Source organism: Microlunatus parietis (assembly GCF_013407955.1).
GTDB lineage: Bacteria > Actinomycetota > Actinomycetes > Propionibacteriales > Propionibacteriaceae > Microlunatus > Microlunatus parietis.
Genome location: NZ_JACCBU010000001.1, coordinates 958,534 through 1,016,204, shown reverse-complemented (window position 1 = coordinate 1,016,204; position 57,671 = coordinate 958,534). Strand labels below are relative to the sequence as shown.

48 protein-coding genes and 3 rRNA genes (2 of these 51 only partly in view) are annotated in these 57,671 nt (G+C 68.6%); 39 read left to right on the top strand and 12 right to left on the bottom strand.

The annotated features are described in order from the left end of the window. From pheT to rrf, 18 genes are all read left to right on the top strand, one after another. A protein-coding gene (pheT, locus tag BKA15_RS04830) for a phenylalanine--tRNA ligase subunit beta (RefSeq protein ID WP_179748574.1) crosses the window boundary here: on the top strand, nucleotides 1-915 show its final stretch. 1,602 nt of this gene lie to the left of the window's left edge; 915 of the gene's 2,517 nt are visible here — the last part of the coding sequence; its start codon lies off the left edge, out of view; it ends in the stop codon at nucleotides 913-915. Between the two features lie 132 nt (nucleotides 916-1,047). Next, entirely contained in the window at nucleotides 1,048-1,983 is a 936-nt protein-coding gene (locus BKA15_RS04825) for a type IV toxin-antitoxin system AbiEi family antitoxin (protein WP_179748572.1), read from the top strand. A gap of 148 nt (nucleotides 1,984-2,131) precedes the next feature. Further along, a complete protein-coding gene (locus tag BKA15_RS04820) occupies nucleotides 2,132-3,934 on the top strand; it encodes an ATP-binding cassette domain-containing protein (RefSeq protein WP_179748570.1) in 1,803 nt (600 codons plus the stop codon). Continuing rightward, the gene (locus BKA15_RS04815) at nucleotides 3,927-5,717 is read left to right on the top strand and encodes an ABC transporter ATP-binding protein (protein WP_179748568.1); all 1,791 of its coding nucleotides are present in this window, start codon (nucleotides 3,927-3,929) and stop codon (nucleotides 5,715-5,717) included. The genes BKA15_RS04820 and BKA15_RS04815 overlap by 8 nt, the downstream gene beginning before the upstream one ends. 30 nt (nucleotides 5,718-5,747) lie before the next feature. Next, nucleotides 5,748-6,782, top strand: coding sequence for an N-acetyl-gamma-glutamyl-phosphate reductase (gene argC, locus BKA15_RS04810; RefSeq protein ID WP_179748566.1), 1,035 nt, complete (start codon nucleotides 5,748-5,750; stop codon nucleotides 6,780-6,782). After that, nucleotides 6,779-7,930 carry a bifunctional glutamate N-acetyltransferase/amino-acid acetyltransferase ArgJ gene (gene argJ / locus BKA15_RS04805; RefSeq protein ID WP_179748565.1) on the top strand — a complete coding sequence of 384 codons (1,152 nt, stop codon included), beginning with the start codon at nucleotides 6,779-6,781 and terminating at the stop codon, nucleotides 7,928-7,930. Before argC ends, argJ begins: the two co-directional genes overlap by 4 nt. Then, nucleotides 7,927-8,922, top strand: a complete 996-nt coding sequence (gene argB, locus BKA15_RS04800) for an acetylglutamate kinase (RefSeq protein WP_179748563.1) — start codon at nucleotides 7,927-7,929, stop codon at nucleotides 8,920-8,922. Before argJ ends, argB begins: the two co-directional genes overlap by 4 nt. Beyond that, entirely contained in the window at nucleotides 8,919-10,145 is a 1,227-nt protein-coding gene (locus BKA15_RS04795) for an acetylornithine transaminase (protein WP_376766789.1), read from the top strand. Before argB ends, BKA15_RS04795 begins: the two co-directional genes overlap by 4 nt. Beyond that, nucleotides 10,142-11,080: an ornithine carbamoyltransferase gene (argF, locus tag BKA15_RS04790; RefSeq protein ID WP_179748561.1), complete on the top strand. Its 939-nt coding sequence runs from the start codon at nucleotides 10,142-10,144 to the stop codon at nucleotides 11,078-11,080. The genes BKA15_RS04795 and argF overlap by 4 nt, the downstream gene beginning before the upstream one ends. Beyond that, the gene (locus tag BKA15_RS04785; RefSeq protein WP_179748559.1) at nucleotides 11,077-11,640 is read left to right on the top strand and encodes an arginine repressor; all 564 of its coding nucleotides are present in this window, start codon (nucleotides 11,077-11,079) and stop codon (nucleotides 11,638-11,640) included. The genes argF and BKA15_RS04785 overlap by 4 nt, the downstream gene beginning before the upstream one ends. Further along, nucleotides 11,637-13,070, top strand: coding sequence for an argininosuccinate synthase (argG, locus tag BKA15_RS04780; protein ID WP_179748557.1), 1,434 nt, complete (start codon nucleotides 11,637-11,639; stop codon nucleotides 13,068-13,070). Before BKA15_RS04785 ends, argG begins: the two co-directional genes overlap by 4 nt. Further along, nucleotides 13,070-14,476, top strand: coding sequence for an argininosuccinate lyase (gene argH / locus BKA15_RS04775; protein WP_179748555.1), 1,407 nt, complete (start codon nucleotides 13,070-13,072; stop codon nucleotides 14,474-14,476). The genes argG and argH overlap by 1 nt, the downstream gene beginning before the upstream one ends. A 32-nt stretch (nucleotides 14,477-14,508) precedes the next feature. After that, entirely contained in the window at nucleotides 14,509-15,495 is a 987-nt protein-coding gene (locus BKA15_RS04770) for an acetamidase/formamidase family protein (protein ID WP_179748553.1), read from the top strand. Between the two features lie 273 nt (nucleotides 15,496-15,768). Then, the gene (gene sthA, locus BKA15_RS04765; protein WP_179748551.1) at nucleotides 15,769-17,199 is read left to right on the top strand and encodes a Si-specific NAD(P)(+) transhydrogenase; all 1,431 of its coding nucleotides are present in this window, start codon (nucleotides 15,769-15,771) and stop codon (nucleotides 17,197-17,199) included. A gap of 10 nt (nucleotides 17,200-17,209) precedes the next feature. Beyond that, nucleotides 17,210-18,478 carry a tyrosine--tRNA ligase gene (gene tyrS, locus BKA15_RS04760; protein ID WP_179748549.1) on the top strand — a complete coding sequence of 423 codons (1,269 nt, stop codon included), beginning with the start codon at nucleotides 17,210-17,212 and terminating at the stop codon, nucleotides 18,476-18,478. Nucleotides 18,479-19,369: 891 nt separating this feature from the next. Beyond that, nucleotides 19,370-20,888, top strand: a 16S ribosomal RNA gene (locus BKA15_RS04755). A 320-nt stretch (nucleotides 20,889-21,208) separates the two neighbouring features. After that, nucleotides 21,209-24,333, top strand: a 23S ribosomal RNA gene (locus BKA15_RS04750). 72 nt (nucleotides 24,334-24,405) lie between these two features. Then, nucleotides 24,406-24,522 (top strand): 5S ribosomal RNA (gene rrf / locus BKA15_RS04745). Together the 16S, 23S and 5S rRNA genes form the textbook arrangement of a ribosomal RNA operon. Before the next feature lie 167 nt (nucleotides 24,523-24,689). On the opposite strand, the gene xylB is transcribed toward rrf, so the two are convergent. The 6 genes from xylB to BKA15_RS04715 form a co-directional block, all read right to left on the bottom strand. Next, the gene (xylB, locus tag BKA15_RS04740) at nucleotides 24,690-26,096 is read right to left on the bottom strand and encodes a xylulokinase (RefSeq protein ID WP_179748547.1); all 1,407 of its coding nucleotides are present in this window, start codon (nucleotides 26,094-26,096) and stop codon (nucleotides 24,690-24,692) included. A gap of 105 nt (nucleotides 26,097-26,201) precedes the next feature. After that, the gene (locus tag BKA15_RS04735) at nucleotides 26,202-27,026 is read right to left on the bottom strand and encodes a DeoR/GlpR family DNA-binding transcription regulator (protein ID WP_179748545.1); all 825 of its coding nucleotides are present in this window, start codon (nucleotides 27,024-27,026) and stop codon (nucleotides 26,202-26,204) included. Between the two features lie 23 nt (nucleotides 27,027-27,049). Then, nucleotides 27,050-28,096 carry a zinc-dependent alcohol dehydrogenase family protein gene (locus BKA15_RS04730; RefSeq protein ID WP_179748543.1) on the bottom strand — a complete coding sequence of 349 codons (1,047 nt, stop codon included), beginning with the start codon at nucleotides 28,094-28,096 and terminating at the stop codon, nucleotides 27,050-27,052. Beyond that, entirely contained in the window at nucleotides 28,096-28,986 is an 891-nt protein-coding gene (locus BKA15_RS04725) for a carbohydrate ABC transporter permease (RefSeq protein ID WP_179748541.1), read from the bottom strand. Before BKA15_RS04725 ends, BKA15_RS04730 begins: the two co-directional genes overlap by 1 nt. Then, nucleotides 28,986-29,945, bottom strand: coding sequence for a carbohydrate ABC transporter permease (locus tag BKA15_RS04720; protein ID WP_179748539.1), 960 nt, complete (start codon nucleotides 29,943-29,945; stop codon nucleotides 28,986-28,988). Before BKA15_RS04720 ends, BKA15_RS04725 begins: the two co-directional genes overlap by 1 nt. Nucleotides 29,946-29,952: 7 nt before the next feature. Then, nucleotides 29,953-31,317 carry an ABC transporter substrate-binding protein gene (locus BKA15_RS04715; protein WP_179748537.1) on the bottom strand — a complete coding sequence of 455 codons (1,365 nt, stop codon included), beginning with the start codon at nucleotides 31,315-31,317 and terminating at the stop codon, nucleotides 29,953-29,955. Nucleotides 31,318-31,508: 191 nt separating this feature from the next. On the opposite strand from BKA15_RS04715, the gene BKA15_RS04710 reads away from it, so the two are divergent. Continuing rightward, nucleotides 31,509-32,306, top strand: coding sequence for a DeoR/GlpR family DNA-binding transcription regulator (locus BKA15_RS04710; RefSeq protein WP_179748535.1), 798 nt, complete (start codon nucleotides 31,509-31,511; stop codon nucleotides 32,304-32,306). On the opposite strand, the gene BKA15_RS04705 is transcribed toward BKA15_RS04710, so the two are convergent. Continuing rightward, nucleotides 32,307-32,681, bottom strand: a complete 375-nt coding sequence (locus BKA15_RS04705) for a Rossmann-fold NAD(P)-binding domain-containing protein (RefSeq protein WP_218871068.1) — start codon at nucleotides 32,679-32,681, stop codon at nucleotides 32,307-32,309. Here BKA15_RS04705 and BKA15_RS04700 point away from each other — a divergent pair. Further along, complete coding sequence (locus BKA15_RS04700) at nucleotides 32,658-32,819, top strand: hypothetical protein (RefSeq protein WP_179748533.1); 162 nt, start codon at nucleotides 32,658-32,660, stop codon at nucleotides 32,817-32,819. The two genes, BKA15_RS04705 and BKA15_RS04700, sit on opposite strands and share 24 nt — an antisense overlap. 527 nt (nucleotides 32,820-33,346) lie before the next feature. Here the strand turns inward: BKA15_RS04700 and ileS are convergent. After that, nucleotides 33,347-36,502, bottom strand: a complete 3,156-nt coding sequence (gene ileS / locus BKA15_RS04695) for an isoleucine--tRNA ligase (RefSeq protein WP_179748531.1) — start codon at nucleotides 36,500-36,502, stop codon at nucleotides 33,347-33,349. 1,102 nt (nucleotides 36,503-37,604) lie between these two features. Between ileS and BKA15_RS04690 the strand changes: the two genes are divergently transcribed. The 7 genes from BKA15_RS04690 to recN are packed head-to-tail and all read left to right on the top strand — an operon-like array spanning nucleotide 37,605 to nucleotide 43,767. Further along, a complete protein-coding gene (locus BKA15_RS04690) occupies nucleotides 37,605-38,459 on the top strand; it encodes a hypothetical protein (protein ID WP_179748529.1) in 855 nt (284 codons plus the stop codon). Beyond that, entirely contained in the window at nucleotides 38,459-39,472 is a 1,014-nt protein-coding gene (locus BKA15_RS04685; protein WP_376766824.1) for an HAD-IIA family hydrolase, read from the top strand. The genes BKA15_RS04690 and BKA15_RS04685 overlap by 1 nt, the downstream gene beginning before the upstream one ends. A gap of 53 nt (nucleotides 39,473-39,525) precedes the next feature. After that, entirely contained in the window at nucleotides 39,526-40,101 is a 576-nt protein-coding gene (locus tag BKA15_RS04680; RefSeq protein WP_179748525.1) for a hypothetical protein, read from the top strand. Next, entirely contained in the window at nucleotides 40,098-40,292 is a 195-nt protein-coding gene (locus BKA15_RS04675) for a hypothetical protein (RefSeq protein ID WP_179748523.1), read from the top strand. The genes BKA15_RS04680 and BKA15_RS04675 overlap by 4 nt, the downstream gene beginning before the upstream one ends. Nucleotides 40,293-40,316: 24 nt before the next feature. After that, nucleotides 40,317-41,081 (top strand): TlyA family RNA methyltransferase, encoded by a 765-nt coding sequence (locus BKA15_RS04670; protein ID WP_179748521.1) that lies wholly within the window; start codon nucleotides 40,317-40,319, stop codon nucleotides 41,079-41,081. Beyond that, the gene (locus BKA15_RS04665) at nucleotides 41,078-42,022 is read left to right on the top strand and encodes an NAD kinase (RefSeq protein WP_312878823.1); all 945 of its coding nucleotides are present in this window, start codon (nucleotides 41,078-41,080) and stop codon (nucleotides 42,020-42,022) included. Before BKA15_RS04670 ends, BKA15_RS04665 begins: the two co-directional genes overlap by 4 nt. 11 nt (nucleotides 42,023-42,033) lie before the next feature. Continuing rightward, on the top strand, nucleotides 42,034-43,767 hold the full coding sequence (gene recN, locus BKA15_RS04660; RefSeq protein WP_179748519.1) for a DNA repair protein RecN: 1,734 nt from the start codon (nucleotides 42,034-42,036) through the stop codon (nucleotides 43,765-43,767). A gap of 28 nt (nucleotides 43,768-43,795) precedes the next feature. Here the strand turns inward: recN and BKA15_RS04655 are convergent, their stop codons facing one another. Then, nucleotides 43,796-45,805 carry a ligand-binding sensor domain-containing protein gene (locus tag BKA15_RS04655; protein ID WP_179748517.1) on the bottom strand — a complete coding sequence of 670 codons (2,010 nt, stop codon included), beginning with the start codon at nucleotides 45,803-45,805 and terminating at the stop codon, nucleotides 43,796-43,798. Between the two features lie 398 nt (nucleotides 45,806-46,203). Here BKA15_RS04655 and BKA15_RS04650 point away from each other — a divergent pair, with 398 nt between their 5' ends. The 5 genes from BKA15_RS04650 to BKA15_RS04630 all read left to right on the top strand — a co-directional run bounded on the left by BKA15_RS04650 (nucleotide 46,204) and on the right by BKA15_RS04630 (nucleotide 50,928). Then, nucleotides 46,204-46,392: a hypothetical protein gene (locus BKA15_RS04650; RefSeq protein WP_179748515.1), complete on the top strand. Its 189-nt coding sequence runs from the start codon at nucleotides 46,204-46,206 to the stop codon at nucleotides 46,390-46,392. A gap of 396 nt (nucleotides 46,393-46,788) precedes the next feature. Beyond that, entirely contained in the window at nucleotides 46,789-48,453 is a 1,665-nt protein-coding gene (pyrG, locus tag BKA15_RS04645; protein WP_312878822.1) for a CTP synthase, read from the top strand. Between the two features lie 53 nt (nucleotides 48,454-48,506). After that, entirely contained in the window at nucleotides 48,507-49,133 is a 627-nt protein-coding gene (locus tag BKA15_RS04640) for an NUDIX domain-containing protein (protein WP_179758242.1), read from the top strand. 32 nt (nucleotides 49,134-49,165) lie between these two features. Next, on the top strand, nucleotides 49,166-49,810 hold the full coding sequence (locus tag BKA15_RS04635; RefSeq protein ID WP_179748513.1) for a hypothetical protein: 645 nt from the start codon (nucleotides 49,166-49,168) through the stop codon (nucleotides 49,808-49,810). Between the two features lie 140 nt (nucleotides 49,811-49,950). Next, nucleotides 49,951-50,928, top strand: coding sequence for a CPBP family intramembrane glutamic endopeptidase (locus BKA15_RS04630; protein ID WP_179748511.1), 978 nt, complete (start codon nucleotides 49,951-49,953; stop codon nucleotides 50,926-50,928). Here BKA15_RS04630 and BKA15_RS04625 read toward each other — a convergent pair. Both BKA15_RS04625 and BKA15_RS04620 read right to left on the bottom strand, forming a co-directional pair. Next, nucleotides 50,918-51,130: a hypothetical protein gene (locus tag BKA15_RS04625; protein ID WP_179748509.1), complete on the bottom strand. Its 213-nt coding sequence runs from the start codon at nucleotides 51,128-51,130 to the stop codon at nucleotides 50,918-50,920. The genes BKA15_RS04630 and BKA15_RS04625 overlap by 11 nt on opposite strands. Continuing rightward, nucleotides 51,127-51,354 carry a helix-turn-helix domain-containing protein gene (locus BKA15_RS04620; protein WP_179748507.1) on the bottom strand — a complete coding sequence of 76 codons (228 nt, stop codon included), beginning with the start codon at nucleotides 51,352-51,354 and terminating at the stop codon, nucleotides 51,127-51,129. The genes BKA15_RS04625 and BKA15_RS04620 overlap by 4 nt, the downstream gene beginning before the upstream one ends. 195 nt (nucleotides 51,355-51,549) lie before the next feature. On the opposite strand from BKA15_RS04620, the gene BKA15_RS04615 reads away from it, so the two are divergent. Together BKA15_RS04615 and BKA15_RS04610 are read left to right on the top strand one after the other, a co-directional pair. Next, nucleotides 51,550-52,020, top strand: coding sequence for a hypothetical protein (locus tag BKA15_RS04615; RefSeq protein ID WP_179748505.1), 471 nt, complete (start codon nucleotides 51,550-51,552; stop codon nucleotides 52,018-52,020). Nucleotides 52,021-52,024: 4 nt separating this feature from the next. Then, nucleotides 52,025-52,456: an ImmA/IrrE family metallo-endopeptidase gene (locus BKA15_RS04610; protein WP_179748503.1), complete on the top strand. Its 432-nt coding sequence runs from the start codon at nucleotides 52,025-52,027 to the stop codon at nucleotides 52,454-52,456. Between the two features lie 61 nt (nucleotides 52,457-52,517). Here the strand turns inward: BKA15_RS04610 and BKA15_RS04605 are convergent, their stop codons facing one another. Then, complete coding sequence (locus BKA15_RS04605; protein WP_179748501.1) at nucleotides 52,518-53,699, bottom strand: trans-sulfuration enzyme family protein; 1,182 nt, start codon at nucleotides 53,697-53,699, stop codon at nucleotides 52,518-52,520. A gap of 139 nt (nucleotides 53,700-53,838) precedes the next feature. Here BKA15_RS04605 and ald point away from each other — a divergent pair, with 139 nt between their 5' ends. From ald to BKA15_RS34765, 5 genes are all read left to right on the top strand, one after another. After that, nucleotides 53,839-54,954 (top strand): alanine dehydrogenase, encoded by a 1,116-nt coding sequence (gene ald / locus BKA15_RS04600; protein ID WP_179748499.1) that lies wholly within the window; start codon nucleotides 53,839-53,841, stop codon nucleotides 54,952-54,954. A 19-nt stretch (nucleotides 54,955-54,973) separates the two neighbouring features. Then, the gene (locus BKA15_RS04595; protein WP_179748497.1) at nucleotides 54,974-55,933 is read left to right on the top strand and encodes a site-specific tyrosine recombinase XerD; all 960 of its coding nucleotides are present in this window, start codon (nucleotides 54,974-54,976) and stop codon (nucleotides 55,931-55,933) included. 322 nt (nucleotides 55,934-56,255) lie between these two features. After that, a complete protein-coding gene (locus BKA15_RS04590) occupies nucleotides 56,256-57,164 on the top strand; it encodes a ParA family protein (RefSeq protein ID WP_179758241.1) in 909 nt (302 codons plus the stop codon). Continuing rightward, nucleotides 57,149-57,604: a hypothetical protein gene (locus BKA15_RS34770; RefSeq protein ID WP_218871067.1), complete on the top strand. Its 456-nt coding sequence runs from the start codon at nucleotides 57,149-57,151 to the stop codon at nucleotides 57,602-57,604. Before BKA15_RS04590 ends, BKA15_RS34770 begins: the two co-directional genes overlap by 16 nt. Beyond that, nucleotides 57,601-57,671: the start of a segregation and condensation protein A gene (locus BKA15_RS34765; protein ID WP_376766788.1), read on the top strand. Its footprint extends 859 nt past the window's final position; only the first 71 of its 930 coding nucleotides appear in the window; its start codon is at nucleotides 57,601-57,603; its stop codon lies beyond the right edge, outside the window. The genes BKA15_RS34770 and BKA15_RS34765 overlap by 4 nt, the downstream gene beginning before the upstream one ends.

Below are 57,671 nucleotides of genomic sequence, written 5' to 3'. Positions count from 1 at the left end.
GGTGATCTTGATCTGCTGGAGATCGGGGCCGACGACGAGCGGCGCCGCACCATGGAGATCGCGAACCCGCTGTCGGAGACCCAGCCGTTGCTGCGGACCACGGTGCTGCCCGGCCTGATCGCCGCCGCCCACCGCAACACCAGCCGCGGTCTCGATGATCTCGCCCTGTACGAGCTCGGCTCCGCCTTCTTCGCACCCGAGCAGGCGGTCGCCGCGCCGCGGCCGGGGGTCGACCGGCGCCCGTCGGACGCCGACCTGGCCGCGATGGATGCCGCGATCGGTCACCAGCCGCGGCACGCTGCCGTACTGCTGACGGGGGATTGGCAGCCGCCGGGCTGGAGCGGCCCGGCGGTCCCGGCCGACTGGCGGCATGCGATCGCGTTCGCCGAGACGGCCGCCCGAGCCGTCGGTGCCACCATCGCGGTGAAGGCCGCCGAACGGGCGCCCTGGCACCCGGGCCGGTGCGCCGAGCTGAGCGTCGCCGGCCGAGTGATCGGCTACGCCGGGGAGCTGCATCCGCGGGTGGTCGAGGCCGCCGGCCTGCCGGCGCGTGCCTGCGCCGCCGAGTTCGACTGCGACGCGTTGATCGAACTGGCGCCGGAGCTCGGCACCGTGGCCCCGATCTCGTCACACCCGGTGGCCAAGGAGGACGTCGCCCTGATCGTCGACCAGGCCGTACCCGCGGCCGAGGTCGAAGCCGCCCTGGTCGCCGGCGCCGGCGACCTGCTCGAGTCGGTCCGCCTGTTCGACAGCTACACCGGCCCGCAGATCGGCGAGGGCAAGAAGTCGCTCGCGTACGCCCTCCGCTTCCGCGCCCCCGACCGCACCCTGACCGACGCCGAATCCGCCGCGGCCCGCGACGCCGCGGTGGCGAACGCCGCCACCACCCTCGGTGCCCTCCAGCGCACCCTCTGAAACCCGCCGACTGGGCACAAAAGCAGGCGTTTTCGCGGCGTGTCGCTGCTGAACTGCCCAGTCGGCGGATCAGGTGAAAGTGGGCCTGTGGATAACTGAGCCAGGGCGTACGGGAGCTCCGAGAATCTCGGCATGGCAAACCTCGATCCGGCGACCGCGGACTCGCGGCTGCCGACCAACCGTCCGTTCACCCTCCAGCAGGCCGTGGCGGCCGGGCTGAGCCGCAGCGTCGTCGCCCGGCTCCGCAAACAAGGCCTGATCCGCCCGGTCATCCGGTCGGTCTACGTCGACGCGTCGACCGCCGACAGCACGGACCTGCGGGCAGCGGCGATCGCGCTCGTCGTCCATCCCGAGGGCGTGATCACCGACCTCTCGGCGGCCTGGCTGCACGGCGCCCGCGTCCAACTCCCCGGCGACTACCTGCCACGGGTCTCGGTGCACCTGCCGCCCGACGGGACCCGGGTCCGGTCCCTGGCCACGATCAGCGGCATCCGCGCGTTCGCGAAACAGGACGTCGAAACGATCAACGGCCTCCGGGTGACCACGCCGCTGCGCACGGCCCTGGATCTCGGCCGGCTGCTGAACCGCGGCCCAGCCCTCGCCGCGCTGGATGCCCTGCTCCGGGTCGGCCGGTTCACCCGGGCCGACCTCCGCGCCGCGCTGCCCCGGTTCAAGGGGCAGCGCGGTGTCGTCCAGCTGCGTTACCTGGTGCCGTTGTGCGATCCGCGCGCCGAATCGCCGCAGGAGTCGATCCTCAGGCTGCGCTGGCTCGACGCGCAGCTGCCGACGCCACAGCCGCAGTACGTCGTCCGCGACGACCGCGGCTTCCCGGTCTACCGGCTCGACCTGGCCGATCCCGCCGCGAGGTTTGCCGCGGAGTACGATGGCCAGGACCACCACTTCACCGCCGCCGAGCGCAAGTACGACGAGCGCCGCCGAGACTGGCTGCGCCGTCGTGGCTGGACGATCGTGGTCTTCGACCGGGACTCCCTCGCCGCTCCCAAGGCAGGACTCGTGCTGCGGCGCACCCATGAGCAGGCGGCGCAACGCCTCCGCACTGCCGCCTGAGGAAATTCAGTCGCCCGATCCGGGGGCCGCTTGTTACGGTCGTCGGGTCTTCGGGCGGCAACCCGGAGTCATTCGGTGAATCCAACGGGATTGACCGGGATGGCTCCGTGCGCCCAGCCACTCCGGTCAAGGGATCAGGAGTGGTTTCATGTTCGATCTACTGCGCTACGGCTTCCGGGTGGCCCGCGGACCGACGGCCGCGCTGGCGACGCTCTCCCTCCTCATGGCGGTTTCCGCCGTCCTGCTCGCCTGGCTGATCGGCCGGGTCGTCACCGCCGGCGAGGCGGCCGCGGCCGGTGCCGGAACCTCCCAGCTCGCGCTCCTGGTGACTGCAGCCGTGCTGCTCCTGCTGGCCCGTTCGGTCCTGCCCGTCGGGCGTGAACTGGCGGCCACCCGGCTCGAACTCGGACTCGACCGTGATCTTGCGGGGCGCGCCCTGGGGCCGATGCTGGCGCCGGTCGGGATCGAGCATCTCGAGGATCCGGCGGTGCGGGATCGGTACGCGCGGTCGCGGGAAGTCGACCTGATCGGGCTCAGCCGCGGTCCGGGCCTGGTCTTGTCGCTGTGGAGTTCGCGATTGACCGTGATCGGTTCGGCGCTGCTGGTCGGCGCCGGGTTGACCTGGTGGCTGGCGCCGATGCTGCTGGGATCGGTGTTCTTTGTCGAGTGGTGGTCGACCCGGGCCGGCCGGAGCGAGACCGCGGCCTGGGCGGGCCGTACCGAGGGCCAGCGGCGGGCCAGTTATCTCTATCACCTGGCGCTGGCCGAGGGCATCCAGGAGTTGCGGATCTTCGGCCTGGCCGGGTGGATCGCGGATCGGCACACTGCCGAACGGGACGCTGCGCTGAGGCCGGTCCAGTCGCGCCGCCTGCGGTCGGCCCTGGCCCGGCTCGGCGTCATGGCAGTCCACGCTGCGGTCACGGTGGTCGCGATCATGCTCGTGGTCCGCGCCCTGTGGATCGGCGAGGTGTCCCTCGGCGGCGCCACCTCCGTTCTTTCGGCGGTCCTGCTGCTCGCGACCGGCGGCGATCCCGGCACCCTCGTGCAGGCCCGTCGTGCCGAGGCCTCGTACCGGTCGCTCCGGTCGTTGCCCGACCTGGTGAGCTCAAAGGCGCCGGACCGGCCCGAACGGTCCGTCGAACTGGCGTCCGCACCGACCCGCAGCATCCGGTTCGAGAACGTCTCGTTCCGTTACCCGGGGCGTGACCAGGACACCCTGAGTGGCGTCACGCTCGAACTCCGGGCGGGGGAGTCGTATGCCCTCGTGGGGATCAACGGGGCCGGGAAGTCGACCCTGGTGAAGCTGCTCGCTGGCTGCTATCGGCCCACCACGGGCCGGATCACGGTCGACGGAATCGACCTGGCCATGATCGACTCAGTCTCGCTGGCCGGTTGGCAGCGTCGGATCGCGGCGCTCGTGCAGGATTTCGTACGGCTCCCGTTGTCGGTGACCGACAACGTCGCGGTCGGCGCCGGCTCCGCCGAGCAGCGGGCGGATGTCGCCGAATCGGCCCGGCGGGCGGGCCTGGTTCCGGTCGTTGACCGGCTGCCAGCGCAGTGGGACACGATCCTGGACCGGACCGTACCGGGCGGTGCCGAGCTGTCCGGCGGCCAGTGGCAGCGGCTCGCACTGGCTCGTGCCCTGCACTCCGTCGACACGGGCGCAGGTCTGTTGGTGCTGGACGAGCCTGCGGCCGCGCTCGACGTCCGGGCCGAAGCGGAACTGGTGCAGGACTACCTGCGACTGTGCCGAGGTGTCACGTCCTTGATCATCTCGCATCGCTTCTCCGTGGTACGCGGTGCGCAGCGGATCTCCGTGCTCCACGAGGGACGCATCGTCGAGTCGGGCAGCCACGCCGAGTTGATCACCGCCGACGGACGCTACGCCGCCATGTTCCGACTCCAGGCGGAACGCTACGCGGCGGCGGGGGAGGAGGAATCCGATGCTTGATCAACTCGACGCGATCCGGCTCTGGCTGGTCAGCGGGTTCCGGGCCAATCCAACACTGGCCGTACTCACTCTGCTGCTGCGGGTGACCGGCGCCGTCGCTCCGGTCCTGCAGGTCTACGGCCTGAAGTTGATCATCGATGGCGCACTCGGCCACCACTCGAGCTCGGTCCTGACCGGCGCCGTGATCATTTCGGCCACCCTGGTCCTCGCCATGATCATCCAGTGCTTCGAGTTCGCCGCCTCGCAGACCATGGTCGACGAGGTGCACACCTACCTCACCCACGGAGTGATCTCCACGGTGGCAGGGATACCCGGCCTCGAACACCACGAGCGACCAGAGATCGCCGATCGGATCGAGCTGCTCCGCACGGAGAGCCTCCCTTTGACGTTCAGCTTCACCCAGCAGATCGGTTTGATCTCGGCGGCGGCCAACGCGGTCGCCGTCCTCGGGATCCTGGCCGCGATCCATCCCGTGCTGCTGGTGCTGCCCCTGCTCGGCGCACTGCGGGTCTGGGCATCGCTGGTCAGCGGCGGACACCAGGGTCGGGCGAGGGAGGCCACCGCTCAGTACAGCCGCCGGGCGGACCGGTTGGCCGACGTCGCGGCCTCGGCTCGGCACGGCCTCGAGGTCAGGGTGTTCGGCCTTCAGGGTGACCTGCTCCGCATGATCGACGCGTTGCTGGGCGTCGTCCAGCGACGTCGCGGACGCGCAGCCGCGATCGGCGCCCGCTACGAACTGGCGGCCCGGCTGGGATTCGGTCTCGGCTACACCGCCTCGATCGTCCTCGTCGCGACACTGGCCGGTACCGACACTGGATCGGCCGGTGATCTTGCCCTGATCGTGCTCCTGGGTGCCCGGGTCGAGCAGACCGCGGCGATGGTCGCCGACGCCGGCCGGAGCACCGGCCAGACGGTCCGCGCGTTCGCTCGCTATGCCTGGTTGCGCCGCTACGCAAGGACAGCAGGAGCCACCGGGAGTCGATCGACGCCACGGCGGCTCGACCGCGGCATCTCGCTCCGCGACGTCAGCTTCCGCTATCCGGGCACCTCGGTTCCGGTCCTCCGCCGGCTCGACGTCGACCTGCCGGCGGGCGGGACGGTTGCGATCGTCGGCGAGAACGGCGCCGGGAAGTCGACCCTGGTGAAGCTGCTGACCAGGCTCTACGAGCCGTCCGAGGGCAGCATCCTGGTCGACGGCCGGCCGCTGGCCGAGCTCGATCCCGAGGCTTGGCGAACCAGCACGGCCGTGGCCCTGCAGGACTTCGTCCGGTACGAGCTCACCGCACGTGAGGCTGTCGGGGTCGGCGACCTGTCCCACCTCGAAGATCCGGAAGCGGTCCGATCGGCCGTCCGGCGCGGCGCGGCGGAGCAGGTCGTCGCGTCGTTGCCGCGAGGGCTGGACACCCAGCTCGGCCGGGAGTTCACCGATGGCGTCGACCTGTCCGGCGGCCAGTGGCAGCGGCTCGCGCTGGCTCGCGCGTTCATGCGGCCGACGCCGCTGCTGCTGGCCCTCGACGAGCCGACGGCGGCACTCGATCCGGAGGCCGAATACGTGCTGTTCCGTCGCTACGCCGCCGCGTCCGCGGTTGCTGCCGCTCGGACCGGCGGCATCACGGTACTCGTCTCGCACCGCTTCGCGACGGTACGGATGGCGGATCTGATCCTGGTCCTGCACGGCGGGCGGATCGTCGAGCAGGGAAGTCACCATGAGCTGATCGCCAAGGGCGGGCGCTACGCCGAGCTCTTCGAGCTGCAGGCCCGCGCCTACCGAACCGAGTGGTAAGAGTATTCCGTCTATGGCATGATTATTCCTATGACGGTGAAGGTTGCGGTGGCGGGAGCTACCGGGTACGCGGGCGGGGAGTTGCTCCGGCTGCTGCTCGGGCACCCGCAGGTCGAGATCGGAGCGGTGACGGCCGGCGGGAGTGCCGGGTCGCGACTGGGGGATCACCAGCCCCACTTGGTGCCGCTCGCGGAGCGAACGGTCGGCAGCACCGATGCCGAGACGCTGGCCGGGCACGATGTCGTCTTCCTCGCGCTGCCGCACGGGACGTCCGCACCGATCGCGGAGCAGCTCGGTCCCGACACCGTGGTGATCGACTGCGGTGCCGACTTCCGGCTCACCGATCCGGAAGACTGGCGCCGGTTCTACGGCAGCGAGCATGCCGGCAGCTGGCCGTACGGGCTGCCCGAACTGCCCGGGCAGCGGGACAAGCTGGCCGGGGCCAAGCGGATCGCGGTGCCCGGCTGCTACCCGACGACCGGCACGCTGGCTCTGCTGCCGGCGATCGCGGCCGGCCTGATCACCGCGCAGGATGTCGTGATCGTCGCGGCCAGCGGGCCGTCCGGCGCCGGCCGGTCGCTGAAGCCGCACCTGCTCGGCTCGGAGCTGATCGGCTCCGCGAGCGCGTACGGGGTCGGCGGCGGGCACCGGCACACCCCGGAGCTGCTGCAGAACTTCACCGCCTGTGGCGCGACCGACCCGAGCGTCTCGTTCACCCCGGTGCTGGTGCCGATGTCCCGGGGCATCCTGGCCACCTGCACCGCCCCGCTCGCAGATTCCAAGATCAACTCCGAGCAGGCGTACGCGAGCTATGCCGAGGCCTACGCTGACGAGCCGTTCGTGCATCTGCTGCCCGAGGGTCAGTGGCCGCAGACGCAGGCCGTGCTCGGCAGCAACGCCGCCCACGTGCAGGTCACCGTGGATCAGGCCGCCGGACGGCTGGTCGCGGTGGCGGCGATCGACAACCTGACCAAGGGCACCGCCGGCGGCGCCATCCAGTCGATGAACCTCGCCCTCGGCCTCCCCGAGTCGACGGGCCTCAGCACCGTAGGAGTGGCACCGTGAGCGTGACGCACCCCAAGGGCTTCGCCGCCGCGGGTACGAAGGCCGGGCTCAAGGAGTCCGGCAAGCCCGACCTCGCGCTGGTGATCAACAACGGCCCGGAGTACGCGGCCGCGGGCGTCTTCACCAGCAACCGGGTCAAGGCCGCCCCCGTGGTCTGGTCCCAGCAGGTGATCAAGGACGGTTCCCTCAAGGCCGTGATCCTGAACTCGGGCGGGGCGAACGCCTGCACCGGCCCGGAGGGCTTCGGCAACACGCACCTGACCGCCGAGCAGACCGCCGCGGCGCTCGGCATCGGCGCGATCGACGTCGCCGTCTGCTCGACCGGCCTGATCGGCATCCAGCTCGATGTCGCCAAGATCATCGACGCTCTGCCCACGCTGGTCGAGGATGCCTCGGCCGAAGGCGGCCCGGCAGCTGCCGAGGCGATCATGACCACCGACACGGTGTCCAAGCAGGCCGTTCACCAGGGTGACGGCTGGAGCATCGGCGGGATGGCCAAGGGCGCCGGCATGCTGGCCCCCGGCCTGGCCACGATGCTGGTGGTGATCACCACCGACGCCAGTGTCCAGGCCGACCGGCTCCATGATCAACTCGCCGACGCGTGCCGCCAGACGTTCGATCGGGCCGACAGTGACGGCTGCATGTCCACCAACGACACCGTGATCGTCCTCGCCAACGGCGCGTCCGGCATCACCCCGGACGAGACCGAGTTCCAGGCCGCGCTGACCGAGGTCTGCGCGGATCTGGCCCGGCAGCTGATCGCCGACGCCGAGGGTGCGTCGCACGAGATCGAGATCGTCGTGTCCGGCGCGGCGACCGAGGCCGAGGCGGTCGAGGTCGGCCGGTCGGTGGCCCGGAACAACCTGTTCAAGTGCGCGATCTTCGGCAACGATCCCAACTGGGGCCGGGTGCTCGCCGCGATCGGCACCACCGCGGCCACGTTCGAGCCGGACCAGCTGGACGTCTCGTTCAACGGCGTCCAGGTCTGCCGGGCCGGCGGCATCGGCGAACCCCGCGAGCTGGTCGATCTCTCCGATCGCAAGGTCCGGGTCGAGATCGACCTGCACGCCGGCGCGGAGACGGCGACGATCCTGACCAACGACCTCACCTACGACTACGTCAAGGAAAACGCGGAGTACTCCTCATGAACGCACCCGAGCAGGATGAGCACCGGCTGACCTTGATCGAGAAGGCGTCGATCCTGACCGAGGCGCTGCCCTGGCTGGAGACGTACGCCGGCAAGACGGTCGTGATCAAGTACGGCGGCAACGCCATGATCGACGAGGACCTGAAGCGTGCGTTCGCGTCCGACATCGTGTTCATGAAGCGGTGCGGCGTGCACCCGGTCGTCGTCCACGGCGGCGGGCCGCAGATCTCCACGATGCTGAAGCGGCTGGGCATCCCGAGCGAGTTCAAGAACGGGCTCCGGGTGACCAGTCCGGAGGTGATGGAGGTCGTCCGGATGGTCCTGGTCGGCCAGGTCGGCCGCGACCTGGTCGGGCTGATCAACCAGCAGAGCACCTTGGCGGTCGGCATGTCGGGCGAGGACGGCGGCCTGTTCACCGCCGAGCGCAAGTCGCTCACCGTCGACGGCGAAGAAGTCGATCTTGGTCTGGTCGGCGACGTCACGGCCGTGCACACGGAGGCGATCGAGGGCCTGATCGGTGCGGGCCGGATCCCGGTCGTCGCCAGCATCGCCCCGGACGTCAACGGCGTGGTCCACAACGTCAACGCCGACACGGCCGCCGCGGCGCTCGCGGTCGCGCTCCAGGCCGAACGGCTCGTCGTCCTGACCGACGTGGAAGGGCTCTACGCCGACTGGCCGAACAGCACCGAGGTCGTCACCAACATCTCCGCCTCGCAGCTGCGGGAGCTGATGCCGACGCTGGAGTCCGGGATGGTGCCGAAGATGGAGGCCTGCCTGCGCGCGGTCGAGGGCGGCCTGACCCGCGCCACGGTCACCGACGGCCGGGTCCCGCACTCGCTGCTGCTGGAGATCTTCACCAACGAGGGGATCGGCACCATGATCATCCAGGACGGCCTGGTCCGGCTGGGCAGCCGGGTGTTCCCGGCCGGGCAGCCGATCCCGGACCATGAACTGCGCAACGGGGAATTCATGATCAGCGAGGCCAACCAGTGAGCACCATCGACACCCAGGAACTGTCCCGGGTCGGCGGCAACGGGCGGTCCAGCGCCGACGTGCTCGAGATCTACTCGGCGAACCTGATGCCGACGTTCGGCATGCCGAAGCGGGTGTTCGTCCGCGGCGAGGGCTGCTACGTCTGGGATGTGGAGGGCCGCAAGCACCTCGACCTGCTGTCCGGCCTGGCCGTCAACGCACTCGGCCACGCCCATCCCACCGTGCTCGCCGCGATCACCAGCCAGCTGTCCACGCTCGGCCACGTGTCGAACTTCTTCGCCACCCCGGCTCAGGTGGCCCTGGCCGAGCGGCTGACCGGCCTGATCCCCGGTGACGCCGAGACCCGGGTCTTCTTCGCCAATTCCGGTACGGAAGCGAACGAGGCCGCCTTCAAGATCACCCGGCGGACCGGCCGGACCAAGATCATCTCCACCGAGGGCGCGTTCCACGGCCGGTCCACCGGTGCGCTGGCGGTGACCCACAGCCCGAAGTACCGGGAGCCGTTCGAGCCGCTGCCCGGCGAGGTGATCTTCGTCCCGTACGGTGACGCGGACGCCCTCGCCGCCGCGATCGACGACACCGTGGCCGCCGTCGTGCTGGAGCCGATCCAGGGCGAGAACGGCGTGGTGGTGCCGCCGCCGGACTACCTGGCCCAGGCCCGGGCGCTGTGCGACCAGGCCGGCAGCCTGCTCTGGATCGACGAGGTGCAGACCGGGATGGGCCGGACCGGATCCTGGCTGGTGCACACCGACCAGGGCGTCCGGGCCGACATCGTGACGGTCGCCAAGGGCCTCGGCAACGGCTTCCCGATCGGAGCCTGCCTGGCCACCGGGCCGGCGGCCACCCTGCTCGGCCCGGGCAGTCACGGCTCCACGTTCGGCGGCAACCCGGTGGCGGCGATCGCCGGCCTCGCCGTGATGGCGGTGATCGAGCGGGACGGCCTGCTGGCCAACGCGACCGCGATGGGCGAGCACCTCGCCGCCGCGATCCAGGACCTTGATCATCCGCTGATCACCGGCACCCGGGGCCGCGGTCTGCTGCAGGCGATCCTGCTCGCCGAGCCGGCCGCGCAGCAGGCCGCCGACGCGGCGCTCGAGGCCGGCTTCGTGATCAACGCGCCGCGGCCGGACGTGCTCCGGCTCGCCCCGCCGTTGATCATCACCGCCGACCAGCTGGACACGTTCGTCGCCGCCCTGCCCGCGATTCTGGAGGCTGCCTCATGACCTCGTCCCCGAAAATCAAGCACTTCCTGGCCGACGACGATCTCAGCCCGGCCGACCAGGCCGCCGTGCTGGAGCTGGCCGCCAAACTGAAGGCCGACCCGTACGCCGAGCGCCCGCTGGACGGACCGCAGAGCGTCGCGGTCCTGTTCGACAAGCCGACGCTGCGGACCCAGGCCTCGTTCAGCGCCGGCATCGCCGAGCTCGGCGGGAACCCGATGATCGTCGACGGCCGGCTGGCCGGGATCGGCACCCGGGAATCGGTGCCGGACGTGGCCCGGGTGCTCGGCCGGCAGTGCTCGGCGATCGTTTGGCGCACGTTCGCCCAAGATGATCTTGCGGCGATGGCCGAGTACGCGGGCGTCCCGGTGATCAACGCCCTGACCGACGACTACCATCCGTGCCAGATCCTGGCCGACCTGCAGACCGTGGCCGAGCACCGGGGCACGCTGGCCGGGCAGTCCCTGACCTACCTGGGCGACGGTGCGAACAATATGGCGCACTCGTACGTCCTCGGCGGGGCGCTGGCCGGCATGAAGATCACCATCGCCTCCCCGGACGGCTTCCAGCCTCGCGCCGACATCGTCGACCGGGCCAAGGCGATCGCCGCGACGACCGGCGGCGAGGTGATCATCACCGACGACCCCGAGAGCGCGGCGGCCGGCGCCGACGTCCTGGCCACCGACACCTGGGTCTCGATGGGCCAGGAGAACGACGGCCTGGACCGCCCGGCGATCTTCGCCCCCTACCGTTTGACCAACGCCCTGCTCGCCAAGGCGAAGCCGGACGCGATCGTGCTGCACTGCCTGCCCGCCTACCGGGGCAAGGAGATCGACGCCGACGTGCTCGACGGCCCTCAGTCGGTGGTCTGGGACCAGGCCGAGAACCGGCGGCACGCGCAGAAGGCCCTGCTCACGTACCTGCTGGCCGCGAGATGATCACCGCACCCCCCAGCAAGGCGGCCCGGCAGGCCAAGATCATCGAGCTGCTCGGGCAGCATCCGGTGCGGTCCCAGACCGAACTCGCCGAGCTGCTCGCCGGGGCGGGCGTGAGTGTCACCCAGGGCACGCTGTCCAAGGACCTGGTCGAGATCGGGGCGCTCCGGGTCCGCGGCGAGGGCGGGCACCTGATCTACGCGGTGCCGTCCGACGGCGGCGACCGTACCCCGCAGACGGACTACGCCACGTTCGCGGTCCGGCTGGCCCGGCTCTGCAATGAGGTGCTGACGTCGGCCGAGGCGTCGGCGAACCTGGTCGTGTTGCGCACGCCGCCCGGTGCGGCGCAGTATTTCGCCTCGGCGATCGATCGCGTCGGCTGGTCGGCGATCCTCGGCACCATTGCGGGGGACGACACGGTGCTGATGATCACCCGCGACCCGACCGGCGGCGCCGCGATCGCCGAACAGTTTTTGATCATGGCCCGCACCGGCAAACCGGCCGGTCTCGACAACGCCGCGGCCGGCCGCGCGAACTCTGACGAAGGAGCATCCATCCCGTGAGCAAGGTCCTGACCTCCCTCCCGAAGGGCGAGCGCATCGGCATCGCCTTCTCCGGCGGCCTCGACACGTCGGTGGCGGTCGCCTGGATGCGCGACAAGGGCGGGATCCCGTGCACCTACACCGCCGACCTGGGCCAGTACGACGAGCAGGACATCTCCGGCGTGCCCGACCGCGCGAAGCAGTACGGCGCCGAGATCGCCCGCGTGGTGGACATCAAACCGCAGCTGGTCCAGGAGGGCCTGGCGGCGCTGGCCTGCGGCGCGTTCCACATCCGCACCGGCGGGCGGACGTACTTCAACACCACGCCGCTGGGCCGCGCGGTCACCGGAACGCTGCTGGTCCGGACCATGCAGGCCGACGACGTGAACATCTGGGGCGACGGCTCGACGTTCAAGGGCAACGACATCGAGCGGTTCTACCGGTACGGACTCCTGGCAAACCCCGAGCTGCGGATCTACAAGCCGTGGCTGGACGCGGAGTTCGTCCACGAACTGGGCGGCCGGCAGGAGATGAGCCGCTGGCTGACCGCGCACGGGCTGCCGTACCGGGACGCCGCCGAGAAGGCGTACTCCACCGACGCCAACATCTGGGGCGCGACCCACGAGGCCAAGACGCTGGAGCACCTCGACGTGTCCCTGGAGACGATCGAGCCGATCATGGGCGTGAAGTTCTGGGATCCGTCGGTCACGATCGAGACCGAGGACGTCGCGGTCACCTTCGAGGCCGGCTATCCGGTGGCGATCAACGGCCAGCGGTTCGCCGACCCGGTCGCGCTGGTCCAGGAGGCCAACACGATCGGCGGCCGGCACGGGCTGGGCATGTCCGACCAGATCGAGAATCGGATCATCGAGGCCAAGTCGCGCGGCATCTACGAGGCGCCCGGCATGGCGCTGCTCTTCATCGCCTACGAGCGGCTGGTCAACGCGATCCACAACGAGGACACCGTCGCCAGCTACCACAACGAGGGCCGCAAGCTCGGCCGGCTGCTCTACGAGGGCCGCTGGCTGGATCCGCAGTCGCTGATGATCCGGGAGTCGATCCAGCGCTGGATCGCGTCGCTGGTGACCGGCACCGTCACGCTCCGGCTGCGGCGCGGCGACGACTACACGATCCTCGACACCGAGGGGAGCGGCTTCTCGTACCACCCGGACCGGCTGTCGATGGAGCGGGTCGAGAACGCCGCGTTCGGCCCGACCGACCGGATCGGCCAGCTCACCATGCGCAACCTCGACATCGCCGACTCGCGGGCCAAGCTGGAGGCCTACGCCGATCAGCCGCTGCAGCAGGGGACGGTGCTGGTCGAGCACGGCACCCTGTTCGGCGAACTGCCGTCGGGCGGTTTCGACCGGATCGCAACCGCCGAGGACTCGGCCGGTCGGGATCTCGGCGACGCGCTGGACGAGGCCGCCATCGAGGCCGGTACGGACTGATGACGGAATCATCGACGCCTTCGGGCCGGCTGTGGGGTGGCCGGTTCGCCGGCGGCGCGGCGGAGGCCATGTTCGCGCTGAGCAAGTCGACCCAGTTCGACTGGCGGCTGGCCCGCTACGACCTGGCGGGGTCCCGGGCCCACGCCTCGGCGCTGCGCGCGGCCGGGCTGCTGACCGACGACGAGCACGCCGGCCTGACCGACGCGCTGAACCGGCTCGACCGCGCCGTCACCGCCGGCGAATTCCAGCCGGCGCCGACCGACGAGGACGTGCACGGAGCCCTGGAACGCGGCCTGATCGAACTGGCCGGCCCCGAACTCGGCGGAAGGCTCCGGGCCGGCCGGTCCCGGAACGACCAGATCGCCACCCTGCTCCGGCTCTACCTTCGCGACGCGATGCGTGAGGTCGCGGCGGGGATCCGGCAGGTCGTCGAGGCGCTGCACGAGCAGGCCCGGACCAACCTGGGCGCGATCATGCCCGGCCGGACCCACCTGCAGTCCGCCCAGCCGGTGCTGCTGTCACACCATCTGCTGGCCCACGCCTGGCCGCTGCTCCGGGACGCCGAACGGATCCGCGATCTTGACCGGCGGCTCGACGTCAGCCCGTACGGCTCGGCGGCGCTGGCCGGCACCTCGCTCGGCCTCGACCCGGAATTGGTGGCGCACGATCTCGGCTTCGGTTCGTCGGTGCCGAACTCGATCGACGGCACGGCTGCTCGTGATCTTGCGGCCGAGGCGGCCTTCGTCTGCGCCCAGCTCGGGGTCGACCTGTCCCGGCTGAGCGAGGACGTGATCATCTGGTGCACCCACGAGTTCGGCTTCGCGGTCCTCGACGACGCCTGGTCCACCGGCTCGTCGATCATGCCGCAGAAGAAGAATCCGGACGTCGCCGAGCTGGCCCGGGGCAAGGCCGGCCGGCTGATCGGCAACCTGTCCGGCCTGCTGGCCACGCTGAAGGGCCTGCCGCTGGCGTACAACCGGGACCTGCAGGAGGACAAGGAGCCGATCTTCGACTCGATCGACCAGTTGTTGATCTTGCTCCCGGCGATGGCCGGGATGGTCGGCACGCTGCGCTTCGACACCGCGCGGATGGCCGAACTGGCGCCGAAGGGATTCTCGCTGGCGACCGACGTGGCCGACTGGCTGGTCCGGCAGCGGGTGCCGTTCGCCGAGGCGCACGAGATCTCCGGCGCGGCCGTACGGTATTGCGAGCAGCGCGGGATCGAGTTGTCCGATCTGACCCCGGACCAATTGACCGAGATCTCGCCGCGGCTGAGCCCGGAGGTGCTGGACGTGCTGACGATCGAGGGGTCGGTGAACAGCCGGAACGGCCGCGGCGGTACGGCCACCGAGCAGGTCGAGCGGCAACTCTCCGAGCTGCTGGACAAGATCACCGAGATCGGTTGACGGGCCCCGTTCCACGGTGAGACGTTGCCGGCATGGACACCGTCGAGTTCACGCCGACCCCGGAGCAACTCGCCTGGACGTTCGGCGGCGTCGAACCGATCATGAAGGTCAAGCCGGGGACGACGATGCGGCTGTGGTGCGAGGACGCGTACGCCGGGAGGGTTCGATCGCCGGCTGACCTGCCCAGCCAGTGCATCGACATCAACCAGGTCAATCCGCAGACCGGCCCGTTCCACGTCGAGGGCGCGGAGCCCGGCGACACGCTGGCGCTGCACTTCGTCGAGCTCGAGCCGGCCCGCGACTGGGGTGTGTCGACGACGATCCCGTTCTTCGGCGGGCTGACCGGCACCGACCGGACGGCGCTGTTGCACGGCGCGCTGCCGGAGGTCACCTGGATCTATCAGTACGACAGCGTCCGGCAGTCCGTGACGTTCGAGGCGGCCCGCAGCGACTTCCGGGTCGACTGGCCGGCCGAGCCGATGCTCGGCACCGTCGGCGTCGCGCCGCCCGCCCGGGAGGTACGGAGCTCGCTCGTTCCGGAACGGTTCGGCGGCAACATGGACACGCCGGAGCTGAAGGCCGGCGCAACCTGCTACCTCGGCGTGAACGTCCCCGGCGCCCTGTTCTCGATCGGCGACGGGCACTACCGGCAGGGCGAGGGCGAGGCCTGCGGCACCGCGGTCGAGGGCGCGATGAACGTGACCCTGATCGTCGAGTTGATCAAGGGCGGTGCACCGCTCTGGCCACGGATCGAACAGGACGACTGGCTGATCGCGGTCGGCTCCAGCCGTCCGCTCGAGGACGCCTGGCGGATCGCCCAGGTCGAGATGATCACCTGGCTCGCCGAGCTGTACGGGCTGGACCGGATGGACGGCTACCAGGTCGTGTCACAGCTGGCGAAGGCGCCGATCGCCAACGTGGTCGACGCGAACTACAGCTCGGTCGTGAAGCTGCCCAAGGCGTTGCTGCCGGCGGCGAGTGCGTACGACGGCATGCACCGCCACCTGCGCACCTCCTGAGCTCGGCCCGGCCCCGAGCCGCTCAACGCAGCGCCGCCCTGGAATCTGTCCCCCAGTCGGATGGTCTTCCGCGGCACGCCGAACTGCGGCCACTCCGTCACCGACTGGCGGCCTGACTCCAGGGAACCGACCACACCACTCCCGGCCGGTCGGGTGTCCGAGTCCGGGAACTCGGCCGGGTCGCACGGGGTCCAGCGCATTCTGACCACGTTCCTCGGCTGCGCGTAATCGGCGGGACTTACGGAGGTCACCTCCGCGTGACACCCTGAGGGAATGGATCACGGCTTCGACGTCGACCTCGCGGTGATCGGTTCGGGACCGGGCGGCCAGAAGGCGGCCATCATGGCCGCCAAGCTGGGCCACCGGGTCTGCGTGATCGACCGCCTGCACATGGTCGGCGGGGTTTGCGTGAACACTGGCACGATCCCGTCCAAGACGCTGCGCGAGGCGGTCGTCTATTTGACCGGCATGCAGATGCGCGACCTGTACGGGGCGAGTTACCGGGTCAAGAGCGACATCACGATCGGTGACCTGCTGGCCCGGCTGCAGCACGTGATCGGCCGGGAGACCGAGGTGGTCCGGGCCCAGCTGCTGCGCAATCACATCGAGCTGATCGGCGGGATGGCGGCGTTCACCGACCCGCACACCCTGTCGGTCGAGGTCGACGGCGGCACCCAGCACCGGACCGTGACCGCGGCCAAGATCGTGATCGCGACCGGGACGACGCCGGCCCGGCCGCCGCACATCGAGTTCGACGGCACCCGGATCCTCGACTCCGACCAGATCCTCACCCTGGACCACGTACCGGACTCACTCGTCGTGGTCGGCGCGGGCGTGATCGGCGTCGAATACGCGTCGATCTTCGCCGCCCTCGGCACCCGGGTGACGCTGGTTGAGAAGCGGCCGCGGATGCTCGAGTTCTGCGACCCGGAACTGATCGAGTCGCTCAAGTTCCACCTCCGCGACCAGGGCATGTCGTTCCGGTTCGGCGAGGAGGTGGCCTCGGTGGCGAGTTCCGGCCACGGCACCATCACCACGCTCGCGTCGGGCAAGAAGATCGCCGCCGAGGTGGTCATGTACTCGGCCGGCCGGCAGGGCGCCACGGCCCGGCTCGACCTGCCGAAAGCCGGTCTGACGGCCGACGACCGCGGCCGGCTCGTCGTCGACGAGAACTACCGCACCGCCGTCGAGCACGTGTATGCGGTCGGCGACGTGATCGGCTTCCCAGCCCTGGCGGCGACCTCGATGGACCAGGGCCGGCTGGCCGCCTCGCACGCGTTCGACGAGCCGGCGAACGAACTGCGGGACCTGCAGCCGATCGGCATCTACACCATCCCGGAACTGTCCTACTGCGGCCGGACCGAGGAGGACCTGACCTCGGAGGCGGTGCCGTTCGAGGTCGGCATCTCCCGCTATCGCGAGCTAGCCCGGGGACAGATCGTCGGCGACCCGTACGGCATGCTCAAGCTGATCGTGCACAGCGAGACGCGGCACCTCCTCGGCGTCCATGTCTTCGGCACCTCGGCCACCGAACTGGTGCACATCGGGCAGGCGATCATGGGCTGCGGCGGGACGATCGACTACCTGGTGGACACGGTGTTGAACTACCCGACGCTGTCCGAGGCGTACAAGGTCGCCGCCCTCGACGCGACGAACAAGATGCGGGCCGTGGACCGGCTCACCAGTGTCATCGGCGTGGACTAGTTTTACGGCCGTGACCGACATCCTGAATGAGCTCAGCTGGCGCGGCCTGGTGGCTGAATCGACCGATCGCGACGCGTTACGCGACCACCTCGCCGCCGGGCCCGTCACGTTCTATGTGGGGTTCGACCCGACCGCGCCGAGCCTGCACTTCGGCAACCTGGTCCAGTTGATCGTCGCCGGCCACCTGCAACGGGCCGGCCACCGGCCGCTGATCCTGGTCGGCGGCTCGACCGGGCTGATCGGCGACCCGAAGGACTCCGGCGAGCGGACGCTGAATTCCAAGGAGGTCGTCGCCGGCTGGGTGGAGAAGATCCGCGGCCAGGTGTCGAAGTACGTCGACTTCGAGGGACCTGCGGCCGCCACCGTGGTGAACAACCTGGACTGGACCGGCACGGTGCCGGTGCTCGACTTCCTCCGCGACATCGGCAAGCACTTCCCGGTGAACCGCATGCTGGCCAGGGACGTCGTCCGGAACCGGCTGGAGGCCGGGATCTCGTACACGGAGTTCTCCTACGTGCTGCTGCAGTCCTTCGACTACCTCGAACTGTTCCGCCGGCACGGCTGCACCCTGCAGTTCGGCGGCTCGGACCAGTGGGGCAACATCACCGCCGGCGTCGAGTTGATCCGGCGGTCCACCGGGGACCGGGTGCACGCGCTGGCCACCCCGCTGCTGACCAAGGCGGACGGAACGAAGTTCGGCAAGACCGAGTCGGGCACAGTCTGGCTCGATCCCCAGATGACCAGCCCCTACGCGTTCCACCAGTTCTTCCTGAATGCGGAGGACGCCAAGGTGATCGAGTACCTCAAGGTGTTCTCGCCACGCTCGGCCGAGGAGATCGACGAGCTCGCGAAGGCGACCGAGGAACGTCCGCACGAACGCAGGGCTCAGCGGGCCCTCGCCGACGACGTGACCGACTTCGTGCATTCCCGCCGGGCTCGAGAGGCGGCCGAGGCTGCCGCGGCTGCGCTGTTCGGCCGAGCGGATCTCGCCGACCTGGACGAGGAGACGCTGACCGGAGTGGTCGCCGAGGTCGGTGGGGGCGAGGTCGCTTCGGCCGACGGGGAGTTGCCGGGAGTCGTCGACGTCCTTGAGGCCAGCGGAGTGGTGGCGAGCAAGTCCGCCGCCCGCCGCACCATCGCCGAGGGTGGCGCCTACCTGAACAACGAGAAGGTCACTGATCCCGACGCGAAGGTGACCGATGCGGCGTTGCTGCACGGGCGGTACCTGATCGCGCGCCGCGGTCGGAAGACGGTGGGCGCCGTTACCATCCGGCGCTGACCTCAGGCCACTTCGCGCGGGCGTGTCACGCTGTGAGGACTGCCACGGCGACTCGATTTGACCCTGTCCGACGGAGCCTCGTAATGTTCTACCTGTCGAGCCGGGGGGCGGAACGCCGAGGGAAACCGAAGCGAGCCACCGGCCGACTCCTCCGAGATGAAGATCCGGTTGATGTGCGCCCTTGATCGGGCCCATCGCGATGGCCGGCTCGGGAGTCTCGAAGGAAGCGGGACACGAGCTGCTTGACTCTCCGGAGTCGGGCGAGTAAAGTGGCCCAAGCCTCCAGAAGGGGGCAAACCACCCACGATGATCGACCCGGATCATTGCGCTCTTCTTCAGGGCGACAAGGTTTCGGGAGCAGCAACGTGGGTACAGACAAGTCAACAGTGGGGATCGGGACCGGATTTGACACCCGAAACCGAAGATCACTAAGGTTGGTCGGGTTGCCTCAGAGAAAGAACGAGGCAATCCAAACTCGAAGTGAAGCTCAAATGCCGATTTGACATCGCGAACTGAGAATCCCTAGAGTTACGCAGGCTGCCTCGGAAGCAATGAATAGCAACCGAGAAGGCTAAAACAACCAAGTGAAACTCGGAAACACGGATTTGACACCGGAAACCGAACCTCACTAAAGTAAGTCGAGTTGCCCCAAACGGAAACGAAAGTGACCGAGCGGTGTGCGCCCGAAACTTGAGAACTCAACAGCGTGCTAAAAGTCAATGCCAAATATGCACAACAAACCCCGTGCTCATGGCACTCTGCGAGGTCTAGGCCTCAACGATCCACGAGTTCGGAATTCCTTTGATTGATGATGAACCCAGCAATGGGTCTTGTCAGCGATCGAACATTAAGTTGAACGGAAACGGGCTATTAACCCGGAACCGCTAGATTTCAACGGAGAGTTTGATCCTGGCTCAGGACGAACGCTGGCGGCGTGCTTAACACATGCAAGTCGAACGGTAAGGCCCCTTCGGGGGTACACGAGTGGCGAACGGGTGAGTAACACGTGAGTAACCTGCCCTTGACTTCGGAATAAGCCCGAGAAATCGGGTCTAATACCGAATGACCACCCTTGCGGACATCTGCGAGGGTGCAAAGCTCCGGCGGTCAAGGATGGACTCGCGGCCTATCAGCTAGTTGGTGAGGTAACGGCTCACCAAGGCTTCGACGGGTAGCCGGCCTGAGAGGGCGACCGGCCACACTGGGACTGAGATACGGCCCAGACTCCTACGGGAGGCAGCAGTGGGGAATATTGCACAATGGGCGAAAGCCTGATGCAGCAACGCCGCGTGCGGGATGACGGCCTTCGGGTTGTAAACCGCTTTCAGTACCGACGAAGCGAAAGTGACGGTAGGTGCAGAAGAAGGACCGGCCAACTACGTGCCAGCAGCCGCGGTGATACGTAGGGTCCGAGCGTTGTCCGGAATTATTGGGCGTAAAGGGCTTGTAGGCGGTCTGCCACGTCGGGAGTGAAAACTCAGGGCTTAACCCTGAGCGTGCTTCCGATACGGGCTGACTAGAGGAATGCAGGGGAGAATGGAATACCTGGTGGAGCGGTGGAATGCGCAGATATCAGGTGGAACACCAGTGGCGAAGGCGGTTCTCTGGGCATTTCCTGACGCTGAGAAGCGAAAGCGTGGGGAGCAAACAGGCTTAGATACCCTGGTAGTCCACGCCGTAAACGGTGGGCACTAGGTGTGGGACTCATTCCACGAGTTCCGTGCCGTAGCTAACGCATTAAGTGCCCCGCCTGGGGAGTACGGCCGCAAGGCTAAAACTCAAAGGAATTGACGGGGGCCCGCACAAGCGGCGGAGCATGCGGATTAATTCGATGCAACGCGAAGAACCTTACCTGGGTTTGACATATACCGGAAAGCTGCAGAGATGTAGCCCCCGCAAGGTCGGTATACAGGTGGTGCATGGCTGTCGTCAGCTCGTGTCGTGAGATGTTGGGTTAAGTCCCGCAACGAGCGCAACCCTCGTCCTATGTTGCCAGCGGATAATGCCGGGGACTCATAGGAGACTGCCGGGGTCAACTCGGAGGAAGGTGGGGATGACGTCAAGTCATCATGCCCCTTATGTCCAGGGCTTCACGCATGCTACAATGGCTGGTACAAAGAGCTGCGAGACCGCAAGGTTAAGCGAATCTCAAAAAGCCAGTCTCAGTTCGGATTGGGGTCTGCAACTCGACCCCATGAAGTCGGAGTCGCTAGTAATCGCAGATCAGCAATGCTGCGGTGAATACGTTCCCGGGCCTTGTACACACCGCCCGTCAAGTCATGAAAGTCGGTAACACCCGAAGCCGGTGGCCCAACCCTAGTGGAGGGAGCCGTCGAAGGTGGGACCGGCGATTAGGACTAAGTCGTAACAAGGTAGCCGTACCGGAAGGTGCGGCTGGATCACCTCCTTTCTAAGGAGCCATATGGCGAGCTTGCCTCGTCCATGCACCTGGATCTGAACCGATCGTGTTCAGCCAGGTAGGCACCGGAATGTGGAACATTGACCATTAAGCCGTAGCCGGCGAGCAACGTCAGTACAACCCATGCGAATGGGAGTGGAACCTCGGAGCTCGAAGGATACGGCCTGAAGCACGCTGTTGGGTCCTGAAGGTTCGGTCGCATGTGCAACCACCTTCCAGCGGACAATGATCCCCTCGCCGAAAATCGGGGGGACTTTGTTACCGCCCGTATGTTGAGAACTTCACAGTGGACGCGAGCATCTTTGTAGTAACAACAAGCTACTAAGGGCGATCGGTGGATGCCTAGGCACCAAGAGCCGATGAAGGACGTTGTAACCTGCGATAAGCCCCGGGGAGCTGGTAAACGAGCTTCGATCCGGGGATCTCCGAATAGGGAAACCTCGAAGGAAACCGGAGTAATGTCCGGCGACCCCTGCCTGAACACATAGGGCAGTGGGAGGGAACGTGGGGAAGTGAATCATCTCAGTACCCACAGGAAGAGAAAACAATAGTGATTCCGTAAGTAGACGTGAGCGAAAGCGGAAGAGGCCAAACCACAGATGTGTGATAGCTGACAGGCGTTGCATCTGCGGTGTTGTGGGGCCATTCAGACCGGGCTGTCGACTGGTCAGAGAGTAAAAAATGATCGATGAAGTCGAAGTGCACTGGGAAGGCACAGCAAAGAAGGTAACACTCCTGTAGACGTAAGTTGATCACTCTCGAATGTCACCCCAAGTAGGACGGAGGTCCTGAATCCTCCGTGCGAATCTGGCAGGACCACCTGCTAAGCCTAAATACTCCTTGGTGACCGATAGCGGACTAGTACCGTGAGGGAAAGGTGAAAAGTACCCCGGGAGGGGAGTGAAAGAGTACCTGAAACCGATTGCCTACAATCCGTCGGAGCTGATCTTCGGATCAGTCACGGCGTGCCTTTTGAAGAATGAGCCTGCGAGTTAGTGGTATGTGGCGAGGTTAACCCGTGTGGGGCAGCCGTAGCGAAAGCGAGTCTGAATAGGGCGAATTAGTCGCATGCTCTAGACCCGAAGCGGAGTGATCTATCCATGGCCAGGGTGAAGCGACGGTAAGACGTCGTGGAGGCCCGAACCCACCAGGGTTACAAACCTGGGGGATGAGCTGTGGATAGGGGTGAAAGGCCAATCAAACTCCGTAATAGCTGGTTCTCCCCGAAATGCATATAGGTGCAGCGTCGCGCGTTTCTTGCCGGAGGTAGAGCACTGGATAGTCTAGGGGGCCCACAAGCTTACCGAAATTAGCCAAACTCCGAATGCCGGTAAGTGAGAGCGCGGCAGTGAGACTGCGGGCGATAAGGTTCGTAGTCGAGAGGGAAACAGCCCAGAACACCAGCTAAGGCCCCTAAGCGATTGCTAAGTGGAAAAGGATGTGGAGTTGCGGAGACAACCAGGAGGTTGGCTTGGAAGCAGCCACCCTTGAAAGAGTGCGTAATAGCTCACTGGTCAAGTGATTCTGCGCCGACAATTTAGCGGGGCTCAAGCAATCCGCCGAAGCTGTGTCATTCACGCAAGTGCCCGGCCTATCTCTTCGGAGATCGGTCCAAGCGCGTGGATGGGTAGGGGAGCGTCGTGTGCACGGTGAAGCGGCAGGGGAACCTAGCCGTGGAGAGCACACGAGTGAGAATGCAGGCATGAGTAGCGAATGACGGGTGAGAAACCCGTCCGCCGAATGACCAAGGGTTCCAGGGTCAAGCTAATCTGCCCTGGGTAAGTCGGGACCTAAGGCGAGGCCGACAGGCGTAGTCGATGGACAACGGGTTGATATTCCCGTACCGGCGTATGAACGCCCCTGCCGAGGCGAATGATGCTAAGCACGCGAGCACTGAGGAGGCCTTCGGGCTGATTCAGTGTGAGTCTGCGACCCAAGTTCGTATTAGGCAAGCTGAGGAGTGACGCAGGAAGGTAGCCCATCCCGGGCGATGGTAGTCCCGGGGTAAATGTGTAGGGTGAGATGTAGGCAAATCCGCATCTCATATGCCTGAGACATGACGCCTCTATCGACTTCGGTCGAATGAGTGGGTGATCCTATGCTGCCTAGAAAACCTTCGTAGCGAGTTCATAAGCCGCCCGTACCCTAAACCGACTCTGGTGGTCAGGTAGAGAATACTAAGGCGATCGAGATAACCGTGGTTAAGGAACTCGGCAAAATACCCCCGTAACTTAGGGATAAGGGGGGCCGACTCTGTCTATGGATTTACTCCGGACGGCGGAGAAGGCCGCAGAGACCAGGCCCGAGCGACTGTTTATTAAAAACACAGGTCCGTGCTAAGTCGTAAGACGATGTATACGGACTGACGCCTGCCCGGTGCTGGAACGTTAAGGGGAGGTGTTAGCCGCAAGGCGAAGCACTGAACTTAAGCGCCAGTAAACGGCGGTGGTAACTATAACCATCCTAAGGTAGCGAAATTCCTTGTCGGGTAAGTTCCGACCTGCACGAATGGCGTAACGACTTGGGCGCTGTCTCGACCACGGACTCGGCGAAATTGCACTACGAGTAAAGATGCTCGTTACGCGCAGCAGGACGGAAAGACCCCGGGACCTTTACTATAGTTTGGTATTGGTGATTGGTACAGCTTGTGTAGGATAGGTGGGAGACTTTGAAGCAGCCACGCCAGTGGTTGTGGAGTCAATGTTGAAATACCACTCTGGTTGTTCTGGTTATCTAACGTAGGTCCGTAATCCGGATCACGGACAGTGCCTGATGGGTAGTTTGACTGGGGCGGTCGCCTCCTAAAAGGTAACGGAGGCGCCCAAAGGTTCCCTCAGCCTGGTTGGCAATCAGGTTTCGAGTGTAAGTGCACAAGGGAGCTTGACTGTGAGAGAGGCATCTCGAGCAGGGACGAAAGTCGGGACTAGTGATCTGACGGTGGCACGTGGAAGCGCCGTCACTCAACGGCTAAAAGGTACCCCGGGGATAACAGGCTGATCTTGCCCGAGCGTCCATAGCGACGGCATGGTTTGGCACCTCGATGTCGGCTCGTCGCATCCTGGGGCTGTAGTCGGTCCCAAGGGTTGGGCTGTTCGCCCATTAAAGCGGCACGCGAGCTGGGTTTAGAACGTCGTGAGACAGTTCGGTCCCTATCCGCTGCGCGCGTAGGAGTCTTGAGGAGAGCTGTCCTTAGTACGAGAGGACCGGGACGGACGAACCTCTGGTGTGCCAGTTGTTCTGCCAAGAGCACGGCTGGTTGGCTACGTTCGGAAGTGATAACCGCTGAAAGCATCTAAGCGGGAAGCACGCTCCAAGATGATGGCTCCCACAGGGTAACCTGGTAAGGCCCCCAGCAGAACACTGGGTGATAGGTCGGATGTGGAAGCACAGTAATGTGTGGAGCTGACCGATACTAATAGGCCGAGGGCTTGTTCCTACAAAGATGCTACGCGTCCACTGTGCAGTTCCCGAGATACGGTCGGGAACTCCGCTGATATCTCAATAGAGTTTCGGTGATCATAGCGAGAGGGAAACACCCGGTCCCATTCCGAACCCGGAAGTTAAGCCTCTCAGCGCCGATGGTACTGCACGGGGAGCCGTGTGGGAGACTAGGACGTCGCCGGTCATATACACTTCAAGGTCGATCCTTTCGGGATCGGCCTTGAAGTGTTTTTGCGTTCTCCCGCAAAGAACGTCCCTTGAGATTGTCGAAGGGCCAAGCCCGATTCCGGATCGTTGTCACGAACCGGGTCGAGGACCTTCCCTTCGAGAAGCTCAGGGGACGTCCTGCGTTCAGGCTGTCGTCTGCGGGAAATTGCGGTGCAGCAGATCCAGGTAGCGCTCGCCGAGCTCGCCGGCCGCCTTGACCTCGTGCTCGTCGGGCTCGTGCTGGCCCAGCACGGGGACCTTCCAGTCCGGCAGCTCCCCGGTGAGGGCCCAGGCGGCCTGACGAGCAGCACCGACGGCCACACTCTCGAACGGCTCGGTGAAGGCGATCGGCAGGCCGAAGACGGCCGGCGCGATGGCGCGGACGGCGGCGGACTGGGCGGCCCCACCGGTCAGGGTGATCCGGCCGATGTCGCCGGCCTCCCGACGCAGCACCTCGATCCCGTACGCGAGACTCCACAGGACGCCCTCGACGGTGGCGCGGGCCAGGTTCGCGGGCGTGAGGTTCTTCAGCGTGAGGCCGAGCAGCTGGCCGGTCGCCTCCGGCAACGGAGGAGTGCGTTCCCCTTCCAGATAAGGCAGGTAGCTGACGCCCTCGCTTCCGGGCGGCGCGCTCTGGGCGAGCTTGTCGAACTCGGCCAGGTCGACGCCGAGGAGCTCGGCCGTGGCCACCAGGTTGCGCGCGCCGTTCAGAGTGCAGACCAGCGGAAGGTAGGCACCGCTGGCATCGGCGAACCCCGAGACGGTGCCGGTCACCTCGTGCGTCTGCCGGTCGGACTGCACGTACGCGGTGCCACTCGTGCCGAGCGAGACGACCGCTTCGCCGGGCCGCAGGCCAAGGCCGAGCGCGGCCGCCATGTTGTCCCCGGTCCCGGGGGCGATCACGGCACCCCAGGGAGTCTCGCCGACCACCTCGTTGGGGCCCGCGACCCGCGGCAGTTCGAGCTCGCGGCCGAGGGCCAGCCGGACCAGATCCTGCCGGTATTCGTTGCTGGTGGCGTCGAAGTAGAGCGTCCCGGAGGCATCGCCGCGGTCGGTGACCGGAGCGAAGCTGCGGTCACCCAGCTGCCAGGTGAGCCAGTCGTGCGGCAGCACCACGCTCTGCGTCCGGGCGGCATGGTCCGGCTCGTTGCGGGCCAGCCAGCGGACCTTCGATACGGTCATCGAGGCGACCGGCACCGAGCCGGTGGCCTCGGCCCAGGCCGCGGCACCGCCGAGTTCCTTGATCAGGTCGACGGCGTCGCCGCCCGAACGGTTGTCGTTCCAGAGCAGGGCGTCCCGGACCAGCTCGCCGTCCTCGTCCAGGGTCACCATGCCGTGCTGCTGGCCCGCGACGGAGATCGCCTCGACCCCTTCCAACAGGGACGGGTCGGCGGTCGCCGTACGGTAGGCGTCCAGCCAGGCCTGCGCGGAGACCTCGGTGCCGTCCGGATGCGGTGCCCGGGACGTGCGGACGATCTCGCCGGTCTCGGCATCGCAGACCACGATCTTGACCGACTGGGTGGACGAGTCGACGCCGGCGACGAGTCGCATGTGAGCTCCAGGGCAGGTGAGAGGGCCAGAACGCTCCCTGAGCCTGTCGAAGGGCAAGCCGCATGATCGGGTTCGGCACTTCGACAGGCTCAGTGCACGTTTACTTCAGGCTCCGACGATAGCGCCCGGGTTCGGCTCGGCCGCGCCCTGTTCGGTCCGCGGTCCGGGCGTGATGATCTTGATCCCCGCTTCCCGGTACGGCCGCAGGGCGCGGTCCGGCGCGATCCCGGCGACGGCGAGGACGTCCACCGACTCGAGCGGCGCGAACCGGACCAGGGCGGTGGTGCCCAGCGACTCGGGCGCGATCAACGCCACCACGGTCGTCCCGGCCTCGACCTCGGCCTCCGAGACCGCGGCCGCGGCCGGCGTCTGCTGGGTCAGTCCGTGATCAGGGTGAAGGCCGGCCGGGCAGATCACGCTGACGTCGGTATGCAGCCGGCGCAGCTCGGTGAGCGCCCAGTCGCCCTCCTGGGCACGGGTGCGCGTCGAGACCGTACCGCCGAGGTTGTAGACCGACAGCCCGGGCGCCCGGGAGAGCACCAGCGCCGCGTCCAGCGAGTTGGTGACGATGGTGAGGTCCGTCAGGTCGTCGGGCTCGGTGACGATCAGCTTGGCCAGGGTCAGCGTCGGCTCACCGGTGCCCAGCAGCACGGTGCCGGTCCGTGGCAGTAGGGCCCAGACGGCGGCCACCCAGTCCAGATCCGCCGGGTCGACCGTGGCCGGCCGGCCGAGGGCGGCGATCGGATCCGCGTCGGCGGTCACCGCTCCGCCGTGGACCCGGCGCAGCAGGCCGGAGCGCTCCATCACGCGCAGATCCCGCCGGATCGTCTCCGGAGCGACGCCGAGCCGATCGGCGGCGGTGATCACGTCGATCCTGCCCTCGGCCGCCAGCCATGCGGCCAGCGTCGACTGCCGGTCCTCCGCCCGCATCGGATCGCCCGCCTCGCCCGGACTCACGACGGCGCGGCCGGGGTCGACGCGGCCAGTTCGATCGTCCGGTCCAGCGCCGGCCGCAACTGCAGCTTCCGCCCGGTGCCGGCGCGGAACGTCTCCAGGGCGGGCCCGTACTCGGTGAGCGGGAAGGCGTGGCTCACCATCGGCGCCGCGTTCAGCACGCCGGCGGCGAACAACTCCACCGCGCGCTCGTACGAGTTCAGCACCGCCATCGAACCGACCACGGTGATCTCGTCGTTGTAGACGCGGAACGGCGAGAAGGCCGCCCGGGCGTCCGTCGGCGCGACCCCGAACTGCTGGAAGGTCCCTCCCCGGCGGACCCTCCCGAGGCCGTCCTCGATCGCGCCGACGACACCCGTACAGTCGATCACCACGTCCCAGCCGCCGGAACGTTCGACCTGGTCGGCAGACTCGGCCACCCGCTCGATACCGACCTCCCGGGCCACCTGCAGCCGGTCCGGGTTGCGGTCGATCACGGTCACCGAGGCGGCGCCGGCGCGCGGCGCCAGCTGGGCCATCATCAGCCCCATCGTCCCGGCACCGTAGACGAGATAGTGCTCGCCGAGCCGGCGCGGCAGCAGGTCGTAGCCGTGGATCGCGCAGGACAACGGCTCGATCAGGGCCGCGAGCTCGAGGTCGACGCCGTCCGGCAGCCGGTAGACATTGCGGACCGGCGCCAGCATGAAGTCGGCGGCGGAGCCGTTGGTCCGGGCCACGCCGGCGCCGTCCCAGCGCTGGCAGAGGTTCGGCCGCCCGTTCCGGCAGTACGTGCACTCGCCGCAGGTCAGGGTCGGATCGACCGAGACCCGGTCACCAGGGGAGAACTCCGACACCTCCGAACCGACCGCGACCACGACGCCGGACGTCTCGTGTCCCGGCGTGATCGGGAAGACGGTCGGCTCGAACTCGCCGTCCAGGACGTGCACATCGGTCCCGCAGATCCCGACCGCGGACACCTCGACGACGACCTCGCGCGGACCGGGACTCGGGTCCGGCACCTCGGCGAGCTCGAACGCGCCGGGCCCGGTGAAGACGATCGCGCGCATTACTTGACCGCCCCCATCGCCAGGCCCCGGACCAGCCGCTTCTGCGCGATCCAGCCGGCGGCGATCACCGGCAGCACCGCGATCGTCGCGGCGGCCGACAGGACGGCCACGAACTGGCCGCGGCCGTCGACGAAGCTGCCGAGGAACGGCGGCGTGGTGCGAGCCACGACCGCGGTCAGCAGGTTGGCCAGGAAGTACTCGTTCCAGGCGAAGATGAAGCAGATCAGGGCCGCCGCGGCCGCGCCCGGCGCGACGATCGGCAGCGAGATCCGCCACAGCTCCCGGGAGTACGAGGCGCCGTCCACCTGGGCCGCCTCGACGACGGCCCGCGGCACCTCGGCGAAGAAGGACCGCATCATCCAGATCGCCAGCGGCAGGTTGATGCCGAGATAGAGCGCGCCGAGCCACCACAGGTTGTCCAGGCCGCCGACGACGCGCAGCAGCAGGAACACCGGGATGATCGACGCGGCGACCGGCATGAACCGGGTGGAGATGAAGAAGAACAGCGCGTCCTGCCACCGCCCGATCGGTCGCACCGACAGTGCGTACGCAGCCGGGATGGCGAGCGCCATCACCACGAGGGTGGACAGGATCGAGACCGCAGCGGAGTTGGCCAGATAGAGGCCCATCCCGCGCTCGAACACCTGGCCGTACCGGTCGAAGCTGAAGTCGGCGATGATCTTGGGTGGGAAGGCCGCCGCGCCCGCCTCGGACTTGAAGCTGTTCAGCACCATCCAGAGCACCGGGAAGAAGAACAGGAAGACCAGCACCCAGGTCACGCCGGTGATGATCACCCCGCCGACCTTCCGCTGGGTGAACCTGCTGCCGCCGCGTGCGACGGCGGCCCGGGGTTCGGCTGCGCGGGGCGCGGTTGCCGTTGTGGTGGCCATCAGCGTGCCTCCTCGGTGAAGACGCGGAACAGGGTCCGCAACGCGATCGTGGTGACGATGATCGTCAGGATGACCGTGACGACGCCGTACGCGGCGGCCTCACCGATCTCCTGGCCGATGAAGGCCCGTTCGTAGAGCAGGTACGGCAGCGTCTTGGTGCCGCCGGTGCCCTTGGTCATGATGTTCACCGGGTCGAACACCTGGATCATCATCACCGTGCCGAGCAGGGTGGCCAGCTCCGCGTACGTCCGCAGGTGCGGCAGCGTCATGTAGCGGAACGTCTGCAGCGGCCCGGCGCCGTCGACATCGGCCGCCTCGAGCACCTCACCGGACTGCGACTGCAGGCCGGCCAGCAAGATCAACATCATGAACGGCGTGTACTGCCAGGTCAGCGTGAAAATGATCGTCAGCATCGGGAAGTTGGTGTTCCAGGCCACCGGATCGACGCCGAAGAAGGACAATCCGTAGTTGATCATGCCCGTGCCGACGTCCAGCATCGAATACTTCCAGATCAGCGCGGCCGCCGCCGGCATCACCAGGAACGGCGTGATCAACAACGTCCGGGCGATCGCCTGCCCCTTGAACTTGCGGTCCAGCAGGACGGCGAAGATCAGGCCCAGGATCAGCGACAGGATCACCGAGCCGCCGACGATCAGCACCGTGGCCAGCGCCGACGGGAGGAACGCGCCGTTGGCGACGACGGCGACGTAGTTGTCGAAACCGGCGAAGCCGCGCTGCTCGGGCCGGGCCAGGTTCCAGTCGGCGAACGAGTAGACGATCGTGGCGACGAACGGGACCTGGGTGATCACGATCGCCACGATCAACGCCGGCAGGATCAACTTGCGCGCGAAGACCCGCTCGGCGAGATCCTGGCCGGTCAGCTTGATCTTGACCTTGGCCGGCTTGGCCGGCTTCGGGCCGGCCGCGGCCGGGACCGAGTCTGCTGCTGTGGTGGTCATCGCACCCTCACTCCTGCTTCTGCTTGTCGCCGGCTCGCTGGGCGATCGCCTGCCCGTCGCGCAGCGCGCCGTCGAGATCGCGCCGACCGGCGATCACGTCCGCGATCAGCTGCGAGGTCTGATTGCCGACGTCCTGGAACTCGGGGATCGTCACGTACTGGATGCCGATCCACGGCTGCGGCGCGACGCCCGGCTGCTTCGGGTCGACCTCGGCCATGATCTCGGCGGTGAGCGGGGCGAACTCCTCGCCCGACGCCGCGTACTCTCCGATCTCGAACGTCGACGCCCTCGTCCCGGACGGCACCCGGGGCCAGCCCATCCGCTCGCCGGCGAGCTGGACGTACTCCTTCGAGGTGGCCCACTTGACGAACTCCCAGGCCGCTGCCTTCTTCGCCGGGTCCTCCTCGACGCTGGCGTTGATCCCGAGATTCCAGGACCACAGCCAGCCGGACTCCTCGGTCTGATCGACCGGAGCCCGGACGTAGCCGAACTTGCCCTTGTTCGGCCCGGATTCGAGGGAACCGGCTGCCGACGTCGCGTCGTACCACATCGCCGCGTTGCCGCCGCCGACCAGGTTGAGGCACTCGGTGAAGCCGTACGAGACCGGGTCGGCCTGGCCGCCGGCCTTCAGCGTGTCCAGGTAGAACTGGATCGCGTTGCGGAAGCCGGGCGCGTCGACCTGGGCCTGCCAGTTCTCGTCGTACCACTGGCCGCCGAACGTGTTGACGATCGTCGTCAGCGGCGCGAACATCTCGCCCCAGCCGGGTTTGCCGCGCAGACAGATGCCGGCCCGGTCGTCGGTCTTGAGTTGCCTGGCGAAGTCGGCCACCTGCTGCCAGGTCGGCCGCTCCGGCATCTCCAGCCCCGCCTGCTCGAACAGATCCTTGCGGTACATGAGGAACGACGACTCGCCGTAGAACGGCATGGCGTAGTAGCGGTCCTGGTAGGAGACGCCGTCCAGGACCGGGGTGAAGATGTCGTCGACGTCGTAGCCCGGGTCCTGCTTCGCCTGGTCGGTCAGGTCGACCAGCCAGCCGTTCTGGCCCCAGATCGGCACCTCGTAGAGGCCGACCGTCATCACGTCGTACTGGCCGCCCTCGGTGGCGACATCCTTGGTCGCCGCGTTGCGCAGATCGTTCTCCTCCATCATCAAGGTGTTGATCTTGATGTCGGGATGGGCCCGCTCGAACTCGGGAATGAGCTGGGCCAGGTCCTGCATCTGCGGGTTGTTGACGCTGGCGAAGGTCACCGTCGTCACGCCCGGTTGGTTGCCGATGTTGCCGAAACCGGCACAGCCGGTCACCGTCAGACTCAGCCCCGCCAGCAGCACCGGTGCCGCCAGCCTGGCTCTGGAGCGGGTGGTTCTGATCATCGAAGGCCGGCCTCCCTGCCGTTTTGATCGCCGTGGCGCAGCCTCCGCGCTGTGTCTACCTAACCGCGTGCTGCCCGTTTGTGACCATAACCCATCCGATGCTGCCCGGTCCAGACCGAAATCGCGCCAATCGGGTGGCAATGCTGCCCGAATCTGTGTTGAAACGATCCGTTCGTGTTTGAATGGGCCTCGTGGGCAGCGCCGACACCTTGCCGATGTATCCGCCGCAGCGGCAGCAGGCGATCGCGGAGTTCCTGCTGACCGTGCCGGGGCGAGACGTGAGCGTCGCCGAGATCGGCCGCCGGCTGGGGGTCGCGGCCGAGACCGTACGCCGGGATCTGGAGGTGCTGGCCCGCCGCGGAACCGTGCGCCGGGTGCGAGGCGGTGCCCGGCTGGTCGATGCCACGCCGTTCGAGCAGGCGCTGGCGGCGCGGCACGCGGAGCAGCGGGCCGAGAAGCTCGCGATCGCCGACCGGGTCGCCGCGGAACTGCCGGCCGACGGCGTGATCATGCTCGACTCGGGCTCGCTGACGTTCAGTTGTGCGCAGGCCATGGCGCGGGACAGCGGCGCCGCCGTCGTCACCAACAACCTGCCCGCGGCGCAGTACCTGGCTCAGGCGACGACGCTGACCGTGCTCACGCTGCCCGGGCTGATCCGCGGGCTGACCTCCGCGGCGGTGGACGCCGCGACCAGTCGGCGCCTGGAGACCCTCGCCGCCGACGTCGCGATCATCGGCGTGAACGGCCTCACCGCGTCCCGCGGCCTGACCACGACCAATCCCGAGGAAGCCGCGGTGAAGCGGGCCATGCTGCTGTCCGCCCGGCGCCGGATCGTGCCGGTGATCTCCGGCAAGGTCGGCCGGGACTCCTTCTGCGCCTTCGGTACGTTGAACGAAGTCGACCTGATCATCACCGACTCCGGCGCCGACCGCGAACTGCTGGCCGAGCTCACCGCGGCCGGCCCCGAAGTGATCATCGTCGAGCCATGATCAATCCGGATATCCGGGCAGCTCGATGTCGTTGGCGAAGTCGTCGGTCAGCTTCATCATCAGGCCCAGCAGGAGCTTGTTGGCGAATGTCAGGTCGCGCAACTTGATCTTGAGCTTGGACGGCGGCGCCAGGAACGGACCGGCGTTGCCCTTCCGGGCGATCTTGGCATAGCGGTACATGATCGACGTGTAACGGTCGAAAGCACTTCGGTGATCACCGTTGGCCAGGGCGAGCTCGCCGGCCAGGACATAGCCGCCGACCACGGCCAAACCGGTGCCGAACCCGCCGAGCGTGTTCGCGTAGGCCGCGTCCCCGACCAGGGCGAACCGCCCGGTGGCGTCGCCGACCTGATGGCCGGCATCCTGTCCCGGCACGCCGACCGCTACCCGGAAGCGTCCGCGGCCTTTGCCGCCGCTGCGTCTTCCGGCGGCCAGGACGCCGCCCTCGACTTCGGCCTCGATCGCATCCTCGACGGCCTGGCCTCGATCCGTGGTATCCGCAGAGGTCGTTGAGCCCCAAGCTGCGCGGCCGGGCCGTCCGATTCACCATCACTGAGCGGACCCCTTGACCTCGATTCCGGGCGACTTTGTCGGTCAACGAGTCCGCTCGATGAGGTCACGGGTCAGCCCGAAGAGTTTCTGGCTCCTCGGGGCCCGACGTGCACGGCCGGAGTGGATTTCCGCCGGTCAGTGAGCCTGTTGCGGAATGGTGAGCAAGGGCGTTGCAGGTCGGATCGGGGCCCGGTGCCGGGCGGCCCAACGTCGAGGGTGGAAGGTCAGGCCGCGTCTCGACCCAGGTGACACAAATCTGCAATGGAACCCGTATTGCAATCGATTTCACGGCCGTCTGGCGGTGGTTGCTTTGCAGATTTGTGACACCACCACCTCCCTGGACGGGTGCGAACCGGACGGGACGCGCAGGGTTGGAAGTCGCTCGTGTTGGAGGCCTCAGGTCCGCGCCGTCCAGCCGATGCAGCCTGCCGCCGCGCGAATCTGCAACGGGCTCCAGTCGCGGCGGAACCACTCTTGAGCCGGAGACTTTAACCGGCCTTGTTCAGGGAGAGGGTGAGGTCGAGGTCGTCGAAGCGGTGCCAGTCGGCAGCGGGCTCGACCTCGGTGAACTCGACGGCGAGGACCTCGTCGGCGACCAGAGTGGCGTGTTCGCGGAGGGCTTCGGTGAGTTCCGGGCCGGCGGACCAGGCGAGCCTGATCCGGTCGGTGACCTCGAGGCCGGTGTCCTTGCGGGTCTCCTGGATCAGCCGGATCGCCTCGCGGGCGAGGCCGGCCTTGATCAGCTCCGGGGTCAGCTCGAGGTCGAGGGCGATGGTCTCGCCCTGGTCGTTGATCACCGACCAACCTTCCTTCGGACGCTCGGAGATGATCACCTCGTCCGCCGTGACCTCGGTGCCGCCGTCGTGGTCAACGGTCGCAGATCCCTTGCTGGACAGGGATTCAGCGAGGATGGCAGCATCGGCGGCGGCGATCGCGGCGGCGACCTGAGGGGTCTGCTTGCCGAAGCGCTTGCCGAGGGCGCGGAAGTTGCCCTTGGCGGTGTATTCGACCAGGTCGCCGGCGCCGGTGAACGACTCCACCTTGGACAGGTTGAGTTCGGCGGCGATTTCGGCGAGCAGCTCGGGGCCGAGACGATCATGGCTGGCAGTGGGGATCAGGGCGCGGCCGAGTGGCTGGCGGATCTTGATCTTGGCCTCGGAGCGGGCGGCGCGGCCGAGTTCGACCAGGCGCTGGGCCAGCTGCATCGAGGCGTCCAGTTCGGCGTCGCGTACCGCATCGTCGGCGGTCGGCCAGGAGGCCAGGTGGACCGAGTCCGGTCCGTCCGGATCCGTACCGGCAAAGAGGTCCTGCCAGACCCGCTCGGTGAGGAACGGGGCCACCGGGGCCATCAGCCGGGTCAGCACGTTGAGCGAGTCGTGCAGCGTGCCCAGGGCACCCGAGTCGCCGGCCCAGAAGCGGCGGCGGGAGCGGCGGACGTACCAGTTGGAAAGATCGTCGACGAACGTGGTGATCAACTGGCCGACGCGCTGCAGGTCGTAGTTCTCGTACGCCTCGGTGGTCTCGGTGATCAACTTTCCGGTGATCGAGGTGAGCCAGCGGTCGAGGACATGGGTGGATTCCGAGCGATCAGCGGGGGACCACTGATTGGCGTTGGCGTAGAGGGCCTGGAAGGCGACGACGTTCCAATAGGTCAGCAGGACCTTGCGGACGGTCTCGGTGATCGTCGTGTGGCCGACCCGCCGGGATGCCCAGGGGGAGCCGCCGGCGGCCATGAACCAGCGGACCGCGTCGGCGCCGTGGCTGTCCATCAGCTCGATCGGGTCGAGCACGTTGCCGAGGTGCTTCGACATCTTGCGGCCGTCCTCGGCGAGGATGTGGCCGAGGCAGACGACGTTCTTGTACGAGGACTCGTCGAACACCAGCGTGCCGACGGTCATCAGCGTGTAGAACCAACCGCGGGTCTGGTCGATCGCCTCACAGATGAAGTCGGCCGGATAGGCCCGCTCGAACTGCTCGATCGAACCGTCCAGATGCGGATATCCCCACTGGGCAAAGGGCATCGAGCCGGAGTCGAACCAGGCGTCGATCACTTCCGGCACCCGCCGGTAGGTCCCGTCCTCGCCCGGCACGGTGAACGTCACGTCGTCGATGAACGGGCGGTGCGGATCAAGTTCGGCGAGGTCGGTGCCGGTCAGCTCGGACAGCTCTGCCAGGGACCCGACGCAGATGATCTTGGTCGGGTCGGCGTCGTTACGCCAGACCGGCAGCGGCGTGCCCCAGTAGCGGGACCGGGACAGCGCCCAGTCGATGTTGTTGTTCAGCCAGTCGCCGTAGCGGCCCCACTTGATCGTTTCCGGATACCAGGTGGTCCGCTCGTTCTCCCGGAGCAGCGCGTCCTTGATCTTGGTGGTCCGGATGTACCAGGACGGCAACGCGTAGTACATCAGCGCGCTGTGGCAGCGCCAGCAGTGCGGGTACGAGTGCTCGAACTCGATATGGCGGAACAGCCGACCACGCTCGGCCAGATCCTCCATCAGTGCCTCGTTGGCATCGCGGAAGTAGACGCCGCCGACCAGGTCCAGGCCTTCGTCGAACCGGCCCTGGGTGTTGATCGGGTTGATCAACTCGACGCCGTTGCGGCGTACCGAGTCGAAGTCGTCGGCGCCGAAGACCGTTGCTTGGTGGACCAGACCGGTGCCGTCGGTCGTGGTCACGTAATCCTCGGTCACCACGAAATGGCCGCGGCCCGGCCAGTCGACGATGGCGAACGGACGGTCGTACGTCCAGCCCACCATCTCCGCGCCGGTGAAGGTCGAGGTGGCCCGCCAGCCCTCGCCGAGCGCGGTGTCGATCAGTGACTCGGCCACCACGACGGGCCGTTCCTGATCATGGACGGCGACCGTGTACGTCACGTCGGCCTTGGCCGCGACCAGCGCGTTGGACGGCAGGGTCCACGGGGTCGTGGTCCAGATCAGCAGATCCGCCTCGCCGGCGTGCGGGCCGGAGGTCAGCGGCAGCCGTACGTAGACGGAGGGGTCGACGATGTTCTCGTACCCCTGCGCCAGTTCATGATCGGAAAGGCCGGTGCCGCAGCGCGGGCAGTAGGGCGCGACCCGGAAGTCCTCGGTCAGCAGCCCGGCGTCGAAGATCTTCTTACATGCCCACCAGACCGATTCGACGTAGCTCGGGTTCATCGTCTCGTACGCCTCGTCGAGATTGACCCAGTAGCCCATCCGCTCGGTCAGCTCGCGGAACGCGTCGACGTGGCGTCGCACCGACTCCCGGCACTTGGCGTTGAACGCCTCGACGCCGTACCGCTCGATGTCGGGCTTGCCGTTGAGACCCAGCTCGGTCTCCACCGCCAGCTCGACCGGCAGGCCGTGGCAGTCCCAGCCCGCCTTCCGGTCCACCCGATACCCGCGCATGGTCCGGAACCGGGGGAACACGTCCTTGAAGACGCGCGCCTCGATGTGATGCGTACCCGGCTTGCCGTTCGCCGTCGGCGGACCCTCGTAGAACGTCCACGGCTCGCCCCCGGCGGTCTGCTCGAGGGAACGGTCGAAGGTACGGTTCCGCTGCCACAGGTCCAGAATCTCGTGCTCCATCGCCGGCAGATCGATCTGCGGCGGTACGGAGGCGTAGCCGGTGGCGGGTCGGGAATCACGGGTGAGCTGCTCAGTCATGGCGCGACGATGATATCGGCCGGCGCGCGATGTGAGCACCGCTTCGGGTGCGCCCGGACGTCCCGTGTCAAGGGTCGGGGTGAAAGTGGTGCAGGATTGTCGGGTGAATCAGGACCGGGGCAGAGGCCCATCGAGGCCGGAACCAGAACGGCGCGACGAGGATCGGCGCGGCCGTGGTCGGCGCGCGGAGCCGGGCGGGCAGGACCGGTCCGATCGACCCGGGACCGGCCGCGGCGGTGATCGGCAGGGCGGTGACCGCCCTTGGCGGGACCGACCGCCGAAGGATCGGCCGGCGGGCGACCGCGGCAAGGGTTCGAGCCAGGGTGGAGGGTTCCGTCGGGACCAGTCGGGCCAGGACCGGTCCAAGCGGTCCGGCGACCGGGGCCGCCCGGAGCGCGACAACAAGGACCGCGATCGTACGGATCGTGATCGCTCGGGCGACCGTCCCGACCATGACCGTCCCCGTTCTGATCGGGGTGGTTTTGACCGTGGTCGTTCTGACCGTGGTTCTTCGGACCGTGGCGGTTCAGATCGCGGTCGGTCGGACTGGAGTGGTTCGAGCCGCGGCGGTTCGGACCGTGGTGGTTTCGATCGTGGTCGTTCGGATCGTGGTGCTTCCGATCGGGGCGGTTCGGGTCGTGGAGGTTCCGGCTGGAGTGGTTCGAGCCGCGGTGGCTCGGATCGAGGCGGTTCGGACCGTGGTGGATTTGACCGTGGTCGTTCGGATCGGGGTGCTTCGGATCGAGGCGGTTCCGGCCGGGGCGGTTCGGACCGTGGTCGGTCGGACTGGAGTGGCTCGGGCCGGAGCGGTTCTGATCGGAGCGGTTCGGGTCGCGGTCGGTCGGACTGGGGTGGCTCGGATCGGAGTCGATCTGATCGGGGCGGCTCGGATCGCGGTCGTTCTGACCGTGGCGGTTCGGATCGTGGCGGTGCGGGTCGCGGTCGGTCGGACTGGGGTGGCTCGGACCGGGGTCGCTCGGACCGCGGTGGTTCGGACCGAGGACGTACGGATCGTGACCGGACGGACCGCCGGGGTGGCGAGGGTCGCTGGGAAGGCCGAGCGACGCCGCCGGGGCTGAACCGTCCGCCCCGCGAACCCAAGGTGCCCGCCGACGTCAGCCAGGCGGAACTGCCGCGCCAGGTGCGGGCCGAACTGCGGGGCCTGCCCAAGGAACTGGCCGAGCAGGTCGGCGGCTTCCTGATCATGGCCGGTCGGCTGATCGAGGAGGACCCCGAGCAGGCGTACGAGTTCGCCGAGGCCGCCCGGCGCCGGGCCGCGCGACTGCCGATCGTCCGGGAGGCCGCGGCCGAGACGGCCTACGCGGCCGGGAAGTACGAGGTCGCGCTGTCGGAGTTCCGGGCCATCCGGCGGATGTCCGGTAACCACGACGTGCTGCCCGCGATGGCCGACTGCGAACGCGCCCTCGGTAAGCCGCAGGCGGCGCTCAAGCTGAGTCGCGAGGCGAAGGAACTGCCGCTGGACCCGGCTCAGCAGATCGAGATGATCATCGTCGAGGCCGGAGCCCGCCGCGATCTCGGCCAGGATGCCGAGGCGGCCCGGCTGCTCCGTGCCGCCATCGACGACCTGCGGCTGACCGAGCCCGGCCGGAACGCTGCTGCTCGGCTGCGCTACGCCTACGCCGATGTGCTGGCCTACCGTGGCGACGAGGCGGCCGCGCGGGACTGGTTCGCGGCCGCCGCCGACCTCGACCGGGAGCAGCTCACCGACGCCGCCGAACGCCGGGACGCCCTGGACGGCGTCACCATCGACTTCGATCTCGACGACGACGATGATCACGAGCAGGATGATCACGAGGATGATCGCGCTGAGGTTGATCGCGCTGAGGTCTCCGAGAGCAGCGATGATCAGGCATCCGATGATGATCACGACGCGGGTGACGGTGACGACGCGGACGATGATCATGACGAGGCCGACCGCCCCGCCGGCGATCGTTGATCATGGACGCGTTGATCGACGCCTATGACGCCGCCCTGTTCGACCTGGACGGGGTGGTCTATCTCGGCCCTGAACCGGTGCCGGGAGCGCCCGGCGGGCTGAAGCGGCTCCGGGAGCGCGGCGTCCGGATCGGGTACGTGACGAACAACGCGGCCCGTACTCCCGAGGCGGTGGCCGAACACCTGCGCGAGCTGGGGATCGAGGCCACGACGGGCGACGTGGTGACCTCGGCACAGGCCGGCGCCCGGCTGCTCGCCGACCGGTTCGGTGCCGGCGCCCGGATCCTGGTGGTCGGCGGCACGGGCGTCGACGCGGCGCTGGCCGAGGCGGGCCTGGTCGCGGTGCGGTCCGCCGACGACGAGCCGATCGCGGTGATCCAGGGGTACGGGAACGACCTGACCTGGGCCCAGCTCAACGAGGCCGCGATCGCGATCCAGCGCGGCGCCTACTGGCTGGCCACGAACACGGATCCGACCCGGCCGACCGACCGGGGCATCGTGCCCGGCAACGGCGCCGCGGTCGCCGCGGTCCGCACCGCCGTCGGGATCGAGCCCGAGGTGGCCGGGAAGCCGTACCCGCCGTTGATCACCGAGACGCTGCGCCGGCTCGGCGCCGAGCATGCGATCTTCGTCGGCGACCGGTTCGACACCGACATCGCCGGAGCCGCCGCGGTCGGGCTGGACAGCCTGTTCGTGCTGAGCGGCTCCTGCGGCCCGGCCGACCTCCTGGCCGCCGGCCCGGGGGAGCGGCCGACCCACGTCGGGTTCGACCTGGCGGCCCTGCTGGACCCGCCGCGGCCCGTACAGCGGGACGGCGACCAGACCCGCCGCGGCCGCAGCACGGCCCGGCTGCGGGACGGCCGGCTCATCCTGGACGAAGCTCCGGAGGACCAGGTCAGCGCCCTGGACGCGCTGGTGGCGGCCGCGGATCTTGCCTGGTCGGCGGCCGATCGCGGGCTCCCGGCGGACCCGGCCGATGTGCTCGCGGCCCTGGGCAGGCTGGCCGTCTTGTGAGTACGGTAGGGCTGACGAACGACCTCGGGGGACTCTACCGAGGGAGGAGAACTGTGGTCGTCGACACGAAACACAACTACTTGGAGACGGTGGGCGGCATCGGTCGCAGCACCCGGGCGAAGGCCCGGGCGGCGGCGCGATCGCTGCAGCACACGATCACGGCCGAGATGGAGAAGGCCTCCGGCCGGCTGGGACTGGTCCGGTCCGACGACCTCGACGAGGTACGGTCCGAGCTGACCGGGATCCGGTCCGAACTGGCCGAGACCAGGACGGCGCTGGCGGAGGCCCGGTCCGAACTGGCCGGCGCCCGGTCGGAGCTGGCCGAGGCACGGACCGGGCTGACCGAAGCCCGGGCCGAGATCGCCGGGGTCACCACCGGCCTGGCGGACGCCCGGGCCGAACTCGCCGCTCTGCGCGACCAGGCGATGTCGACCGAACCCGTACCGCCGGCGGCTGACTCGACTCCGCGGAAGACTGCCGCGGCGACCAAGGCAGTCCGGGCCACGGTGGCGAAGAAGGCCGTCGCGAAGAAGGCGCCAGCCCGCAGGACGGCGGCGAAGAAGGCTCCGGCCAAGAAGGCGCCGACGCGCGCCGGCACGGCGAAGCAGGCAGAGAAGGCGACCGAGTGACCGAACCCGATCAAGATCAGAACGTACGTCCGCGGACCGGTGTCGACGAGATCGACGCCGCGCTGACCGACCTGGACGGACTGGCGGACCTGCCGGTCGCGGAGCACCACGACCGGCTGTCCCGGGTGCACGAAGCGCTGCATGCGGCCCTGCATCAACCGTCCGACCGTTCGGCCGACTCCCCGTCCTGATCGACGGGCCTGCTCGACAACGCTGTGGTCCGACTGGATCGAGCGCTGGTGGATCGTGGCCTGGCCCGATCCCGCGGCCAGGCGCGCGAGTTGATCACCGCCGGGCTGGTCCGGGTGGCCGATCGGCCGGCCGGGAAGCCGTCCGTCGACGTCGATGACGCGACACCGATCACGGTCGAGGCCGGTGATCATTACGTCTCCCGCGGCGCGCACAAGCTGCTCGGCGCGCTGGCGGACCTCGACCTGCAGCCGTACGGGCGAGCCGTCGACGCTGGAGCCAGCACCGGCGGGTTCACTCAGGTCCTGCTGGAGGCCGGCTGCGAGCAGGTGTACGCGATCGACGTCGGCCATGATCAACTCAGCCGTCGGATCAGGTCCGACCCGCGGGTCGTGGTGTGGGAGCGGACCAATCTGCGTGATCTCGAGTTGCGGCACGTCGACCAGCGGCCCGTCAACCTCTTGGTCGCCGATGTGTCGTTCATCTCGTTGCGCCTCCTGATCGCCCCGTTCGACCGAGTGCTGCGCGACGATGCGGACATGCTGATCATGATCAAACCGCAGTTCGAGGTGGGCCGGGCCGACCTCGGCAAGGGTGGCGTGGTGGCCGACCCGGAGCTGCGCCGCGCGGCGGTCGACGGCGTTCTCCGTACGGCTGCGGAGACGGGCTGGGCGGTGGTCCGGGTGGCTCCGAGCCGGGTGCCGGGCGGCTCCGGTAACCAGGAGTTCTTCGCCCACCTGCGTCGCCGCGAAGGATTGTCAGTGCCTCGCACCTATGCTTCTATCTCGTGAGCCAGGCCGAGCAGGTGCGCCGTCGGGTGGCGGTGCTCACCCATCCGCAGCGGGACGAGGCGATCACGGCTGCCTCGCGCCTGGTCACCGGCCTGAGCCGGCACGGGATCATCTCCGTGCTGCCGGACGACGACGCCGCGGTCCGGTCGGGCCGGTTGTCGGTCGACGTCGAGGTGGTCTCGGCCGACGCGGCGGACCCGATCGGGGACTGCGAACTGATGATCGTGCTCGGCGGCGACGGCACCATCCTGCGCGGCGGCGAGTGGGTGGTGAACGCCGACATCCCGTTGCTGGGCGTGAATCTCGGCCACGTCGGCTTCCTGGCCGAGGCGGAGTCCTCGGAGATCGACGCGATCGTCGACCACATCGTGGAGCGGTCATACACGGTGGAGGAGCGGTCCACCATCGACGTCTCCGTCCAGGACGGCGGCGAGACCTGGAGTTCGTTCGCGATCAACGAGGTGTCGATCGAGAAGGCCGCCCGGGAGCGGATGCTCGAGGTGCTGGTCGAGATCGACGGCCGGCCGCTGTCTCGCTGGGCCTGCGACGGGCTGGTCGTGTCGACGCCGACCGGTTCGACGGCGTACGCGTTCTCGGCGGGCGGGCCGGTGATCTGGCCGGAGGTGGAGGCGTTGCTGCTGGTGCCGCTCAGCGCGCACGCCCTGTTCGCCCGGCCGCTGGTGCTGGGCCCGTCCTCCCGGGTCGTCGTGCAGGTGCTGGACGGCTCACAGACCCACGCCGTGGTCTGGTGCGACGGGCACCGGACGACCGACGTCCGGTCGGCGGTGCGGATCGAGATCTGCCAGGGCCGGCACCGGTTGCGGCTGGCCCGGCTCTCCCAGTCGCCGTTCACCGACCGGCTGGTGAACAAGTTCGGGCTCAAGGTCGAGGGCTGGCGGGGCGCCCGCCGCCCGGTGAACGCCGGCCCACCCGGCGAGTAGAGGATCTGATCATGATCAGCGAGCTGCGGATCACCAATCTCGGGGTGATCAACTCGGCGACGATCGAACTGGACCCCGGCCTGACCGTGGTCACCGGCGAGACCGGTGCGGGCAAGACCATGATCGTCACCGGGATGGGGCTGCTGCTCGGGGCGCGGTCGGATCCGAAGGCGGTCCGGACCGGGGCCGGGCAGGCTCGGGTGGAAGGTGCCTTCACCGCGCCGGACCGGACGACGCGCGCTCGGGTCGACGAACTCGGCGGCGAACTCGACGGTGACGAATTGCTGGTCGCCCGCCAGGTCACCTCGGCCGGCCGGTCCCGCAGCTGGGTCGGCGGCGCCCAGGTCCCGGTCGGCTCCGGCAGCGCGGTGGTCGAGGAGTTGATCACCATCCACGGCCAGTCCGAACAGCTCCGGCTGACCAGCCCGGACCGGCAGCGCGAACTGCTCGACGCCTACGCCGGCGACTCGGTCTCGGAGTCGCTGGACGGCTATCGGCAGCGGTACGCGGAGCGGCAGCAGGCCCGGGCCGAGCTGGCCGAACTGACCGAGCAGGCGCAGAGCCGGGCCCGCGAGATCGACCTGCTGCGGTTCGGCCTGGCCGAGATCGAGAAGATCGATCCGCAGCCCGGTGAGGACGTCGAACTGGCGGCCGAGGCGACCCGGCTGCAGCGCAGCGACGACCTGCGGCAGTCGGCGGCCGCCGCGATGGTCGCGCTGGCCGGCGGCGAGGACGAGGCCGGCGGCGCGATGAGCGCGATCGCGGCCGCCCGCAAGGAGATCGAGACCCTCGCGGCCACCGATCCCGATGCCGAGAAGCTGCGCAGCCGGGTGCAGGACCTGTCGTACGCGCTGACCGAGCTGACGTCGTCCGCGGCCGACTACCTGGACGGGCTGGACGCCGAACCCGGCCGGCTCGAGCAGATCGCCGAGCGGCGTTCCGAGCTGGCCACCCTGACCCGCAAGTACGGCAGCGACTGCGACGAGGTGCTGGCCTGGGCCGCGGAGGCCGCGAGCCGGCTCGGTGGGCTGGAGTCCGGCGACGAGCGGATCGACGAACTGACCGCCCGGATCGCCGGGCTGGACGGCGAACTGGCCGAGTTGGCCGGCCGCATCGGCGCGGCTCGGCGGGAGGCCGCGGCCAGCTTCGCGACGCTGGTCGAGGCCGAGCTGGCCGCGCTCGCCATGCCGCACGCCCGGCTCAGCTTCGCGGTCACCGAGACCGAGCTCGGGCCGCACGGCGCCGACGCGGTCGAGCTGCTGTTCAGCGCCAACCCCGGCTCCGAGCCGCGCGGGCTCGGCAAGGTCGCGTCCGGCGGCGAGTTGTCGCGGGTCCGGTTGGCGATCGAGGTGATCCTGGCCGCCGAGTCGGGCAACCGGGGCACCTTCGTGTTCGACGAGGTGGACGCCGGCGTCGGCGGCAAGGTCGCGGTCGAGATCGGCCGCCGGCTGTCCGCCCTGGCCCGGCGGGCCCAGGTCGTCGTGGTCACCCACCTCGCTCAGGTGGCGGCCTTCGGCGACCGGCACTACGTGGTGGTCAAGGCCGACGACGGACAGGTCACCACCAGCGGCGTGCAGCGGGTCGCCGATGATCAACGCGCCGCCGAGCTGGCCCGGATGATGGCCGGCCTGGACACCACCGACTCCGCCCTGGCCCACGCTCGCGAACTGATCGAGACCGCGGACCGGGCCCGGACCGCGAAGCCGGTCAGGGCTCGGCGCAAGAAACCCGCGAAGGCCGGCTGAGGCACGTCGCCCCGACGAGAGGTCCGGCTCAGCGCCGATAGCGGTACAGCCGGGTGGCCTGGCCGATCACGTACAGGTCGCCGGCCCGGTCCGCTGCCAGGTGACGGGCCCCCACGGTGTCGTCGAGCACCTCGACGCGGCGGGTCCGGCGGTTGAACTCGAACAGCCGGCCAGCCGTCACGCCGTACAGCCGGTCGTCCCGCAGCAGCAGGACATGATCATTCCCGTAGCGGCTGCCGCCGGGCTCGTCGAACAATCGGGCCCGGTGCCGGACCACCCGGCGGACCGGGTCGAACTCGAAGATCACATTGTCGGCGAGACCCCACAGTCGATCATGCTCGTCCATGATCAACCCGGCCACGGTGGTCGCGCCCCTGACCGGGACCGTCTCGAAGATGATCTTGTGGGTCTCCGGGTCCCAGCCGAACAGCTTCGCCTCCGGCGTGACCGGATCGATGCCGTAGCCGCCGTTGATCGAGGTGCCGCCGATCAGCAGCCCGTCGTGCAGCACCAGCGACACCGGCGTCTGGTCCCTGATCACGTGGTCGTACACCTCGACCTCGTTGCTGAGCGGATCCCACAGCGTGATCGCGCCGCCGTGCCGGCCGGTGATCGGGACGCTGGTCACCGCCATCCGGGTCTCGCTCAGCTGGACGAAGCACTGCGGCCGGTTCTGGCCCCGACCGTCGAGATCGACCGCCGGTCCGGGGTTGGTGCCCATCGCCCAGGGCCGGTCGAGCTCGTACCGGTAGAGCCGGCCCTGCGGATAGCGCCCGAAGACAAGATCATTCCCGAACGTGCCGAAGCCTTCGACCTGACTGGTGCCGGTCAGCAGTTCGAACGCCTCCCGGTCCGGGTCCCAGCGGCCCATCCCGGGCGGGCTGAGATAGGCGCCGCAGTAGATCGCGCCGTCCGGCCCGGCGGCGATCGCGACCAGCTGGGTGCCGGCGCCCAGCAGGTCCGGCTCCAGGTAGTAGCCGCCCGAGGTGTCGGGGTTGAAGGCATAGATCCGGCCGTTGTTCCAGTACGTGAACGCGATCGACAACCCGGGCGAGGCCGGATCGGCAAGATCGACCCAGGCCCAGGTCTCCGGAGTCGCGTTCGGCGACCAGCCGATCGGCTCCAGCGCCCGGGTCTGGGTGTGGTAGCGCTTGATCACGTTGCCGGAACGGACGTAGACGGAGGCGTCGTCGCGCGGGTCGACCGGGGAGACTCCGTAGCCGCTGACCTCGGGGATCGTGTCGATCCACTGGCCGGACTCGGTGTCGAGGACGTACGTGCGGGCGCCGGTGGTGACGAAGAGCAGGCTGCCGCGCAGGTTGAGTTCGGTGATGTCGCTGGCCACCGGGCCGTCCGGCAGGGCGACCTCGGTGAACGTGCCGGTCGCGGGGTCGTAACTGGCGAGCCGGCCGTTCGGCTGGGTTCCGCAGTAGATCAGGCCGCCGACCTGCTGCACGGATCCGATGTACTGCTCGCCGGCGAGCGCCTGGCCGTGGTCGGTGGTTTCACCGGTCTCCGGGTCGTACGACAGCAGTAGACCGCCCGGGTAGGTGCCGATCCAGATCGTGCCGTCGTCACCGGCTCGGAGCGCCCAGATCCGCTGGTCCTCGCTGACGCTGCCGAGGTGCTCGACCGCGGTCGCTCCGGGCGTATAGCGGTAGAGCTCGGCGCCGTCCGAGGTGCCGAACCAGACGTCGCCGGTGGTCGGGGAGATGCTCAGGTTGCGACCGATCGACGCGCCGGCCGCGATCCGCACGTCCAAGATCGTCTTCCGGGCCCGCAGGTCGACGACGGCGAACTCGCCCGGGGTGGTCGGATTCCCCTCGGCACAGAGGTACGCCAGCGGCCGGCCGTCCGGCCCGTTGGCGATCGCCGAACTCTGCGTTTGCGTCTTGTGCACCGGCTCGCCGAGGTCGGTCAGCGTTCCCCCCGCGGTCGGTTCGGCGGAGGCGCTGAGCGGGAGCGAACCGGCCGCCAGGGCGACGAGTCCGGCCCCGCCCGCCCGGAGAATCGACCGCCGATCGGTGATGTCGTTCATCTCGATCCTCCTCGCCCCGACGCTGAGGCTTCGAAGTTATTGCAGCCTGCTGAATGTGGCAATAGGTGCAGGCCGTAATTTGTCACGGTGGTACGGACTGCGGACCTCGTCGTGAAGCTGTTCCCGCCCGCCGACCGGCTCGATCACGCACCGAGCTTGCGGCCTACCGGATGCTCGAAACGAGTGATCGGCTCCGGTGCCGGACCTGCTGGCGCGCGGTCACCTCGATGATCATGACTACCTGGTGCTGAGCCGATCACCGGGACGGCCGGTCTTGGAGCGATCGCTGCCGGAACCGCAGCAGCTCGCCCTGGCCCGTCATCTCGGCCAGGTGATCAAGAACGTACACACGCTGACGCCGCTCGAGCCGCAGGGCCGACTCGGCCGGGACTGGCTCCGTGATCTGGTCACGAGCGTTCCTGGACAGTTATGGCTGGCTCGCCGACGACTTCGTGCGCCGGGCCATGAGCGCGACCCTCAGCCTGGACTTCGACGCCTTCGACCTGCTCACGTCTATCCGACCCGACCTAACCCTTGCGGACTACCCGACCCTGGCCGACCTCGCCGACGACCTTTGGCGCCTGTGACATCTCGTCGGGCCTCTGACAGGTCGGCGAACACGGCCGGTGTCTCCACGGCTCCCGGACCCTGGAAGCACGCGGTCAGCCCGTCCGATCCCCGGAGGCCGGGCCGGTCGGTGAGCGTGTTGCGTGATGCGGTGACGTCGTCGAGCGGACGGCTTGACCGGCAGATCCGGCCGACATGGGGGTCAAGGCGTCCGCTCAGTGAGCGGGAGCCGGGGGTTGACCGTGGTGTGGATTCGGCCCGTTCACCTCACGCCGCGACCGTTGCGGATTTCCGCCGCGACTGACCGGCGGAAGTTCACTCCGGGCGTGCGAATCCGGGCGTCCGGCGCGGTCTCCGCGAAATCGCCAGTCGTGGCGTTCGTCGAAATCGGTCCGGGCGGGCTAGGGTGGAAGCCCGTGGGACATCGCGCACGCATCACGAAGCATCTGTTCGTCACCGGCGGTGTCGCCTCCTCATTGGGCAAGGGACTGACCGCCTCGTCGCTCGGCAACCTGTTGGTGGCCCGGGGCCTGCGGGTCACGATGCAGAAGCTGGACCCGTACCTCAATGTGGATCCCGGCACCATGAACCCGTTCCAGCACGGCGAGGTCTTCGTCACCGAGGACGGCGCCGAGACCGACCTGGACATCGGGCACTACGAGCGGTTCCTCGACGTCAACCTGTCCGGCGAGGCCAACGTCACGACCGGCAAGGTCTACTCGTCGGTGATCGCCAAGGAACGCCGCGGCGACTACCTGGGCGACACGGTCCAGGTGATCCCGCACATCACCAACGAGATCAAGGAATCGATGCTCGCCATGGGCGGCGACGAAGTCGACCTGGTGATCCACGAGATCGGCGGCACCGTCGGCGACATCGAGTCGCTCCCGTTCCTCGAGGCGGCCCGGCAGGTCCGGCACGACGTGGGGCGGGACAACGTGTTCTTCCTGCACGTGTCGCTGCTGCCGTACATCGGGCCGAGCGGCGAGCTGAAGACCAAGCCGACCCAGCACTCGGTGGCCGCGCTGCGCCAGGTCGGCATCCAGCCGGACGCCATCGTCTGTCGCTGCGACCGGGAGATCCCGGACTCGGTGAAGCGGAAGATCTCGCTGATGTGCGACGTCGACGACTCGGCCGTGATCTCCAATCTCGACGTGCCGAGCATCTACGACCTGCCGGCGATGCTGCACGCCCAGGACCTCGACGGGTACGTGGTGCGCCGGCTCGGCCTGGAACACGGCGCCGTCGACTGGACCCGCTGGAACGACCTGCTGGACCGGGTGCACAACCCGACCGAGGAGGTGACCATCGGCCTGGTCGGCAAATACATCGACCTGCCCGACGCCTATCTCTCGGTGGTCGAGGCGCTGCGCGCCGGCGGGTTCGCCAACCGGGCCAAGGTCAACGTGGTCTGGGTGCCCTCGGACGACTGCTCCACCGCCGACGGTGCCGCCAAGGTGCTGTCCGAGGTGGACGGCATCTGCGTACCGGGAGGCTTCGGGATCCGTGGTGTGGAAGGGAAAGTCGGCGCCATCCGCTATGCCCGGGAGAACCAGATCCCGATCTTGGGGCTGTGTCTCGGGCTGCAGTGCATGGTGATCGAGGTCGCTCGTGATCTTGCCGGGCTGGCCGGCGCGGACTCCTCGGAGTTCAACCCCGGTACGGAACATCCGGTGATCGCCACGATGGCCGAGCAGGTAGCGATCGTCTCCGGCGAGGGCGACCTGGGCGGTTCGATGCGGCTCGGTTCGTACCCCGCCACGCTGGCCGAGGGATCCCTGGTGGCCAAGCGGTACGGGAGCACCGACGTGGCCGAGCGGCACCGGCACCGGTACGAGGTGAACAATGCCTACCGGGACAAGCTGGAGGCGGCCGGGCTGGTGATCAGCGGCACCTCGCCGGACGGCCGGCTGGTCGAGTTCGTCGAGCTGTCGACCGACCTGCACCCGTACTTCGTCGCCACCCAGGCGCATCCGGAACTGAAGTCGCGGCCGACCAAGCCGCACCCGCTGTTCGCCGGGCTGATCGAGGCGGCGCTGGAGCGCAAGCTCTCCGCACGGCTGCCGATGGAGTCGGCGTGACCGAAGTCGATCATGGTCCGCTCGAGGGTACGCCGATCCTTGATGATCTTGCTCTGCTGGACGATCCGCAGGCCTGGTCGGTGGAGGCGACGGACGAACTGGCGGCCGGCCGGAAGACCTCCTACCGGTCCGATCGGGTACGGACCCCGGACGGCGAGTTGATCAACCGCGAGTACCTGAAGCACCCGGGAGCGGTCGGCGTGATCGCCCTCGATGATCATGATCGGGTGGTGCTGGTGCGGCAGTACCGGCATCCGGTGCGACACCGGCTGGTCGAGCCGCCGGCCGGACTGCTCGACAACGGCGACGAGGACTACCTGATCGGTGCGCAGCGGGAGCTGGCCGAGGAGGTCGGGCTGGCCGCGCGGGACTGGCGGGTGCTGGTCGACCTGTTCACGTCGCCGGGCATCAGCAGCGAGTCGCTGCGGGTCTACCTGGCCCGCGGACTGACCGCGGCACCGCTGCCGGACGGGTTCGTCCCGCATGCCGAAGAAGCACACATGGACGTGGTCCGGGCCGGCCTGGACGACCTGGTCCAGGCCGTGCTGGAGGGCCGGCTGCACAACCCGACCCTGGTCGCCGGGATCCTGGCCGCCTGGGCGGCGCGGACCCGCGACGGCTTCGACGCGTTGCGCCCGGCCGACGCCCCGTGGCCGGCGCGGGAAGCGTCGCGGCACTGAACGACCGCACGGGACCGACTAACGTTCAGACCATGACGTTGCGACGTTGGTCGATCCTGGTTGCGCTGGCCGCGGCCCTGTTCACGGCCGCCTGCACGGGTGGCACGCCGACCGAGACCGAAGACTCGAGCGTGCCGTCGGCACCGGCGTCGTCCGCTGCCCCCAGCCCGTCCGGACCGTCGTCCGAGGCGCCGAGCGGGCCGGCCACCTCAGCCGCTCCCTCGGAGTCGCCGGAGTCGAGCGCCCCGGCCGGCACCGAGCAGACCAGCGAAGACGGCGTGTTCAGCTGGACCATGCCGTGCGCGGCACCGCAGTCGCAGGAGATCACCGGCAACGACATGGACGAGCTGGGCATCGAGTCGACGGTCGCGTACACCTGCGGGAGGCTCGGCGACGCCAGGATCACCGGCGCCATGACGGCGACCCTGAAGCAGGAACCGAGCGCCGCCGAGGCGAAGCAGCTCGCCGAGTACGTGATCGGCGAGCTGGCGGGCAGCAAGCCGAAGCTGACCGACGCCGAACTGGCCGGGCATCCGGGCTGGTCCGCCGAGGTGGAGCGCGGCGGCCGGAAGATCGGCCTGCAGGCGGTCTGGTCCGGCACCGCGATGGCGCTGTTCTTCACCACACCGCCGGACGATCTGCCGGCGCTGCTGACCACGGTTCAGGTCAAGGGCTGACCGTTCGGCCGACTCGGCCAGCCGCCGACCGCGGAGCGTCGGACGGCCGTGAATCGGTCAGCGCCGTGGAGTGAAGCCGTCACCGGGACCGGTGACCGGGAGGACCGCGCTCCGCGGCTTCGACGGCCGAGACTCGCTGCATGACTCTTGCCACGGACGTTTCCGCAGCTCCGAACCCGGGTGCAGACGCGCCCGTCAACTATCTGCGCTCACTCCGCGACGGCGCCCGCTGGTGGAAGGCGCTCGTGATCATCGTGGCCGTCGTGCTGACGTACCTGGTGATCAACATCCCGCTGTCCCTGGCGGCGTTCGCCATCGAGGCTTCGCTGCGCGGCGTCGGGATGGGCGAGCTGATGAGCTCGCCGGCTCCGATGACCCCGGTGATCTTCGCCTCCGCCCTGCTCTCCCTGGCAGCGCTGCTGCCGGTCAGCCTGCTGCTGCACCGGTTGCTGTTCCCGCGCCAGCCGCTCGGCACCCTGTTCTCCGTCGCGGGCCGGTTCCGCTGGCGCTGGGCCGGCCGGGCCCTGCTGATCGCCATGATCATGATCGGCGGGATCAGCGCCGCGATCCTGGCGGTCGAGCCGCGGGTGCTGTTGACCGCGGCCGGGCCGCCGTCGGATCCGCTGCCCTGGTTGATCGTCGCGCTGACCCTGATGCCGCTGCAGGCCGCCGCCGAGGAGATCACGTTCCGCGGCTTGTTCGGCCGCAGCGTGGGCGGGCTGTTCGCCCGGGCCGGAGTCGGCACCGTGGTCGCCCTGGTGGTCTCCTCGGTGGCGTTCGGTTCGGCGCACCTGGCCGGTGACCCGTGGCTGATCGCGTACTACTTCCTGTTCGGTCTGCTGATGGGGATCGTCGCCTGGCGGACCGGCGGGATCGAGGCCTCGGTCGTGCTGCACGTCGTCAACAACGTGATCACCGGGATCATTGGCTCCGTGCTGGACCGCTCGATCGAGGCGGGCATCGACCGCAGCGCCGGCGCCGGCAGCCCGTTGATCTTGGTCCACCTGGGCACCCTGGTGCTGACCGCCGTCGTGTTGATCATCGTCGGGCGGGACCGGGGCAGGTCCGGCCGCGACATCGCGGCGGAGTCCTCCCCGGTCACCTCCGTCAAGGGGTGAGGACGGACCAGAGTTGCTCGCAGGGGAGCGGACGCAGGTCCGCGCTGACCTCGAGGTCGACGGTGACCTCGAGGCCGGCGAACCGGCGGCCGATCGACTCGGCGTAGCGCTCGGCGGCCGTGGCCTCGGCGAGATAGTCGTGCAGCAGGTGCTGGCCGAACCAGACCCGCACTCGCCGTTGTTCCACGGGTTGGTCGGTCATCGGCGGGCCTCCCGCCCGGCCGGCTCGAACAGGAAGCCGGGCGGACAGGCGAGGGCCTGCTCGATGGCCAGCGCGGTCCGGGACGAACAGGTGTCCCGGTGTCCCTGGACCAGGAAGTTGGCGGTGCCCGGGAGGATGCCGGCTCGCTTGGCCAGCGCGTACCCGGTGTTGATCTTGTAGAACGTCATGTAGTCCCGCAGAGCTTGGTGGGAACGGAGCTTCATCCTTGTGCCTCCGGTGGGGTTCGCAGTGATCACATTCAACAAGCAAAGTCGACAATCGTCAACGACTTTCGACTCCCTCTGTACGGCAATCCGCAACTGAATCGGCACATGTGCCGGAACGCCTCCGGCTGCCGCGGGGCGGGCGCTGTAACTTGTGCCTATGCAGCTGACCAGGCCGACGGCTCGAAGGCACGGATGACGGCACTGTCCGACCGGCTGGCGCAGGCGAAGGGCGACCGCAGCATCGACGATGTCGTGGCCCGCGCACAGGAGCAGGGGCACCGGATCGACCGGTCCGCCGTCGCTCGCTACCTGAAGGGCGAGCACGGACCGCGCCCGCGCCTGGAGACCCTGGCCGCGCTCGCGGCGGGCTTCGACCTGGATGCGCGGGAATTGCGGGTGCTGGCCGGCCGGCCGCCCGGCGAGCTTGGTCCGTACGTGCCGACGTCGGAGGCGGCCTCGCTCACCGCCGAGCAGCGAGACGCCCTGGACCAGTTGATCAAGGCGATCACACGGAGTGCGGCCGATGACCGCGGGGTCCGCCGGATCGAGCGGGCTGACGACCGGGACTTGTCAGCGGAGCCGCCTAGGCTGATCGAGGCCGAGCGGCGGGTCGCCAGCCGGCGGCAGGTGAAGTCGGGCGACGAGGACGTGGACGAGGAGTAGGACCGTGGCGGTCGCGCATCCGTGGCGGGCGCTCCGGAGCCTTCCGGGCGTGCGGGTGGAGTGGTCGAAGGACGACGCCCTGCTCCAGGGTGCCGACGCCTGGTGGTATCCGGATCAGGACGTGATCTTGATGGACGCCCGGGCGAAGCAGGTGGTCAAGCGCTGCGCCCTGGCTCACGAACTGGCGCACCGGGAGCGCCGGGACGTCCCATGCAGCGGCCGGGCCGAGCGGCGACAGGAGTTGGCGGCCGACCGGTGGGCGGCCCGCTGGCTGATCGGCATCGAGCCGCTGGCCGAGGTCCTCCGCTGGACCTCCTGCGAGGTCGAGGCGGCCACTGAACTGTGGGTCACGCTGCACCTGCTCCGGGTCCGCCTGCAACACCTGGACCCGGCCGAGCGCCGCTACCTGTCCCGCCGCTTGTCCACCGTGCCCTGAGTTTGTCGAGAGTCAGGGAGCGTGTGGTTCGGCCCTTCGACAGGTGCGGGGGGCGATGTGTTCAGGGGGTGTCGAAGGCCTGGCGGAGGTCGGCCAGCAGGGCTTCCTCGCCTTCCAGGCCGATCGACAGCCGGAGGGTGCCAGGTTGGATGCCGGCGGCCAGCCGCTCCTCGTCGGTCATGTTGAAGTGCGAGGAGTTGAACGGCGTGCTGACCAGGGTCTCCACGCCGCCGAGGCTGGTCGCCTCGACGCCGACCCGGAGCCGGCGCAGCACCGCACCGGCGCGTTCGTCGCCGCCGTGCAGCACGACGGTGAGCATGGCGCCGGCGGCGTCCGGCATCACCCGGCGGACCACGGCGGCGTCGGGATGATCATTGCGGCCCGGGTAGATCACGTCGCGGATTGCGGGCTCCTTGGCCAGCAGGTCGGCCAGCGCCGCGGCGGTCCGGCAGCTCTCGGCGAGCCGGACCCGGAACGTCCGCATTCCCCGCCAGAGCAGGAAGGCTGCGTGCGGATCGGCGCAGCCGCCGAACGTGATCAACCGGCGCTGCACCTCCTCGAGCAGGGCCGGGTCGCGCGTGGTCGCCGCTCCCGCGACGACGTCGGAGTGCCCGGCCAGGAACTTCGTCGCCGACTCGACGACGACGTCGGCGCCGAGCTCCAGCGGCCGGGTGCAGTACGGGGTCGCGAACGTGTTGTCCACCACGAACCGCGCTCCGACCGCATGGGCCGCCTCGGCCACGGCCGGGAGATCGACCAGCCGCAGTTGCGGATTGGACAGGGTCTCGCCGTAGACGACCTTCGGCTGGTGCTCGGCGATCATGGTCCGCCACGCGTCGGTGTCGTGCGCGTCGACCCGGACCACGGTGGCGCCGAGCGCCGGCAGGTCACGGCGGAGCAGGTCGTCCGTGTCGCCGTACGTCTGCCGGGCGGCCACCACCGTGTCACCGGCGCCGACCAGGCTGACCAGCGTGGTCGCGATCGCCGCCATCCCGCTGGCGAAGATCAACGAGTGACCGGCTTCGTCGCCGCCGCCGTGCAGTCGGGCCACCTCGGCTGCCGCCGCGTCGACGGTCGGGTTGTTGAACCGGGTGTACCAGGTCTCGTGCAGCCCGCCCTCGCCCTGGATGTCGGCGTACGCCCGGTCGTCCAGCTCGAACGTCGTGGTCTGATAGATCGGTGGGATGACCGGATACGTGCGCGACGTGTGGGCCCGGCCGGGACGGTAACGGTTCTGGTCCATCAGGGCACGGTACGCCGGGCAAAACGCTTTCCGCGAAACCCGGGCAGGCCGGGGTCTATGCTCGCCCCGTACCGCCGGGAAGGGTTGGCGGAGCCCCGCCGGCTGCGGCGTCGCGGGAGATGATCATGAGGAGGTACGGATGCGGATCGGGGTACCGACCGAGGTCAAGAACAACGAGTACCGCGTGGCGATCACCCCGTCCGGTGTGCACGAACTGGTCGGCCACGGGCACAGCGTCACCGTGCAGGCCGGTGCCGGAGTCGGGTCGTCGATCACCGACGACGAATACGGTGCGGCCGGCGCGGTGATCATCGACGATCCCGATCAGGTCTGGGCCGACGCGGAGATGATCTTGAAGGTGAAGGAGCCGGTGCCGAGCGAGTATCCGCGGCTGCGGCCGGATCTGATCCTGTTCACCTACCTGCACCTGGCGGCGAGTCTCGACTGCACCCGGGCCCTGCTGGACCGGCGAGTCACCGGGATCGCGTACGAGACGGTGCAGTTGCCCGACCGGTCGCTGCCGCTGCTGGCCCCGATGAGCGAGGTGGCCGGCCGGCTGGCCCCGCAGGTCGGCGCGTTCCACCTGATGCGGCCGGGTGGCGGGCGTGGCGTGCTGATGGGCGGGGTGTCCGGTGTGTACGCGGCGAAGGTGGTGGTGATCGGCGCCGGCGTGTCCGGGATGAACGCGGCCGCGATTGCGCTCGGCATGCAGGCCGAGGTCCTGTTGCTGGACAACAACATCGACAAGCTGCGCCAGGCGGACCGGATCTACCAGGGCCACCTGCAGACGGTCGCGTCGAACGCGTACGAGGTGGAGCGGGCGGTGCTGGACGCGGACCTGGTGATCGGTGCCGTGCTGGTGCCGGGGGCGAAGGCCCCGACCTTGATCAGCAACGAGCTGGTGTCGCGGATGCTGCCCGGCAGTGTGCTGGTCGACGTCGCGATCGACCAGGGCGGCTGCTTCGAGGATTCCCGGCCGACCACGCACGCCGAGCCGACCTACCGGGTGCACGACTCCGTGTTCTACTGCGTGGCCAACATGCCGGGCGCGGTGCCGAACACGTCGACCTACGCGCTGACCAACGTGACGCTGCCGTACGCGGTCGCGCTGGCCGATCGCGGCTGGCGAGAGGCGGCCCGGAACGATCCGGCGCTGGCCCTCGGGATCAACACACACGCCGGCGAGTTGATCAACGAACCGGTCGCGCAGTCGCACCAGCTGGCGCACCGCCCGCTGGCCGAGCTGCTCGGTTGAGCCGCGGAGTCCGTACCCGATGATGATCAAGGAGTTGGTGTCGACCTATCTTGATCATCTCCTGGTCGAGCGCGGGTTGTCGTCGAACACGGTCGCGGCCTACCGTCGTGATCTTGACCGTTACGTACGCCAGCTGGCCGACTCCGGCGTCGACCGGCTGGAGTCGGTCTCACCGGCCATGATCACCGAGTACGCCAGCCGGCTCGCCGAGGGCGTCCGGGACGAGGCCGAGCCCGATCGCTGGCGGCACCCGCCGCTGGCCCGGGCCAGCGTCGCCCGCGCCGTGGTCGCGGTCCGCAACCTGCACCGGTTCGCCGTCGAGGAACGCCACACCGAGCTCAATCCGGCTGCGGAGGTGCAGCCGCCGGCACCGGCCCGCCGGCTGCCGAAGGCGCTGCCGCTGGACGCCGTGCAGCGGTTGCTGGAGACGCCGGCGCCGGACACCCCGCTCGGGCTGCGCGACCGGGCGCTGCTGGAGTTGCTCTACGGCACCGGCACCCGGATCGGCGAACTGGTCGCGCTCGACGTCGACGACGTCAGCCGGGCGCTCGAGCTGCCGGAGCAGGAGACGGCGGCGATCCGGGTGCTGGGCAAGGGCGGCAAGGAACGCTTCGTGCCGCTCGGCCGGTATGCCCGGGCGGCGACGTCGGCGTACCTCACCAGGGCACGGCCGGAGTTGGCCCGCCGCGGCCGCGGCATGCCGGCCTTGCTGGTGAACGCCCGCGGCGGCCGGCTGTCCCGGCAGAGCGCCTGGACGATATTGCGCTCGGTCGCGGAGCGGGCCGGGATCACCACCGAGATCTCGCCGCACACACTGCGCCACTCGTTCGCGACCCATCTGCTGGACGGCGGGGCGGACGTCCGGGTGGTCCAGGAACTGCTCGGTCATGCCTCCGTGACGACGACCCAGATCTACACGCTTGTTACGGTGGACCATCTCCGCGAGGTGTATCTGACCGCTCATCCCCGGGCGCGTTAGCCGGGTCTGAGCGGGGATGAACTTGCATCCGTCGGCGACCCGCGTCGTGATCGGCGCTATCGATGGCTCACCAGGGCCGGGGGCACTAAGCTGCGCGGAAGCACGGCGACGCAGGGGACGTGCACGCCAAGGTAGGAACCGATCACGGGGCGGAAGGATGAACGTGGACGAATCCACCGAATTCGGTGGCCGCCAACGGCCGACGGTCGAGCTCTACGACCCCAGCGATTCCGCTGCAGAGGAGTTGTTCACGGTGCCGGAGCAGGTGGCGCCGGAGCCGACGGTGCCGGTGGCGGAACCGCCCGCCGGCGAGGACGAGCCGATCCGCGAGTACGAGCCGGACGGACGCTTCGACAGGGCGGTCGGCAAGGGCTCAGCCGACAAGCCCGGCTCGATCGGACCGACCGGGCGGCCGTTCCCGAAGCTGCCGCCGATCTCCGACTGGCCGCACACCCGGCCCGCGATGATCATCGCGATGTGCAACCAGAAGGGCGGCGTCGGCAAGACCACCAGCACGATCAATCTCGGTGCCGCGCTGGCCGAGGCCGGGATCAAGACGTTGCTGGTCGACTTCGACCCGCAGGGCTCGCTCTCGGTCGGCCTGGGCGTCAACCCGCACACGCTCGAGCTGAGCATCTACAACCTGCTGCTGGGCCGGGACACCGAGATCGACGAGGTGATCTCGCCGACGAACGTCGAGGGCCTGGACGTCCTGCCCAGCAACATCGACCTGTCCGCCGCCGAGGTGCAGTTGGTCTCCGAGGTGGCCCGCGAGCAGACCCTGCTGCGGGTGCTGGAGAAGATCCGCGGCGAGTACGACGTGATCTTGATCGACTGCGCGCCCTCGCTCGGCCTGCTCACCGTGAACGCGCTGACCGCCGCCGACAAGGTGATCATGCCGCTGGAGTGCGAGTTCTTCGCGCTGCGCGGGATCGCCCTGCTCACCGACACGATCGCCAAGGTGCAGGACCGGCTCAACCCGAAGCTGGAGATCCTCGGCATCCTCGGCACCATGTTCGACCCGCGGACGCTGCACAGCCGCGAGGTGCTGGAGCGCGTCGTGCAGGCGTTCGGTGAGACCGTCTTCCACACCGTGATCCGGCGGACCGTGAAGTTCCCGGAGACGACCGTCGCCGGCGAGCCGATCACGACCTATGCGTCGAGTTCGCCCGGCGCGGCCGCGTACCGCTCGCTGGCCCGGGAGGTGCTGGCTCGATGCCACGGCGGGTGAGCCTGCCCGGGGCGTCGGAACTGTTCCGGCCGACCCGGACGGAGGAGCCCGCACGGCCGGTCCAGCGCGACCAGCCGGCCGAGGCGAGAAGTCCCGACGCGGAGCCCCCGCGCGACCAGCCGGTCCGTTCCGATCGAGACGGTGCCCGGGCGGACGAGGGGAACCGGACCGAGTCCGGCCGGGCCCGGCGGGCCGCCGAGGACGGCGTCGCCGGTCGTGCGGTCCGCGGATCCGGTCGGGTCCGGCACGAGGAGAAGATCACCGTGTACGTCAGCTCGGAGGAGCTGCTGGCCCTGGAACAGGCCCGGCTCACCCTGCGTGCGAAGCACGGCATGGCGGTCGACCGCGGTCGGATCGTCCGGGAGGCGATCGCGGCGGCCCTGGCCGGACTCGAACAGCACGGCGAGCAGTCCGACCTCATCCGGAGGCTCAGCCAGTGACTCCGGCCCAGGAGCTGCAGGACTCCGGGCCGGACGCGGAGGGTGCGGGGCGGACCTCGTTCAGCGT

Excerpts from the sequence above, each read along its gene's own strand:
- argC (WP_179748566.1), top strand. The coding sequence starts at position 5,748 with ATGACGGTGAAGGTTGCGGTGGCGGGAGCTACCGGGTACGCGGGCGGG.
- ileS (WP_179748531.1), bottom strand. The coding sequence starts at position 36,502 with ATGACTGAGCAGCTCACCCGTGATTCCCGACCCGCCACCGGCTACGCC.
- BKA15_RS04820 (WP_179748570.1), top strand. The coding sequence starts at position 2,132 with ATGTTCGATCTACTGCGCTACGGCTTCCGGGTGGCCCGCGGACCGACG.
- argF (WP_179748561.1), top strand. The coding sequence starts at position 10,142 with ATGACCTCGTCCCCGAAAATCAAGCACTTCCTGGCCGACGACGATCTC.
- BKA15_RS04725 (WP_179748541.1), bottom strand. The coding sequence starts at position 28,986 with ATGGCCACCACAACGGCAACCGCGCCCCGCGCAGCCGAACCCCGGGCC.
- argH (WP_179748555.1), top strand. The coding sequence starts at position 13,070 with ATGACGGAATCATCGACGCCTTCGGGCCGGCTGTGGGGTGGCCGGTTC.
- BKA15_RS04625 (WP_179748509.1), bottom strand. The coding sequence starts at position 51,130 with ATGACCGACCAACCCGTGGAACAACGGCGAGTGCGGGTCTGGTTCGGC.
- BKA15_RS04735 (WP_179748545.1), bottom strand. The coding sequence starts at position 27,026 with ATGCGGGCGGAGGACCGGCAGTCGACGCTGGCCGCATGGCTGGCGGCC.
- BKA15_RS04595 (WP_179748497.1), top strand. The coding sequence starts at position 54,974 with ATGATGATCAAGGAGTTGGTGTCGACCTATCTTGATCATCTCCTGGTC.
- BKA15_RS04615 (WP_179748505.1), top strand. The coding sequence starts at position 51,550 with ATGACGGCACTGTCCGACCGGCTGGCGCAGGCGAAGGGCGACCGCAGC.
- BKA15_RS04715 (WP_179748537.1), bottom strand. The coding sequence starts at position 31,317 with ATGATCAGAACCACCCGCTCCAGAGCCAGGCTGGCGGCACCGGTGCTG.
- BKA15_RS04700 (WP_179748533.1), top strand. The coding sequence starts at position 32,658 with ATGGCCGGCATCCTGTCCCGGCACGCCGACCGCTACCCGGAAGCGTCC.
- BKA15_RS04825 (WP_179748572.1), top strand. The coding sequence starts at position 1,048 with ATGGCAAACCTCGATCCGGCGACCGCGGACTCGCGGCTGCCGACCAAC.
- sthA (WP_179748551.1), top strand. The coding sequence starts at position 15,769 with ATGGATCACGGCTTCGACGTCGACCTCGCGGTGATCGGTTCGGGACCG.
- BKA15_RS04770 (WP_179748553.1), top strand. The coding sequence starts at position 14,509 with ATGGACACCGTCGAGTTCACGCCGACCCCGGAGCAACTCGCCTGGACG.
- BKA15_RS04785 (WP_179748559.1), top strand. The coding sequence starts at position 11,077 with ATGATCACCGCACCCCCCAGCAAGGCGGCCCGGCAGGCCAAGATCATC.
- BKA15_RS34770 (WP_218871067.1), top strand. The coding sequence starts at position 57,149 with ATGCCACGGCGGGTGAGCCTGCCCGGGGCGTCGGAACTGTTCCGGCCG.
- BKA15_RS04730 (WP_179748543.1), bottom strand. The coding sequence starts at position 28,096 with ATGCGCGCGATCGTCTTCACCGGGCCCGGCGCGTTCGAGCTCGCCGAG.
- BKA15_RS04815 (WP_179748568.1), top strand. The coding sequence starts at position 3,927 with ATGCTTGATCAACTCGACGCGATCCGGCTCTGGCTGGTCAGCGGGTTC.
- recN (WP_179748519.1), top strand. The coding sequence starts at position 42,034 with ATGATCAGCGAGCTGCGGATCACCAATCTCGGGGTGATCAACTCGGCG.
- BKA15_RS04720 (WP_179748539.1), bottom strand. The coding sequence starts at position 29,945 with ATGACCACCACAGCAGCAGACTCGGTCCCGGCCGCGGCCGGCCCGAAG.
- BKA15_RS04635 (WP_179748513.1), top strand. The coding sequence starts at position 49,166 with ATGACGTTGCGACGTTGGTCGATCCTGGTTGCGCTGGCCGCGGCCCTG.
- BKA15_RS04630 (WP_179748511.1), top strand. The coding sequence starts at position 49,951 with ATGACTCTTGCCACGGACGTTTCCGCAGCTCCGAACCCGGGTGCAGAC.
- xylB (WP_179748547.1), bottom strand. The coding sequence starts at position 26,096 with ATGCGACTCGTCGCCGGCGTCGACTCGTCCACCCAGTCGGTCAAGATC.
- BKA15_RS04605 (WP_179748501.1), bottom strand. The coding sequence starts at position 53,699 with ATGGACCAGAACCGTTACCGTCCCGGCCGGGCCCACACGTCGCGCACG.
- BKA15_RS04655 (WP_179748517.1), bottom strand. The coding sequence starts at position 45,805 with ATGAACGACATCACCGATCGGCGGTCGATTCTCCGGGCGGGCGGGGCC.
- argB (WP_179748563.1), top strand. The coding sequence starts at position 7,927 with ATGAACGCACCCGAGCAGGATGAGCACCGGCTGACCTTGATCGAGAAG.
- ald (WP_179748499.1), top strand. The coding sequence starts at position 53,839 with ATGCGGATCGGGGTACCGACCGAGGTCAAGAACAACGAGTACCGCGTG.
- BKA15_RS04620 (WP_179748507.1), bottom strand. The coding sequence starts at position 51,354 with ATGAAGCTCCGTTCCCACCAAGCTCTGCGGGACTACATGACGTTCTAC.